Origin of the sequence: Saccharopolyspora sp. 6M (assembly GCF_020176775.1) — a bacterium.
Classification (GTDB): domain Bacteria; phylum Actinomycetota; class Actinomycetes; order Mycobacteriales; family Pseudonocardiaceae; genus Saccharopolyspora_C; species Saccharopolyspora_C gregorii.
In genome coordinates this window covers 114,724-156,370 of sequence record NZ_JAIUJZ010000010.1, presented here as the reverse complement: position 1 = coordinate 156,370, position 41,647 = coordinate 114,724, and the positions used below count along the sequence as shown (strand labels likewise).

The following is a 41,647-nucleotide window of genomic DNA, read 5'->3' as shown; positions in this document are numbered from 1 at the left end:
GGGGGGGGCGGGGGCCCCTCGGGGGCGGAGTCTTGTGCCCCCGCCGCCCCGGGGGGGGGGGGGCGGCGGGGCCGGGGGGGGGGGGGGGGGGCCCCCCCCCGCGCCGAGGAGGGAATCCGATGCCCCGCCCCTTGCAGTTCTCCGCGTTCGTCATGAACACGACTTCGCACATCACCCACGGCGCGTGGCGGTTGCCCGAGGCGCGGCAGACCGACTTCAACGCCCTGGACCTGTGGGTGTCGCTCGCGCGGGAGCTGGAGCGCGGGAAGTTCGACTTCATCTTCTTCGCCGACGTGGTGGGCCTGTACGGCGACCACCGCTCGTCGTGGGAGAAGTACGTGGAGTCCGGGTTGCAGATCCCCAGCAACGACCCGTCGGTGATCGCCTCGGCGATCGCGCACGCCACCTCGGAGCTGGGGATCGCGATCACCAGTTCGGTGCTGCAGGAGCACCCGTTCAACTTCGCGCGCAAGATCTCCACGCTGGACCACGCCTCGCGCGGCCGGATCGCCTGGAACATCGTCACCAGCCTGTCGCCGAACGCGTGGCGCAACTTCGGCTACGCCGACATCACCCCGCACGAGGAGCGGTACGCGTGGGCCGACGAGTACGTGGACGTGGTGTACAAGCTGTGGGAGGGCTCCTGGGACGACGGGGCGCTGCCGCAGGACAGGGCGTCCGGGGTGCACGGCGACTTCAGCCGGATTCACAAGATCCACCACGAGGGTGCCCGGTACCGCGTCGAAGGACCGCACCTGGTGGCGCCGTCGCCGCAGCGCACCCCGCTGCTGTTCCAGGCGGGCTCCTCCCCCACCGGCCGCCGGTTCGCGGCCCGCAACGCGGAGGCCCAGTTCATCCAGTCGCCCAGCCCGGCGGATGCGAAGGCGCTGGTGGACGACACCCGGCGGCTCGTGGCCGAGGCCGGCCGCCGGGCGGGTGACCTGCGGTTCTTCCAGGGCCTGTCGTTCGTCATCGGCAGCACCGAGGCCGAGGCGCGACTGCGCGCCGACGAGCTGGACGAGTACATCGACGACGACGCGATCATCGCGCACGCGGCCGGCGGCATCGGCGTGGACCTCGGGCACTACGACCTGGACACCCCGATCGGCGACATCGAGTCGGAGGGGTCCCGCAGCCACCTGCTGTGGTTGCGGGAGGCCGTACCGGACCGGGAGCCGACGGTGCGCGACCTCGCGCGGCTGCGCACCCGGAACAGCCGCGTCGTCGGCACCCCCGAGCAGATCGCCGACCGGCTCGACGAGTGGCGGGCCGCCGGGGTCGACGGCATCAACGTCATGAACTACACGATCCCCGGCAGCTACCTGGAGTTCATCGAGCACGTCACGCCGGTGCTGCGGGACCGCGGGCTGGCGCAATGGGAGTACGCACCCGGCACCACCCGCCGCAAGATCACCGGTGCCGACCTGCTCGACGAGCACCACCCGGCCGCCGCCTACCGGGGCGCGTTCTCCTGACCGCCCGCACGCACCGCATTCCCCGCCGCAGCGCGGCAGACCCTTCGAACGGTGAGGAGCCGAAGTGACCGCCGAAACCACGATCGCCGCGCCCGCGGACCCGGTGCTGCCGGGTTCCCCCGAACTCGCCGCGCTGATCGCCGAGATCGCCGCCGGGGCCGAGGAGCGCGCGGCCAAGGACCGCAACGCGCACGAGCAGATCGACTGGATCCGCCGGGCGCGCCTCGGCGCGATCACCCTGCCCGCGTCCGAAGGCGGCCCCGGTGCCTCGGTGCGGCAGCTGCTGTCGGTGGTGATCGACCTGGCCGAGGCCGATCCGAACGTGGCGCACGCGCTGCGAGCGCACTTCTGGCAGGTCAACGAGCTGCTGCGCGCGCTGCCTCCCGGCCCGCGCAGGCAGCACTGGCTCGACGAGGTCCGCGCCGGGAAGCTGTTCGGCAACGCCAACAGCGAACGCGGCGGGCAGGCGGCCGGGGCGTTCTCCTTCGCCACCGGGCTCACCCGCACCGGGGACGGATTCCGGCTCAACGGCGAGAAGTTCTACTCCACCGGCACCCTGTTCGCCGACCACATAGGGGTGTCCGCGCAGCTCGACGAGAACTCGGTCGCGGCCGTGCTGGTCCCGGTGGGCCGCGAGGGGGTGACCGTCCTGGACGACTGGGACGGCATCGGGCAGACCCGCACCGGCACCGGCACCACCGTCTTCGACGACGTGCGCATCGAGGAGCACGAGGTGATCGACGTGCGGGTCACCGACGGTTCGCCGCGGCCGACGAGCGATGTGGCGCAGCTGCAGCTGTACCTGCAGGCGATCATCGCGGGCGTCCTGCGCAGCGTGGCCACCGACGCCGCCGCGCTGATCCGCGGCCGTTCCCGCTCGTTCCAGCACGCGCCGACCGCCTCGCCCGCCGACGACCCGATCCTGCACGCCGAGGTCGGCCGGATCAGCAGCGCCGCCTACGTCGCCGAGGCCGCGGTGCTCGCCGCCGCCGACGAGATCGACGCCGCCTACCGCAGCGAACGGCTCGGCTCGCCCGACCCGGCGCTGTTCGCGGCGGCCTCGCTGGCCGCGTCCAAGGTGAAGGTGCACGTGGACGCCATCGCGCTGCGCGCGGCGACCGACCTGTTCGAGGTCGGCGGCGCGTCGGCGGCGAGCCGCTCGCGGAACCTGGACCGGCACTGGCGCAACATCCGCACCCTCACGCTGCACAACCCGACCGCCTACAAGGCGGCCGTGGTCGGCGACGTCACCGTCAACGCCACCCCGCTCCCCGTCAACGGCTACTTCTGATCCCACCAGGTGAACGGCCCACCGGCCCCGCCACGCTGGGCGGATGGGCCGTTCGCCCCTGCCGCGGTTCTCACCTGGCGGAACGGAGTCGTGCCGGTGCGGTAGTTTTCGCCCGTGCCCGGCAACCCGACCGCTCCGCCTGAGGTCACCTACGTGACCGTCGCGCTCGCCTGCCGCCTGCCGCTGGTGCGGGTGCTGTGTCGCGGTTCGTCCCCGCTCCGCTGACGAATCCGCCGACCGCACGGCGCCACCGGGCCGTTCGCCCGGGTGCCGTCCTCCCGTTCCCGAGGACCCCATGCCCGCAGCACTGCACGCGCTCCCCCCTGCCCGCGACACCGGTCCGACCGTCATCGCCCCCGGGCTGCGGATCGTGGACGCGCCCGCGGCCGCGGTGCTGCGGGTCGCGCGGCGCGAGGGGCCGGTGTTCCGCGACGTCGCCGCCACCCGCACCGGGCTCAGCGCGCCCACGGTGAACCGGCACGTCGCCGCGCTGATCGAAGCCGGGTTGCTGCGGGAGCGCACCGACCTCGCCCCGGCCGGAGCGGTCGGGCGGCCGCGCCTGCCGTTCGAGCTGCGCCGCGAACCGCACCTCACCGCGGGAGTCCACATCGGATTCCGCACCACCACGATCACCGCGCACGACCTGCACGGGCGGGTGCTCGGCGGGATCCGGGCGCACACCGGCGGCGGGGACGCCGGCGAGGTGCTGCGCGCGATCGGCTCGCGGGTGCACCGGTTCCTCGCACGCTGGCCCGGCCGGACCCCGCTGTGGGCCGGGGTCGCCCTCGGCGGCCGGGTCGACGACCTGGGCCGCGTCGACCACCCGCTGCTGGGCTGGCGGGCCGCCCCGGTCGGCGAGCTGATCGGCGAGCAGCTGGGCCTGCCGGTCTCGGTGGCGCCGCACGTGGAATCGATGGCCGCGGCCGAGCTGTCGTTCGGCCCGGCTGACGACCCGCACGGCAGCACGCTGTACTGCTACGCCCGCGAGATGATCGGGGTGGCGCTGACCATCGGCGGAGCCGTGCACAACCCCAGCACCGGCCCCGGCGGGCTCGGCCACCTGCCGTCCGGTCCGACCGAGCTGCTGGACCCGCGCGGCACCGGCAGGCTCTCCGACGCGGTGAGCGACACGGCGCTGGTCGCGGCGGCAGGCGCGCACGGGCTGGAGGTGCGCAGCACCGCCGCTCTCGCCGAGCTGGCCGCGGGCAGGGACCCGCTCGCGACGTCCCTGCTGCGGGAACGCGCCCGGGTGCTGGGTCGCGCCCTCGGGCACATCGCGGACGTGGTCAACCCCGATCGGATCGTGCTCGGCGGCCAGGCGTTCACCGAGCACCGGGCGGCGCTGCGCGACGTGGCGGGCGCGGTGGCGGAGCACTCCGCGGTGCCGCGCGACCTGCGGCTCACCGCCGCCGGGGACGGCATCCAGCAGCAGGCGGCGGCCGCGGTGTCGCTGGACGTGCTCTACGCGGACCCGCTCGGCGCGCTGCGCCACCACGCCCGCGCGACTAGTGGGCGCGGATCAGGCCGCCGTCGCAGCGCAGCTGCGCACCGGTGATGTAGGAGGCCGGGGCGCTCGCGAGGAACACCACGGCGGCCGCGTACTCCTCGGGCGTGCCGAACCGGCCTGCCGGGATGTCGGCGCGGGAGGCGTCGCGGACCGCGTCCGGGGCGACCCCGCGGTGCGCGGCCATCGCCTCGTTGATCGAGGTCAGCCGCTCGGTCTCGATCCGGCCGGGCAGCACCAGGTTGACGGTGACGCCGTCGGCGGCGACCTCGGTCGCCAGCGTCTTCAGGTATCCGGCGAGGGCGGCACGGCCCACGTTGGAGGCGGCGAGCCCGTTGATGGGCTGCTGCACGCCGCTGGAGCCGATGGCGACGATCCGGCCCCAGCCGCGCTCCCGCATACCCGGCAGGACCTGCTCGACCAGCCGGACGTGCGGGGTGAGCAACCGGTGCACGGCCTGCTCGGCGTCCTCGGCGGTCATCTCGGCGGCGGTGCCGGGGGCGGGACCGCCGCCGTTGAGCACCAGCACGTCGACCGGCCCGAACGCCCCGGTGGCGGCGTCGACGAGGCTGCGCGGCCCGTCCGGGTCGAGCAGGTCCACGCCGACGCCGACCGCCGACGGGAGCTCCGCCGCCAGTTCCGCGGCGAGCTCGGCCCGCCGCCCGCCGAACGCGACGTGCGCGCCCTCGCCCGCGAGCCCGCGCACGACGGCCGCGCCCAGCCCGGAGGTCGCGCCCGGCACCACCGCGACTCGCCCGCTCAACCCGAGATCCATGCGTCCTCCTCGATTCCCGCCCGCTCCGACCAGGTGAGCGGCCCGTCCGCCCACTGTGACCGGTCGAACGGGCCGCTCCCCCGCGGGGGTCAGGCGTGCTGCGGGAGCAGGCGGGCGGCGTTCCCGCGGTCCACGGCGGCGTGGTCGATCACCGGTGACGCGTCGAGTCGTTCGGTCATGACCGTGGCGATGTCGGCGGGCGCGTAGGGGAAATCGCTGCCGAACAGGATGCGCTCGGGGTCGGCGAACGCGGTCAGCCCGGGCAGCGCGTACGGCGAGGCGGACAGCGCGGTGTCGAAGTAGCAGCGGCGCAGGTCGGCGATCAGGTCCGCGGTGCTCCGCTCGCCCCCGGCCATCTCCAGGCAGGCCGCGATGCGCTCCACCGCGTAGGGCAGGAAGCCGCCCGCGTGCGACAGGATGACCTTCAGATCGGGGTGGCGGTGCAGCGTGCCGCTCGCGGCGAGCTTCGCCGCGGCGCGGGTGGTGTCGAGCAGGAAGTCCGCGGCGAACGGCGGGATTCCGGGCACCGGATCGGCCGGCAGCGCCGAGGGGTGCACGAACACGACGGCGCCGCGCCTGCCGAGTTCGGCCAGCAGCGGTTCGAACGCCTCGTCCCCGAGGTAGGTGCCGCCGCTGTTGGCCAGCAGCACGACCCCGTCGGCGCCCAGTTCGTCGAGCGCGTGCTCGGCTTCGGCCAGCGCCCCGTCCACGTCGGGCAGCGTGAGCGTCGCCCAGAACCCGAACCGGCCGGGGTGGTCGCGGACGAGCTCGGCGCAGTGCTCGTTGAGGGCGCGCGCCAGGTCGCGCCCTTCCTGCCCGGGCCACGGTTCGACGCCGGGGGTGGTGACGGACAGGATCGCGGTGCTGATCCCGTTGCGGTCCATCAGGTCCAGCGAGGCCTGCGGGCTCCAGTCCGGCAGGTGCCTGCCGCCCGCCGCGTCGGAGCCGACGCGCTGCAGGGCTTCCCGGTAGACGGGCGGCACGACGTGGTGGTGGACGTCGATGCGTTGTGCCGTGGACATGACCGCCTCCTATTACTTAGCTTGCTAACCAACGGCTACGCTAGCACCCATGAGCGGACCCGCCCAGGAACCGGACTCCAGCCCCGACGAACCCGGCCCCGACGAACCGGGCCTCAACGATCCCGGGGTCGACGAGCTGGCGCAGGCCGCCGACGCGCTGTTCCTCGCGATGCGCCGGGCCAGGGCCGCGCACGCGGCGGGCGTCGAAGGGCTGTCGCTGGCCCAGCTGGCCCTGGTGCTGCCGCTGGCGACCGGCGCCGAACTCCCGGTGAGCGACCTGGCCGCGGCGGCGGGCGTCACCCTGCCCACCGCGACCCGGATGCTGAACCAGCTGGAGGGCAAGCGGCTGGTGGCGCGGCGGCGCAGCCCCGAGGACGAGCGCCGCGTGCTGATCAGCCTGACCGAGCGCGGCACCACGGCCTTGCACCGCCTGCGCGAGCAGCGCCGCCGCGAGCAGGCCCGCGGCTACGCCGCGTTCACCCCCGAGGAGCGGCTGCACCTGGCCGCCCAGCTGGAACGCCTCACCGAGATCATCAACTCCGGCTACCGGGAGCAGCTCGACTGATCCGCTGTGGACCCGGGCCCGGCCGGACGGCGATGATCGGGCCCACCGGCGACCTCGGGGAGGAACCACCGTGTCCGAAGAGACCGCGCAGGCCGGGTTCGGCCGCGACCGCCAGTCCGCGATCTACGGTGCGGGCGTGTCGGGCCGCAGGCCGCGGGTGCCCACCGACCACCGGGAGCTGGAGCGGCGCGCGCGACGCGCCTGCTCGCCGCGCGCCTGGGCGTACGTGGCGGGCGGTGCGGGCGCAGAGGCGACGATGCGGGCCAACCGAGCGGCGTTCGACCGCCGGTCGATCGTGCCGCGGACGCTGCGCGACGTGTCCCGGCGGGACCTGGGCGTCGAGCTGTTCGGCCGCCGCATCCCGGCCCCGGTGCTGTTCGCGCCCGTGGGCGCCGTCGAACTCGTCCACCCCGAAGCGGACCTGGCCGTGGCGCGGGCCGCCGCCGAGCTCGGGTTGCCGTACGTGTTCTCCAACCAGGCCTGCGTGCCGATGGAGGACTGCGCGGCCACGATGGGCGACGCGCCGCGCTGGTTCCAGCTGTACTGGAGCACCGACGAGGAACTCGTGGACAGCCTGCTCGCCCGCGCCGAGCGCAGCGGCGCGGAGGCCGTGGTGGTCACGCTCGACACGACCATGCTGGGCTGGCGCCCGCGGGACCTGGACCTGGGTTCGTTGCCGTTCGCGCGCGGCGAGGGCATCGCGCAGTACACCTCGGATCCGCGCTTCCGGGAGATGGTGCGGGAACGGGTGGCGCGCGGCTCCGGCGGCGAGGACGTGCGGATCACGTTCGCCGCGGTGCGGGCGCTGCTGTCGATGAGCCGCCGGTTCCCCGGTCCGCTGCTGCGGAACCTGCGCTCCCCGGAGCCGCGGGAGGCGGTGCGCACCTTCCTGGACACCTACTCGCGGCCGTCGTTGACCTGGGCCGACCTGGCCTCGCTGCGGGAGCGCACGAAGCTGCCGATCGTGCTCAAGGGCGTGCTGCACCCGGACGACGCCCGCCGGGCGGTGGACGCCGGGGTGGACGGCGTCGTCGTGTCGAACCACGGCGGGCGCCAGGTCGACGGATCGGTGGCCGCGCTGGACGCGCTGGCGGAGATCGCTCCGGTCGTCGGCGCGGAGCTGACCGTGCTGTTCGACAGCGGGATCCGCTCCGGCGGCGACGTGGTCAAGGCGCTCGCGCTGGGCGCGGACGCGGTCTGCGTCGGCCGCCCCTACGTGCACGGGCTGGGGCTGGCGGGGGCGGCGGGGGACCCGGACGCGGTCGCCGACGTCGTCGCCGAGCTGGACCTCACCCTGGGCCTCACCGGCCACGCCTCCCCCGCCGAGCTGACCCCGAACGTCCTCCGCGGCTGATCTGCCTCTGAGCGGGGAATGGCGACAGCCGGTTCCACGCGAGCACGTCCATGCGGCGGACCAGCGCGAAAGCGGGCACGAACGTGAGGTCGTCGAGCGGCCGCCGGGATGCCCCTACCGGCGCGCGAGGAGGCCGGAAGCGGTCACCGCCGTGGTGCGGCGGACCAGGTCGGTGAAGTCCAGGCGCATCGCGGCCAGCGAGGGGTCCGAGTCGTAGACGGCCACCATCTCCGGGGACGGGCGGCTGCACTGCCATGCGGTCATGGCCGTCAGCAGAGCGGTCTCGGCCAGCGCCCCGGCATCGGCGTCGGTCAATTCGGGGAGGTGCCGCCGGACGAGCCCGACCAGTGCGCGGAGCGACTGCTGGGCCCTGCGCTTGTGCCGGATGCCGACGTCGGTGGAGATGTTCTGCTCCAGCACCGCACCCTGCGCGCTGAACAGGTCGCACAGCACCGGGCGCTTCGCCATCGAGGTGGCCCAGAGGTCGGCCAGGTGGTCCCCGCGCTCTCGCGGCGTGCCCTGGTCGCGGTGCGGCACCTGCTCCAGTTCGGCGATCCAGTCCGCGATCTCCACGTCGAGCAGATCGAGCAGGACCGCCTCGCGCGATTCGAAGTACCGCAGCACGTTCGCCTTGGCCAGGCCGACCCGGCGGCTCAGCTCGTTCAGGCTCAGCCTGGCGACCGGCATCTCCGCGAGCATCGCGGCCGCGGTGTCGAGGATCTGCCGCCGCCGCTGGGTTCGCTGTTCATCGGTGCGGGCGCGCTGGAAGCTCACGCGCACATGTTACATACCGCCGGTACGTTGATAAGAGACCACCGGTCCTTTATGCTGAGGTCGACGAAAGGCCAGCGGCGCGCGAAGGAGTTCGGGATGTACCAAGTTCCTGACCAGCAGGGGAAGCTCGCCGTGGTGACCGGCGCCAACAGCGGCACGGGCGAGGAGGCCGCCGCGCGCCTCGCAGGTGCCGGAGCAGAGGTCATCCTCGCGGTGCGCACCCCGGCCAAAGGCGAACAGGCGAAGACCGAGATCCGCGCCGCACACCCCGGCGCCCGCGTGCAGGTCCGCCGCCTCGACCTGGCGGACCTGTCCTCGGTGCAGGACTTCGCGGAAAGCCTCGTGGCAGCAGGAAGGCCGCTGGACCTGCTGCTCAACAACGCCGGAGTGATGAACGTGCCCCAGCGCACCGTGACCGCCGATGGCTTCGAACTTCAGCTGGGCAGCAACTTCCTCGGGCCGTTCGCCCTCACCAACCGGCTGCTGCCCGCGCTGCTCGCAGCCCCCGCACCACGGGTGGTCACGATGAGCAGCGGCACCGCCAACCGGGCGCGCATCGACTTCGCCGATCTGCAGTCCACCCGCGCTTACAGCCCGACCCGCGCCTACGCGCAGTCCAAGCTGGCCGACATGCTGCTGATGGTGCACCTGGCCGAGCTCGCAGCCAGGCGCGGTTGGTCCTTGCTGTCGACCGGCGCGCACCCCGGCTACACCCGCACCAACCTGACGACCTCCGGGCCCACCCTCAACGGCGGCAGGCCCGGCCTGCTGGAATCGATCCTGTACAAGATCGTGCCCTCGCAGGGCCCTGCACAGGGCGCGGAACCCCTGTTGTTCGCGGCGACGAGTCGCGCCGCCACCGCAGGCGGCTACTACGGCCCGCGATGGGGCTTGGTCGGCCCGGCCAAGCAGGTCGCACTTCCACGATCGGGGCGGGACGCGGCCCTCGCGGCACGCCTGTGGGCTGAGGCCGAACGCCTCACCGGAGTGACCGTCCCCGCCTGAGGGCCGCGATCGACCGGCGACCGCCGCTCACCGCCGAGCTCATGCGGCGCCGCCTTCGGTCCGCAAGGATTCGGCGATCTTCTCGCCGACGAGGACGGCGGTCAGGTGCGGGTTGGCGCGCGGCAGCCACGGGAACACGCTCGCATCGGCGACCCGCAGGCCGTCGACGCCGAGCACCCGCCCGTGCGGGTCGACGACGGTGTCCGGCCGGTCCGGGTCGCCCATCCGGCAGGTGCCCGCGGCGTGCGCGGTGTCGGAGACGTTGGCCAGCGCGAAATCGGCGAACTCCCGGTCGTCCATGTCGGTCGCGGGATCGACCATGCCCGCACCGAGCCCCATCGCCGCGCTGATCTTCCGCAGTTCCGGGTGCGCCGCGAAGGCACGCAGCTCGTCCACCACCACGCGCAGCCGCCGCAGGTCCCGCTCATCGGAGAGCAGATCGAACGCCACGTCCGGGTCCGCGGCCGGGTCGGTGCCGGCGATGCGGACCCGCCCGGTCGAGTGCACCCGGTTGTTCCAGCCGAGGACGCCCGCGACGGGGACGCCGATGCCGAGCGCGCCGGGCGCCGCGAGCATCCCGTCGTTGATCTCGTCGCCGACGCCGGTGGTGAACCGCAGGCACAGCTGCCCGCGTTCGGGCAGGCCGCCGTAGTCCGGTGGTTCGTGCAGCGCGAGCGCCAGCAGGATCGCCGGGTGGTCCTGCAACCCGTCTCCCACCGGCAGGTCGGCGACCGGCCGGATGCCGAGCTCGCGCAGCTCCGCGGCGGGCCCGATGCCGGAGCGCTGCAGCATCGCCGGGGTGTGCACGGCACCGGCGGCGAGCACGGTCTCGGCGGCGCGGTACTCCACCGGCTCACCACCGATGATCGCCCGCACCCCGATGGCGCGGTTCCCGGCGAACCGGATGCGGTCGACGAGCGCGCCGCCGATGACGTGCAGCTCGGCCCGGTCCCGGTTCGGTTCGAGGTAGCCGTCGTTGGTGGACACGCGCCGGTCGCCGATCGCGTTGAACGCGTACGGCGACACCCCGGTCGAGCCGGGTGCGTTGTGGTCCGGCGCCCACGGGTGGCCGCGCCGCTCCGCGATCCGGTCCAGGGCGGCTTCGACGGTGGCGAAGTCCTCCCGCCGCGGCCGGCGCACCGGGATGGGGCCGCCGGAGCCGTGGTAGGGCCGGTCGGCGAAGTCGTGGTCGTCCTCCAGCCGGTTCAGCAGCGGCAGCACGTCCTGGTATCCCCAGCCGGCGCACCCCTGCGCGGCCCAGCCGTCGAGGTCCTCGACGGTCGGCCGGATCGCGAACAGCCCGTTGACCGCGGAGCTGCCACCGACGCCCCGGCCCCGCACGTAGCGCGCGGGCCCGTGCGCGGCGGACCGGGACGCGCGCAGCTCGGGGAACGTGTGGGTGGCCGCCAGCTGCTCCACCAGCTTGATCTTGCCGGGTTCGACGCCGCGGATCTCGGGTGGCGTGTCGGCGGAGCGGTAGTCGGGGCCCGCTTCGAGGAGCAGCACGCGCCGTCCGTCGTCCTCGGCGAGCCTCGCGGCCACCGCCGCCCCCGCGGACCCTGCTCCGATGATGATCGCGTCGTACATCGCCCCTCCTCCGCCGACGCCCGCGCGGACGCCGGTTCTCGATCTCCCCGGTGGCAGGAGAAACCATGCCGCCACGGCACGCGCAACGGACTGTGCGCCAGCTCACCGATTTCAGCTTCCGCCGCAGGTGAACGGCGCACCGGAACGCGGCATCCGGACGAACGGGACATCGGCCGGCCGCGGCAGGCCTGGGCGGCGGGACTCGGCCGCCGCGACCGGGAAGCGCGTCGGCCGCCGCGGAAAGGTCGGACCAAATCGTTGACAGATCTCCCGGCCGCGCTTAACGTACCCGGCATTGGTCCTACCAAAGGAGGTGTCCAGTGGGTGTCGATCTCTCGTTCCTGGTGCGCAGCCTGGCCGAGCAGGCCACTCCCGAACCGGGCACGGACCTGCTCCGGCTGCCGACCGAGCGGGAGCTGGTCTCGTCGCTGGACATCAGCCGGGGCGCGCTGCGCGAGCAGCTGTCGATGCTGGAGATGCTGGGTTTCCTGACCCGCACCCAGGGCCGCGGCTCCTACCTCGGCGTCCCGGACGCCGGTTTCATCCAGCTGTACTTCGACCTGTCGAACGAACTCGGCCAGCTCGGCGGCGGCCAGTTCCGCTCCGCCCGCGAGATGCTGGAGATCAGCATGTCCGAGGCGGCGGCGCGGCTGGCGACCGCCGACGACGTCGAGGTGCTGCGCGACCTGGTCGACGAGATGGTGCGCGCGAGCGCGGCGGGCGAGGACGACCGCGCGCTGGAGGCGGACCTGGACTTCCACCGCCGCCTGTTCACCATCGTCGACAACCCCATCTTCACCTTGCTGCACGACGGGCTGAGCCACGTGCTGCGCGACGAGGTGGTGGACCGCCGCCGGGTCGCCGTCGCACGCGCTCCCCTGGCGCCGGGCGAAGAACGGGTCATCGACACCGTCCACTACGGAATCGTCGACGCCGTCGAGAACCGCGACGGCGAAGCGGCGCGGGCCGCGATGCGCCACCACTTCGAGGTCTGGTCCTCGCTGACCGGCGAGAGCTGACCGCACCAGCCACCCCTGGGCCGGAGCCGATCACCCGGCACGCCCACCCAGCACCGCACCCGAGGTCCGGGTGCCGGTGCGCGCTGCCCGCTCCCGGGCCCGAGCAGGAGGTTTGTCAGATGAGTGAACCCGATGTCGTGTTCGTCGGTATCGGGGCCATCGGCCGGCACATGGCGAGCAGGCTGGTCGCCGCCGGCCGCGCGACGACCGCCGTCGACCCGGGCCCGTCCGCGCGGGAATGGGCCGCGGAGCGGGGGATTCCGGCGGTCACGTCGATCGCGGCGGCACCGCGCGCCGAGTTCGTCGTCGTGATGGTCGCGACCCCGGACCAGCTGGCCGCCCTCGTCGACGAAGCGTTGCGCCGCAACGACCTCGACGGGCAGCGCTGGATCGTGATGAGCACCGTCGGCCCGGATTCGGTGCGGGAGCAGGGATCCCGGCTCGCCGCGGCCGGCGTGCTGGTGCTCGACGTGCCGGTGACCGGCGGCGTGGCGCGGGCGCGCACGGGTGAGCTGACGCTGTTCGCGGCCGGGAACCCGGCGACCGGCGCCGCCGCCCGCCCGGTGCTGGAGCGCTTCGGCGCGGTCCGCGAGGTCGGCGAGCGCATCGGCGACGGCCAGGCGATCAAGGTCGTGAACCAGCACCTGTGCTCGGTGCACATCGTCGCCGCCGCCGAAGCCCTGTCGCTGGCCGGAGAACTCGGCCTGGACCGCGAGCAGGTGCTGTCCCTGGTCGAGTCCGGCGCGGCCGGGTCGTGGATGCTCTCCGACCGCGGTCCGCGGATGCTGCGGGGCACCGACGTGGAGGTGACCAGCACCATCGGCATCTTCGTCAAGGACAGCAACCTCGTCGCCGACGCCGCCCGCCAGGCCGGGGCGGACACGCCGCTGCTCGACCTGGCCCGGGAGCGCTACGAGCGCGCCGCCGACGCCGGACTGGGTGCGCGCGACGACTCGCGGGTGATCGAGACCTACCCCGCGCCCTGACCCGTTCTTCCCCGCACCACGCGGAAATCCCTGCGTCCCCTGCGGTCGCTGCAAAGGAGCAGACCATGTCCGCTGCGCCCACCACCGGACCACCGCGCGACAACCCGGCGAAGGTGTCGGTCGCGTCGATGATCGGAACCGCGGTCGAGAGCTACGACTTCTTCATCTACGGGACCGCGTCGGCGGCCTACTTCGGGTCGGTGTTCTTCCACACCGGCAACGAACTCATCGGCGTGCTGGCCTCGTTCGCCACGCTCGCCGTCGGCTTCTTCTTCCGCCCGCTGGGCGGCTACCTCGCCGGGCACTACGGGGACCGGCTGGGCCGCAAGACGGTGCTCATGTGGTCGCTGGCGATCATGGGTCTGGGCACGGTGCTGATCGGCGTGCTGCCGACGTTCGCCGAGGTCGGAGCGCTGGCACCGGTGCTGCTGATCCTGCTGCGGATCGTGCAGGGCATCGGGTTCGGCGCCGAGTGGGGTGGCGCGGTGCTCATGTCCGTGGAGCACGCGCCCGAACGCAGGCGCGGGTTCTTCGGCGCGGTGCCGCAGATCGGCATCCCGGCGGGCCTGCTGCTGGCGAACGGCGCGTTCCTCGCCTCGGAGGCCCTGTTCGACGGCGACTGGGTGTGGCGGGTGCCGTTCCTGGTGTCGATCGTGATGGTCGGCGCGGGCATGTTCATCCGGATGAAGATCTCCGAGTCCCCCGACTTCACCGCCATGAAGGACGGCGGCGAGATCCACGCGACCCCGGCGCTGGAGGTGCTGCGCCGCGACTGGCGGGTGATCCTCAAGATCGTGGCGCTGCGGCTCGCGGAGACCGGCGGCTACTACATCACCACCAGCTTCATGCTCTCGTACGTGGTGCTGGCCGGGCTGGCGGACAAGCAGCACGTGCTGGTCGGCACCATCGTCGGTTCGGCGCTGGGCCTGCTCAGCCACCTGCTGTTCGGCGCGCTCTCGGACCGGATCGGGCGCAAACCCGTGTTCCTGCTCGGATCGGTGTTCACCATCGCCTTCGGCATCCCGATGTTCCTGCTGGTGAACACGGGCGCGGGCATCGCCGTGGTGGTGGCGGTGTCGCTGGGGCTGCTGCTGAGCCACGACCCGATCTTCGCGGTGGAGTCGTCCTGGTTCTCCGAGCAGTTCCCGCGGGACGTGCGCTCGTCCGGGATCTCGCTGGGCTACAACGGCGCCTCGATGGTCGCGGGCCTGCTGCCGTTCCTGGCGACCGCGCTGTACGGCGTCGCCGGTTGGCTCGGCGCGGCGCTGCTGTTCGTGCTGCTGGGTGTCGTCTCCACCGCCGCGGCCGCGTTCACCGCGGAAACCGCTCCCGCGAAGCTGCCGGACACCGATCCGGCCCCCGGAAAGGAAGTGAGGACCGCATGACCGCACCGAGCGAGTCGCGCGCGGAAGGTCTCGCCGCGCGCGCGGATCGGGTGCGCCACGCCGCGCACCGGATGCGCCACCACATGCTGAACATGGGCGAAGTGCAGGGCCAGGGCTACGTGGGGCAGGCGCTGGGCGTCGCCGACGTGCTCGCGGTGTCCTACGTGGACCAGCTGCGGCTGCGCCCGGCCGACCCGCACTGGGCGCAGCGGGACCGGTTCCTGCTGTCCACCGGCCACTACGCGATCGCGCTGTACGCGGCGCTGGCGGAGGCCGGGGTCGTTCCGGTGGCGGAGCTGGAGACCTACGGCTCGGACGGGTCGCGGCTGCCGATGTCCGGCATGGCCTCCTACACCCCGGGCATGGAGATCTCCGGTGGGTCGCTCGGCCATGGCCTGACGGTAGCGGTGGGCATGGCGCTGGGGCTGCGGCTGCGCGGCGAATCCCCGCGGGTGTTCAACTTCCTCTCCGACGGGGAGCTCGACGAGGGCTCCACCTGGGAGGCCGCGATGGGTGCGAAGCACCACCGGCTGGGGAACCTGACCGCGATCGTCGACATGAACGCGCTGCAGGCCGACGGGAAGACCGAATCGGTGCTCAGCATCGAACCGGCCGAGGAGAAGTGGGCGGCCTGCGGCTGGTTCACCCAGCGCGTCGACGGCAACGACGTCGAAGCACTCCTGGCGGCGTTCGACGCGGCCACCGAGCAGGCCGGGCCGGAGGGCGCTCCCTCGGTGATCCTCTGCGACACGAAGATCGGCCGGGGCGTCCCACTGCTGGAATCCCGCGAGAAGGCCCACTTCATGCGGATCGACGAGCACGAGTGGCAGCTGTGCCGCGACCAGCTCACCGCCGGTTTCGAAGGAGCGAGCGCATGAGCACCCCCACCACGAAGCGCCTCACCACCTCGGCGATGATCGCCTCGTTCGCCGACCCCGGGCAGCGGACCGCGCCCGCCCCGTTCGGGCACGCGCTCGCCGCGCTCGCCGAGCAGGACCAGCGGATCGTCGGCCTCACCGCCGACCTCGGCAAGTACACCGACATGCACGTGTTCGCCGAAGCCCACCCGGACCGGTTCTTCCAGATGGGCATGGCCGAGCAGCTGCTGTTCGGCGCCGCGGCCGGCATGGCGGAGGTCGGCCTGGTGCCGTTCGCCTCCACCTACAGCGTGTTCGCGGCGCGGCGGGCGTACGACTTCCTGTGCCTGGACATCGCCGAACCGAACCTGAACGTCAACATCATCGGCGGCCTGCCCGGGCTCACCACGGGGTACGGCCCGAGCCACCAGGCGACCGAGGACGTCGCGATCTTCCGGGGCATGCCGAACCTGACCATCGTCGACCCGTGCGACTCGGTGGACATCGAGCAGGCGGTGCCGCAGCTCGCGGCCTCGGACGGGCCCACCTACCTGCGGCTGCTGCGCGGGAAGGTACCGACGGTGCTCGACGAGTACGACTACGAGTTCCGGCTCGGCAAGGCATCGGTGCTGCGCGGCGGCAACGACGTCGTGTTCGTCTCCAGCGGGCTGATGACGATGCGCGCGTTGCAGGCCGCGCAGGACCTCGCCGAGCACGGCGTGGACGTGTCGGTCGTGCACAGCCCCACCATCAAGCCGTTCGACTCGGAGACCGTGCTCGCCGAGCTCGGCGGCGGCAGGCTCGTGGTCACCCTGGAGAACCACACCGTCGTCGGCGGCCTCTTCGAGACCCTCGCCGCGGAACTGGCCAAGGGCGGCGTGCAGCAGCGCGTCGTCCCCATCGCCCTCCCCGACGAATTCCTCGACGCGGGAGCCCTCCCCACCCTCCACGAACGCTACGGCCTCGCCCGCACCACCATCGTCGACAAGGTCCTCACCGAACTCGGGTGAGGCCCAGCCCGCTGAGATTCCGAGCGCCCGGCCGGTGCGGTCCGGCCGGGCGTCGGCTGGGAGGCGTGAGCGAGCCGGGCCGGGTGAACCGCCTCCGCGTGCCTCCGTTCGGGTGCGGATCTTCGATTTCGCCTCGGGGGGCAGGTTTCCGGCTGAACACTTCGTCGGGTGATGGCAGCTGATCCGGGCGACGCCGAGCCCGCACCGCGACCCCCGCAGCCGCGGGTCACCTTCGCGGCGGCCGTCCGCGGCGCCTTCCGGAAGTCCTTCCAGGCGAGGGGACGCGCCGCGCGCAGCGAGTTCTGGCTGTTCGCCCTCTTCTACGGGGCCATGACCGGCACGCCCCTGATCCTCCTGGGCGCGGCACCGGACCTGCTCTGGCAGGGGATCCTCGCCTACGCCGTCATCGCGTACGCGGGGTTGATCCCGTTCATCGCCGCCGGCATCCGGCGGCTGCACGACACGGGCCGCAGCGGTCTCTGGTGCCTGCTCCTGCCCACCTGCCTCTTCTTCGTCGTGCTGATCCTCTGGACCGAGCCGAGCCAACCGCACGCGAACCAGCACGGCCCCTGATCGCGCGAACCACCTAGCCGTCCGCGGCGTTCGACCTAGGTGATTTTCGCCGACGCGTTCCGCCCGGACCCGATGCCAGGGTCGACGTCGTGAGTGGAACGACGCTTCAGGGAACGCCGACGCGGGCGGCGCGGGCGACGGTGCTGGGCGCCGCCGGGTTGACGATCATGTCGGCGGCGCTGATCGCGCCGAGCCTGCCCGCGATGACCGGCGAGTTCGCGGGCGCCGACGTGCTGGTACGGCTGGCGTTGACGATCACGTCGCTGGCGATCGCGATCAGCGCGCCGATCTCCGGTGCGGTCGCCGACCGGCTCGGCCGCCGTCCGCTGCTGGTCGGCGCGCTGGCGCTGTACGCGGTGGCGGGCACGGCGGGCTACTTCGCGACCGGCCTGGGGCCGCTGCTGGTGACGCGGGTCCTGCTCGGGGTCGCCGTCGGCGGGCTCATGACCGCGATCAGCGCGTTGATCACCGACTGGTTCGACGGGCGGCGCCGCGCCGCGTTCCTCGGGATGCAGCAGGCGGCCGCGAGCCTCGGCGGTGTCGTCTTCCTGCCGCTTGCCGGGGTGCTGGCGGCGGTGCACTGGCGGCTGCCGTTCTGGCTCTACGCCGCCGGTGCCCTGGTGCTGCCGTTCGCGCTGCGGACGATCAGGGGGACTCCGCGCACCGCGGACCCGCCCGCCGCCGGTCGGGCGCGGAACAGCGGACGCATCGGCAGGATCTACCTGCTGGCGCTGGTGGCGACGCTCGTGTTCTACATGGCGCCGACGCAGCTGCCGTTCCTGCTGGCCGGTTTCCACCTCGGCCCTGCGGTCACCGGTGCCGTCGTCGCGTGCAGCACGCTGACCGGCGCGGTCGGGGCACTGGCCTTCCCGGTGTTGCGCGGCAGGCTCGCCCCGCGCGTGCTGACGGCGGGCAGCGTCGTCCTGCTCGGGCTGGGCTGGGTGGTGATCGGCACCGCCGGTTCCGCCGGGCCGGTCGTGCTCGGGCTGCTCGTCGGCGGCGTCGGCGTCGGGCTCGTGGTCCCCGACCTGAACCTGCGGCTCGCCGAGCTGGCGGCGCCCGCCAGGCGCGGGCGAGTGCTCAGCGGACTGGTCACCGGCATCTTCCTCGGTCAGTTCCTGTCGCCGCTGGCCGCGCAACCGCTCATCGAGGTGGCCGGGATCTCCGGCGCCTTCACCTGGACCGGCGCGGCGTTGGCCGCGGCCGGGTGCACCGCGACGGCGCTGCACCGGAACGAGAGGACATCCTGATGATCTACCACGGAAACCGGTTCACCTTCCGGGCCGACGCGGACCCGGAACGCGTCGAGGAGGCCCTGGAGAGCCTGCGCGAGCAGGGCCGGGCCATCCCGGCGGTGCGGTCCTTCGTCGTCGGCCCGGACCACGGTGGCGACTACGACTACGGCGCCGTCTTCGTGCTGGCCGATCTGGACGGCTACCAGGAGTACCTGGTGCACCCGGCACACCTCGCCACCGACCGCGTCGGGTTGCCGCTGGTGGACAGGTTCGCCTCGTTCGACATCACCGACGACCCGGACCCCGGGCTCGCCGAGAGGATCGCGGAGCTGCACCGGCGGCGGTACGACGGCATGCCGGACATCGCCGCGCTCGTCTCCGGCCTCGGCGAGTACCGCGGCAGCGCCGCCCCCGGCCCGCACGGCGAGCGGGTCAGGGAGTGACGCCGGGGAGGTCGCGGAGCTGCCGGCGCGAGGTGACGCCGAGCTTGCGGAAGATGTTGCGCAGGTGGGCGTCGACCGTTCGCGGGCTCAGGAACAGCCGTTCCGCGACCTCCTTCGACGTCGCACCCGTCGCCACCTGCCGCGCGATGTGCCGTTCCTGGAGGGTGAGTTCCGCGGCGGCGGACGCGGGGCGGCTGGTCACCCGTCCGCCGGCCGCGCGCAGCTCATCGGCGGCGCGGTCGGCAAAGGCGGTCATCCCGAGGTCGGCGAGTTCCCGGTGCGCGGCGCGCAGGGTCTCCCGGGCGTCGAGCCCGCGGTTCCGCCTGCGCAGCCATTCCCCGTACAGCAGCCGGGTCCGCGCCCGGTGCGGGGCCGCCGGGGAACCGTCGAGGTGGTCGAGGGCTTCCCGGTAGTCGTCCTCGTCCCCGCTGATCAGCGCGCGGGCGCAGGCGGCCACGCCGAGGCCCCACGCCGAGCCACCGGCCCGGGTGCGTTCGGCGAGCGAGTCGGCGGCGGCTTCGGCGGCGGCCCGCGCACCGCAGCGGGAGGCGGCCTCGACCAGTTCGGGCAGCGCGATCCCGGCGAGGAACAGGTCGCCGGGCGCCGTCGCCTCCTCGGCTGCGGCCAGCGCCGCCCGGTAGTCGCCGCGGCCGTTGTGCAGCAGCGCGGTGGCCCAGTGCAGGTTGGCGGCGAGCTGCCCGCCGCCGTCCCCCTCGGCGCCCAGCCGCGCCAGTTCCGCGTGTTCCCCGCGCATCGCGGCCAGGTGCAGGCGCGGATAGCGCAGCGGCGGTTCCCCCGCGGCGTCGGCGATGGCCTCTTCCTCGGCGATTGCCGACGCGGCGGTGGCGAAGTCACCGGCGAGCACGGCACCGGACGCGGTCTGGGCGAGGCCGAGCCGCACCACCATCGGCGAGCCGGAGGCGCGGCCCGCCCGCACGATCCGGCCGGTGACGTCGGCGTGCGCGTCCAGGTCCCACAGCTCGGCCACGATCATGGCGGCCAACGCGGGGCGGGCGGCGATCGCGGCGTCGTCGGCGACGGCGCCGCGCAGCAGCGGGCCCGCCGCCCGGTGGCCGCGGGTCTCCAGCGCCACCAGCGCGTCGAGGACGTCCGGCGGCCCCGGTGCGGGTGCGGCGGCGGCCAGCACCGCGTCGAGCACCCCGGACGCCCGGCCGACGACCAGCGCCATCTCCAGCGCGTCCAGGTGGTGCTCCCGGGACACCGCCGGGTCCACTTCGGACATGCGCTGGGCGGCGCGGAGCATGAACGCCGGGCCATCGTCGCCGCCCGCGGCGAACGCGATCCGGCCGCGCAGCAGGTCGGCTTCGGCACGCCGCCGCTCGTCGAGGCCGCCGGTGTCCGCGGTCGCGAGCAGCTCGGCCGCCGCCTCGACGCCGCCCGCCGTGAGCCGCGCCCGCACGGCCGCGAACGCGCGGTCGGTGCGGCGCACCGGGTCCAGCGACAGCGCCGCAGCGCGTTCGAGGACGGTGGCGGCCGCCGCAACACCACCGCGCGCGCCGGCGCGGGCCGCGGCCGACTCCAGCTCCGCGGCCACGTCCTCGTCGGGGCCGGTGCCGGACCGGCCGCGGTGCCAGGCGCGGCGGTCCGGGTCGGCGACCGGGTCGGTGACGGCGGCGAGCGACCGGTGCGCGGCGTGGCGCTGCTCCGCGTCGGCGGCGCGGAGGACCGCGGACCGGGCCAGCGGATGGCAGAACCGGACCCGGGTGCCGAACTCGGCCAGTCCGGAGGCTTCCGCCGCCGCGGCCGCCGCGCCGTCGATGCCGAGCCGGCGAGCCGCGGCCCACACCGGCACCGGATCCCCGGCCGGTTCGGCGGCGGCGACGACCAGCAGCGCCCGGGCGGTCGCGGGCAGCTGCGCGAACCTGGCGCGGAAGGAGCGTTCGATCCGGTGCGGCACGGACGAGGTCACCGGCGGATCGCCGTCCTCCCCCGGCAACTCCAGCAGTGCCAACGGGTTCCCGCGCGCCTCGGCGAGGATGCGGTCCCGCACCTGCTCGTCGAGCGTGGCGCGCACCAGCAGGCGCGCCTGCGCCTCGGGCAGGCCGCCGAGCACCAGTCCGGGGAGTTCGTCGAACCCGTCCCGCGCCGCGAACACCATCACCACCGGTTCTTCGGCGATGCGCCGCGCGACGAACGACAGCACCTTCGCCGAGGCGTGGTCCAGCCAGTGGGCGTCGTCGATCGCGCACAGCACCGGCCGTTCCCGCGCGGCCTCGCCGATCAGCTCCAGCACCGCCAGCCCGACCCGGAACACGTCCGGCGCGCCCGCCGAGCCGAACGCGTCGCGCAGGGCCGCGGGCACCTCGGCGGCCCGGCCGAGCAGCGGCAGGCACAGCTGGTGCAGCCCGGCGAACGGCAACTCCGCTTCGGGCTCGACCCCGGAGGCCTCGACGACCCGGAATCCGTCCGCCCGGCGAACCCGGTCGAGCAGCGCGCTCTTGCCGATGCCCGGCTCCCCGCGCAGCACCAGCGCGCCACCGCGCCCCTCCGCCGCGGCGCGGGTCAGCTGCTCCAGCCGGCGAAGTTCCTCGTCCCGCCCGACGAGCGGCGGCACCGTGCGCATGCCGCGAGATTACCGGCGCGGCGGGCGGCGAGGCACGCGATCCCCGATCCCGAGGCGTCCGCCGCCCCCGCGGGGAGGGCCGGACCGGCCGCGGCATCGCTGCGCGCCGAAGTCCGGGCGAACGGCCCGTTCGTCCCATCAGCGGAGTTCGATGCTCCGATCACCCGGCCGGATTGCGCGGTACGGTGCCGGGCGATTCGAATTCGGCGTGTTCGGTCGAGGATGCGTAACGATCGCGCTCCGCGAGACGAACCCATCCGAGAAGAATGCTATCTTCGATGCACCATGAGTATTCCGAGCGGCTTATGCGGACGCCAGCGGGCACGAACGGCGGATGCACCGCTCTCGGATCGCGCACGTTTCGCGGAGGAATCCGCACGCGCGCACCATTGTTCCGCCCATCAGGCATTGATCAGCCCCATTCGAGTGATGCGAAGCAATGCTTCCCCCTCTTCCCATCGCCGCGTCCTTACACTGGAACTTCCCGAACGATCCACCTCGCACAACGGGAAGTTTCCAACGATCGGTGAATATCGGAAAACTTCCCCGAACAAGGCTGCTCCCCGCGGCCTTGTCCCGCCCGGTACGCGATCAGCGGAGGGGATGACCATGCCACGACCTTGGGAAGCGGACGCTTCGGCGGCCTTTCGAAGACGACTCGGCAAATCCGCCCTGGAACTCGGCCACACCGACGACGAACCGACCTGCCCCGACATCTGGGAACTGGACAACGGCGACGTCGCCGTGATCGGCCGCGACCTCACCGACTCCTACGCGGGCTCGCTGCCGGACGGGGTGAACGTCGGATTCGACGAACGTCTCGTCGTCATCCCCGGATCGATGCTCAGGTCCGCGAAAGGGGACATCCCCGATGACTGACGCGACCTCGATCAACGAATCCCCCATTTCGATCACCGGGGACGAGCTGGCGCTCGACGACTACCTCGCCGATTTCCGCGACCGGTTCTGGAACCGCAGCAACACCGGGGCGTGGAAGTTCGAACGCAGGCAGGTCTTCCGGCAACCGGAAAGCGCCAGTTGGAAAGCGTTCGACGACGGGGATTGGGATCGGTCGCTGCGACTGCTCGAAGAACGGCGGCCGAAGCTGGTGGACTACTTCGACCGGGTCGAAGCGCACGGGTTCTCCGTGCGCCGCGTCCGGGTGGTCGAGGAACCGCTGAGCCCCTACCTGATCTGGGAGTTGAACTCGTTGCTGATCCGGCACGAGTCCGGCGCGTCGATCAGCGTGGTCGACGCGGCGGCGCTGGCGGAGTGGGAACGCGACGGCCCGCTGCCGGAGATCTTCGTGCTCGGCCCGGACACCGTCTACGAGGTCCGCTACGACGCGGACGGCGTGGCGGTGGGCGCGGTGCGGTGCGTCGATCGGCCGACCGCGCAGCGCTGGACGACGTTCATCGAGTCCCTGCACCGCAACGGGGAACGCATCGACGCGTTCTTCGGCCGGGTCGTGCGGGGACTGCGCCCCGCGGGTCGCCGAGCGCCCTCGGCCTGACGTCGGAACCGGGGGTGGTGCCATGCCCGCACGGGGCGGCGACGAGTCCAGGAACGAGCTCTCCGGCGCGGCGCACGAGGTCGTCCAGGCCGGACTGGTCAGCGGCGGCATCCACTTCCACGGCCCGCGGCGCCCCGAGGACGGCGTGCCTCGGCAGCTGCCCGCCGACGCACCGGGATTCGTCAACCGGCGCGCCGAACTGGACCAACTGGACCTGCTGCTGCCCGACGGCGAGGCCGGTCGCACGACGGCGCCGTGCGTGGTGGTCGGCACCGCCGGAGTCGGCAAGACGTCGCTGGCGGTGCACTGGGCCCACCGGATGGCGCCGCGGTTCCCGGACGGGCAGCTGTACGTCAACCTGCACGGCTACGACCCGGGTCCGCTGGTCACGCCCGATCAGGCGCTGGAGCGCTTCCTGCGCGCGCTGAACGTGCCCGGGGCGCAGATCCCGGCCGACCTGGAATCGCGGGCCGCCCTGTTCCGCTCGCTGCTGGCCGGGCGCCGCATGCTGGTGGTGCTGGACAACGCGGCCACGGTCGGGCAGGTGCGGCCGTTGCTGCCGGGCAGCGGCGAATGCCTCACCTTGATCACCAGTCGCAGCAGGCTGTCCGGGCTGGTCGCGCGCGACGGCGCGCGGCGGGTGACGCTCGGCGTGCTGCCCGAGCAGGAGGCGGTCCGGTTGCTGCGGAGCCTCGCCGCCGGGCATCGCGGGCCGGACGACGACGCGGAGCTCGACGAGCTGGCCCGGTTGTGCGCGCGGCTGCCGCTCGCGCTGCGGATCGCGGCGGAACGCGCGATCAGCAGGCCGACCGCGCCGCTGCACGACCTCATCGAGGAGTTGCGGGACGAGTCCGCGCTGTGGGACGCGTTGACCGCGGGCGATGACGACGATGCGGATGCGGTGCGCTCGGTGTTCGCCTGGTCGTACCGGGCGCTGTCGAAGGACGCGAGCCGCCTGTTCCGGCTGCTCGGCCTGCATCCCGGGCGCGAGTTCGGATCGGCCGCGGCGGCCGCGCTGGCCGACGTGCCGGTGAGCCGCGCGCGGCGGCTGCTGGACGACCTGGCCGGTGCGCACCTGCTGGAGCAGCCGCGGCCGGACCGGTACGAATTCCACGACCTGCTCCGCGCGTACGCCACGGACCAGGCCCGCACCGAGGAATCCGCCGAGACCGCTCGCGCCGCGCTGGACCGCGCGGTGCGCTGGTACGCGGGCTGCGCCGACCGGGCGGTGCGGGTGCTCGCCCCGGGGCATCGGCGCCCGCCGGCCGAGGAACCCGGCGTCGCGATCCCGGAGTTCACCTCGCCCGAGGACGCGTCGCAGTGGTTCGAGCGGGAGCGGGTGAACCTGGTCGCCGCCGTGCGGGCCGCCGAAGCCGCGGGCCTGCACGAGGCGGCGTGGCGGCTTCCCGCGCTGCTGCGCGGGATCTACGCGGGCCGCAACCAGTTCGACGACTGGTTCGCCACCAGCACCATCGGCCTCGGGGCGGCTCGCGCGTCCGGGGACCGGCACGCGGAAGCCGACATGCTGGAGAGCTTGGGCAAGGCGCACACCCAGTCCGCGCGGCGCGCCGAAGGGATCCGGTTCCAGCTGGCCGCGCTCGACCTGCGCCGGGAGCTCGGGGACCGGGCGGGCGAGCTGGCCTCCACCAACGCGGTGGGCATGGCGCACCTGCGCGGGCACGAGCTGGAGCAGGCGCTGCGCATGTTCGAGCGGACCCGGCGGCTCGCGACCGGCGCCGAGGACGAGTACTGGATCGCGGTGTCCACCAACGGCATCGCGAACGTCCACTTGGGACTCGAAGGGTTCGAGGAGGCCGCCGGGCTGCTCCGCGACGCGGTGCGCCGCTACACCCGGCTCGGCTCGCCCGGCGGCAGGGGCGACGCGCTGCGCGGGCTCAGCCACGCCCACCGGGGGCTCGGGCGCCCGGACGACGCGCTGGGCTTCGTCGAGGAGGCGCTGGCGATCGCCCACGAGCACGGGAACCGGGCGTGGCAGGCGTACTGGTCGCTCGAACTCGGGCGGGTGGAGGCCGATCTCGGCCTGCCTTCCGAAGCGCTGGTGACGTTGCAGCGGGCCGCCGCGCTGCAACGCAGGCTGGGCGACCACGCCAGGGAAGCCGAGGTGATCGACGCGACCGGCGCGGTCTACTCGGCGCTGGACCGCGCCGACGAGGCCGTCGGGTTCCACCGGCTGGCGGCGAACTCCTTCCGCGAGCTCGACGACCGCTGGCAGTGGGCGGTCGCCTTGGACCACCTCGCCACCGCGCTCGACCGCTGCGGGTCCGACGAAGCCGGAGACCGTCGTGCCGAGGCGGCGGACCTGCTGGCGGCGTTCTCCGACCCGGTGGCCCAGCGGATCCGCGCGCGTCTCCTCGAACCGTGAACCACCCGGCCCGCCCCGGCGGCGCGAATCCGGCCAGGTGGCCGGGCCGCTCGCGTGGGGAACCCGGTCGAGCGGGCCGGTCACCTGGTGGTCCGGGAGGGCTTCAGCTGTCGAAGCGGCCGGACTTGATCGCCTGCACCAAGGGCGCGACGGCGGCCTTGAGAGTCGGGCCGTGCGGGTCCTTGGAGTCTCTGATCTCGTCGAACGTCGTCGTCACCTCGACGCAGGTCGAGGTGTTCTGGCTGCGGCTCGACTTGATCCAGGTCCGTTCCGCGCTCATCGGCGCTCCTCCATCCTCCTGGCGAGGTCGGCGATGATGGCTCGTGACTCGTGCGCGTTCCGCGACACGCTCTCGATCATGCCGACGGCTTCTCGGTAGATCTTCACATCCGCTTGCTCATGCAGGAAGAGCCCGGACTTACGATTCTCCAATTGGACGACCTCTTCCAGACCGGTTCGGATGAGCAGGAAGGGGCCCTCCAGACCCGGATGCCAACCGCTGGCCAGCGGAACGATGCGGAGTTCGATGTTCGGCCGGGCCGCCACCTGATCAAGGAATCGAAGCTGCGGAACGAGGACCGATCTGTCCCCGATCACCTGGTACAACGCGGCTTCCCCGATGAACGCGACGAGATCAGCGGGTTGTGAACCGGTCACCGATTCCCGACGACTGAGCCGCAAGGACGTTCGGGCGGCGAGCTCCGCCTCCGGCACACCTCCTCCCCGCATGACCGCCGTGCTGTAATCACTCGTTTGCAGCAACCCTGGAATCATCAGCGGCGATACCTCGACGATCTTCATCGCCCGCCGCTCCAAGTCGATCAGAGCCTCCAACTGCTGCCGCTGTGCCGGAAGCGTCGTCGCCACCCAGTTGGGTGCGTCGGCCCCGTGCGCGAGCTCGACGACCTCCTCGTACCGCTCGCCGTTGATGCCGAGCGAGGTCAGCACCTGCGCCACCTGCTCGGGACGCGGCGTCCGATCACCGGTCTCCCAGCGCGACAGCACCCCGGGGTCGCGTTCGAGCCGTTTCCCGAGCGCGCGCAACGTCAATCCGTTCTCCTCGCGGGCCTGCCGCAAGGCCTTCCCCAATGCCTGGTTCTTCGGAGTTTTCGCCATCCGCGCTCCGTGTCGTCGCTCCCGCGAGATCGCATTCGTCGCGGGCCCACCTACTTGATCACCCGATGCGGCTACCACGACACCGTTGTCGCCGAAACCGCCCGCGGTCCATGGTTCTCGGACATCGGCGAACCGATCCGGGCATGATGCCAGCCCACCCCGACAGCGGATCCGGGGGCCGCGGAATCCGAAGGAGTGCAACGATGAATTCGTTCCAGAGCAGCGCGACGGGAACTCCGCTCCGAACCGACGACAGCTCGATGAGACAGTTCCACTTCGGAATCGCTCGCAATCGGGAGGATCGATTTCCCGCCGCGACGATCTCGGCGTGGGCGGCTTCTCGCGGGCCGGTGGACACGCGGTGGCACGCGGTCGGCCGGGCCGGCGGCGGGGCGCTGGCCGCGGAGTGCGGGACCTACGTCTACGGGCCGGTGCACCTGCGGCGGTCCGCGAGGATTCCGGACGGGGTGGCGGATCGGGCGATGTGCCAGGCCTGCGCGCGGCGGGTCTCGTGAGTTCCCGGCACTTCTGGCGGCCAGCGGCGGACGGGGTGCGGCACGCGTTCCGGGGGCCGCGGTGGAACGGGCAGCCGGAGGGCACGTCGGTGTGCGGCACGCGCACCGGAATGGTAGCGGAACCGTCCGAAGAGGACTGGGTGCGGGCGCCGTCCTGCGCCGCCTGCAACACCGCCCTGCACGCGGCGCGCGGCACCGAGGTGTGACACCGGCGCTCGCGGGAAACCCCCGTCGCGGAGATCCCGCGAGCACGGGGACGCACCGGAAGCCGCTAGCCCTCGACCCGCTCGCACGGCGGAACTCCCCGCCACAGCAACGAATACTCGGCCCGCAGCGCTGATTCCCCGACCAGGCGCGGGCCGGGGCGTCGCCGATCCCCGGCGAGGTCCGGCCGGACGCGGTCCCTCCCCGACCGCCCGGCCGCGCAGGAAGGAGCCCGGCCGGGCACTCCCCCACATCCCGGCCGGGCTCCCCCGCTACAGGCCGAAAGCCCCGCCCTCGACGAGGATCAGCACGCCGATCCCGATCAGCACGACCGGCATCAGCACGTGCCCCCACCGCGACAACGCCGCCGCGATGGCGGGCCGGGTCGCGAAGAACCGCCCAGCGGCGATCCACACCGCCAGCAACAGCAAAAACACCACCACGTGCGCGCTCATCCCGCCGATGCCCGCCGTGGCGAACACCGGCACGTAGACGCCCACGTTGTCCGCGCCGTTGGCGAGGGTGACGGCCGCGACCTCCAGGACGCGGGGACCGCCGCGCCGCCGCTGCTCCTCGGCGGGATTCCCCCGCTCGCGCCAGGCCTGCACCGCGGCTTTGACGCCGAGCGCCAACGGCAGCAGGCCCAGGTAAGGAATCGCCCCTTCCGGGAGGAAGGTGGCGCCGAACGCCGCGGCCACCGACACCGCCAAGATCGCGGCGAAACCCAGGTACTGGCCGAACGCGATGACGCGCACGGCACCGCGGTGCCCCGCGCCCTGGGCGAAGAACAACGCGAGGACGAGGATGTCGTCGACGTTGGTGACGGCGAACAGGCCCACCGCCCGGCCGATGGTGCTCAGGTCCACGACCGCACCACCTCCGCCGAAGAGGACTGCCGTGGGAAGGCGCGCACGCGCGCGCGGAAAGAGAACATGGTCGACCTTCACTGGGTTCGCGGACTGCGGCGGACACGAGAGGCCGCACGCCCGCATCAGCGGCGGCGCACGGGCCTCGGGCCGCCATCAGCAGCGCAGGATCCCGAGGGAGATCGGCGTCGGCGGATCGACCGGCACAGGAATTCCCACCGCACCACGGGACATCCGCACGTCCTTCGCACGGAGGGCAGGGGCCGCGCAGTGGATCGCCGGGACGACGGCGAAGGCGGCGGCGGGCGGCACCTCCCGCCCGAACACCACCACCCCGTCCGAAGCCGGACCGCGGTCCCCGGGATCGTCCCGCTCGAAGACCGGCCCGCCCGAGACCTCGGGCGCCGGATCAGCCGTCGGCGCGGCGGAGGTCGAGCTCGCGACGGCGGCGGGAACCGCCGACCCCGCGAACGCGGCAGGCGGGTCCGGCATCACCAGGTACACCAGCAGCGCGGTGGCCACCAGCGCCACGACCGCGCACGACCGCCGCACCCGCGCACCCCCCACCGTTCGAAGACCCCGAGAAGCATCGCACACGATCAGGCGCCGCCCCACCGGCCTCAGGTGAGGCCGAACGTCAGGCGCAGGTCCACGATCTGCTGCTCGCCCGCCACCCACGCCAGCGGCGCGTGCTGCACGAAGATGCCGGTCGGTTCGCGCAGCAGCGGACGGCTGCCCGCATCGGTCGGCCACTCGACGTCGCCGGTGGCGATGCGGGCCGGGATGAGCCAGTGGTCCCCGGTGCGGTAGGCGGGCCGGCCCGGGTCGGTGCGCTTGAAGTGCACCTCCACGCCGTCCTCCAGCCGCAGCCACCGGCCTTCCTCCACGGGGATCGCGCCGCCGCGCATCGGCCGGGTGGGGGCGCCGGGCTGCCTGCTGCCTTCGCGCTGGTCCCAGCGGCGCAGGAACGGGTGCAGCCGCGCGTCCCGGCCGGCTTCGGGTTCCGCCGACAGCCGCACCCGGCGCTCCGGCAGGTCCAGTTCCTCCACCCGCAGCAGCGGGTCCGGTTCCAGGCGGCTGGCGTAGGCGGTGTCCACGACCTCCACCAGGTCGCCGACGTCCAGGTCCAGCTTCTCGTCCCCGCCCAGCGAGGCCAGCGCCACCCAGGTGCCGTCGACCTCGTCGATCGGGAAGACGACCGAACCGTTCTCCCGGGACCACTTGAAGGTGGCGCCGGATTCCGCACCGCCCTCGTGGATCTCCACCCGGTACAGCTGGTTCTCCGGGCCGCGGTAGCGGGCCTCCGGGTGCACCAGGCACGGATCGGTGTCCGCGTCGGCGGGCCGCTTGCTGCGCGCCGCCAGCAGCGGGGACTGGGCGCGCTGCTCGCGGGACCACTCGTCGAACGCCTCGCGCACGGCTTCCGCGGGCGCATCCGCGTTCGTGACGCCGAGTTCGGCGGCGGGCAGCGCCATCACCTGCCACACCACCTTCACCCGCGCCGAGGTGTCCGGTGCCGCGGTGCCCAGCGCCACCTCCCGCAGCTGCGGATCCTCGGCGGCGGTGACGATCCGCTCCCACACCTTCAGGTACACCAGGTACGGCTCGTCCGGCAGCCGGTCCGCGGGCAGCTCCGGGTCCCGGAACCCGTCCGGCTGGTCCCAGTAGGTCCAGCTCGACGGCTGCTCCACCGGCGGCACCGGCTCGTCCTCGTCCGGCACCGCCTGGCCGGGCGCGGGCCGGTGGGCGTCGCAGCGGATGCCGCCCACGTAGTAGCGGCCACCGCCGATCGCCAGGTCCGACAACCCGTGCGGGCCGGCGATCCGCTCGATGCCGAACCCGGTGGCGTCCACCGGACCGCCGTGCGGGCCGATCAGGTCGGTGAGCACCGTCCGCTGCTCGTGCAGCTGGATCAGCGCCTGCTCGTTCGCGTCCGAATCCAGCTGGACGCGGCCCTGCTGGGCGACCACCGCGGAATAGCCGCGCTCCGGCTGGAAGTTGATGCGGGACAGGTCTGCGTGCATGTTCGGAGCGTCCTCTCGTGCTGGAGATCAGGAGACGAAGATCAGGCCCGCGTCGGCCCCCGCCGGGACGTGCTCGGCCAGCCGCGCGCGCAGGTTGTCCTCCCGCTGCGGCTCGTACAGGTCGTGGAACGCGCCGAGCTCGGACCCGTCCTCGGCGCCGCGGCGGATCGGCAGCGGGCAGTTCGCGGCGAGCCGCGCGTAGTCCGGCGTGCCGTAGCGCACCGACTCGAACACCGGCCGCACCCCCTCGGCCACGTCCCCGGCGCAGCGGTGCCTGCGCGGGGTGCGGGAACCGGACGGCACGTAGCTGTAGCGCAGGTCGCCGACACCGCGCCGGGCCACGTGCATCCGCCCGGTGAACAGGCTGTTCTCCGCGAGCCGCACCGCGTGCGCGTGCACCTCGCCGAACACGGTGCTGCGGTGCGCGTGCAGTTCCGCGTGCGCGTGGCGGCAGTCCGGGGCGGACAGCGCCTCCCGGTCGTGCCCGGTGGCGTCGAGGACGCTGTCGCGCAGGTGGATCGGCAGCGGATCGGTGCTCACCTCGTCGCCGATCACGGTGATGGTGCCGAGGATGCTGCGGTCGATCTCCACGCAGGCGGTGGTGCGGTCCAGCAGCAGGCTCGGTTCTCCGGGCGCGTGCGGCTCGCACCCGGGTTCCAGCGACCAGCCGGGGACGAGCGTGCAGTGGCGGACCTCCAGCGCCGCCAGCGGACCCGTCACGTTGACGCCGCGGCCGGTGATGAGCAGCCCGTCCAGCACCACGCGCGGCCGCCGCCCCGCCGGAACCTCCTGCGGCACGCGGATGTTCAGCGCGTCCGGGCGGTTGCTGTAGGTGTCGAGCAGCCGGATCACCGGGCGCTTCCCGTCGGCGGCGCGCAGCAGCAACCGCTCGTCCGGGCCCAGGTCGAAGTCCAGCTCCTCCTGGTGCGCGCCGTTGTGCGCGATCTCGATGACGCAGTCCGCCGCGCCACCGGACTCGCGTTCCGCGCGCCACGCCTCGTAGGCGTCGAGGATCAGCGGGTGCTCCTCGCCCGGCCCGACCCGGCGGATCCGCGCGTGCGGCGGGGTCTCCGGGTCGCGCGGGTAGGCGCCGCCGCCGATGTCCGCGGAGAACGCGTGGTGGTAGTCCACCGACACCCCGGCGCGCGGTGCGGACCGCGAGCCGAACGCGATCCGGCCCAGCACCGGGTCGACCGCCACCTGCCCGTACCCGGGCCGGTAGCGCCAGCCCGTCAGGTCCGCGATCGTGATCGCCGCCGGCGGCACCGGAGCGTCCTGCCCGTCCAGCCGGATCACGAAGCTCTTGCCCGGCCCGTAGTAGTCCGCCAGCCGATCCGCGACCTGCCTGCGCCGCAGCCGGGCGGGCACGTTGTCCAGGGTGGCGATGTGCGTCGCCGACGGCTCCGGCACCGGTTTCGTCACCAGCGGCACGTCGTTGCCCAGGATGGAGAACGTGTAGAGGCTGCGGGTGCGGTCGATGCAGTACGCGGGCGCGCCGAGCACCGGGTGCGGCCGCAGCCGCCACGCGAACAGCGCCACCCCCGCCGGGGTGAGGCCGCCGCGCCGGTGCCGCGATCCGGCGCGCCGCACATCGGCGGACCGGGCGACGGTCCCGAACGGGCCGCCCGCCAGGTCCAGCGCCGCGGACTCGCGCACGTCGGCGAGCCTGCCGCGCCGCAACCGGAACGCATCCCCTGCGCCGTGCAACCGCACCGGCTGGTGGTGCGCCCCCAGCCGGGACAGCTCCACGGCGCGGGCCGGCCACCCGGCGGTTCCGGCGGCGAGCTCTTCCAGCAGCGGCAGCGTTCCCTTGCGCCGCCGGTGCGCGACGGTCGCCGCCACATCGCGGCGCGGGGCGAGCGCTTCGGCTAGCCGCCGCCGCGCCTCCGCCGGATCGCCGCCGTCGCGCAGTCCGGCGGTGCCGACCCGCTCGTAGCCGGGCAGCCGGTGGTAGCCGACGAGCTCGCCCAGGTACGGCAGCGCCCATTCGGCGGCGGTCTCCACGAACCAGTCGTCGTACTGCTGCGCCACGGCATCGCGCACCAGGTCGAGCTGTTCGCCGACGACGGCGAGCAGCTCGCGCAGCGGCTCGCCCTGCTCGGCGTCGCGCAACCGGTGCCAGGCGGGCAGCAGGTTCGCGAGCGCATCCGGTTCCCGGCTCATCGGTGGACCTCCGTGAGGATCAGCGAGTCCGGCACGTCCGGGGACAGCAGTGCCAGCTGAGCGGGACGCAGGCCGCGGTGCACGAACACCCGGCGACCCGGTTCGAGCCGGGCGGTGCCGGTGATGTCGGGGTTGCGGCGCAGCAGGTCGCGCAACGAGATCCCGTTGCGGGCGGCCACGTCGGTGAGGGTCTCGCCGCCCGGTGCGGTGACGCGGTAGCGCTGCTCGACGTGCTCGGCGAGGCGCGCGGGCACCACGTCGGCGGGCCGGGCGAGCCGGTCGGTGACCGCGGCGAGCTCGTGCGGGCTGCCGTCCTCGGGGATCCCGCCGAACACGTCGACGTCCACGTAGGACACTCCCGGCACGGAGTGGGCGGCGGCCAGCACTTCGGACAACAGCGCGGGCCGGCCCAGTTCCCGGCCGGCGAAGCCGAGTTCGTCCAGCAGCGCCCGCCGGATCCGCGGTCGCACCACGTCCCACGCGTGGTCACGCTCCAGCGCCACCTTCGCCGACACCACCAGCAGCACCGCCTCCCGCGGCTGCACCCGCACCGGCAGCCGCGGATCGCCGTACTCGTCCAGCGCGAACCGCAGGGCGCGCAGCAGGTCGCCGTCCGGCGCGAGCGGCAGGTCGTCCACCCCGGCGACGGTCAGGTGCAGCACTTCGCGCCTGCCGTCGAACACGCGCCGCGCCGCGGCCCGCCCGATCCCCGCGCGGGACCGGGCGAAGTCCTCGTAGTCGCGCACCGACACCAGCCGGTCCAGCGCCGACACCGCCAGCGGCACCGTGCGCCGGGTCAGCGCCGGGCCGTCCGCGTCCGAGCCCCCGGTGGCGGGCAGCGGGTTGGTGACCCCGGTGACGCCCAGCGGCCGGGTGACGGGCTGGGTGATGCGGTCGGCGCCGACGTTGGCGGCGCGCCCGGTGCCGAACCGGTAGCGGGCCCGCACGTTCTCCTGCCCGGTGGGCAGCCGCGCGCCGTGCACGCCGTCGCCGAAGGTCACCGTGGTGCGCCCGGACGCGTCACCGCCGACCACGTAGACCCGCTCCGCCGGACCGCGCCCGGCGAGGCTCTCCACCGGGTGCCAGCGCAGGCCGTCCACCCGGACCTCCAGCGCCGGGGTGGCGCCCAGCGGGTTGTCGGCGGGCAGCCAGGTCAGCGGGGACTGCCAGAGCGCGAACGTCTGGTGCGCCTTGCCCGCGTCGCCGCTGCCGATCGGTTCGTCGCGGCTCTCGCCGTGCGTGGCGGGCACGACGTTGCCGTGCACCACGACGGTGTCCCGCCGGTAGCGGTGCCGCAGGTCGGTGGTGAGGGTGAGCACGGTGTGCGGGTGGTCGCCGGGCAGTTCCGGGTCGAGGGCGGTGTCCGCGGCGGCGATGACGGCGACCTCGGTGCCGGGAGCGCCCGGCGGGTCGGCGAGCTCCCCGGACACGACCAGGTACCGGCCGGGGCGCAGACCTTCGTGCAGGTCGGCGAGTTCGAGGGTGCTGCCGCGCACCTCCTCGTCCAGCGGTTCGTCCGCGGGCCGCAGCGGTTCGCCGCCCGCGTGCGCGGTGGCGTCGCGGATGTCGGAGAGCTGCCGGTCCTGGTCGTCCAGCCACGGGTCGGCGAGGGTCAGCTCGGTGGCGCGGCCGGTGATGCCGTAGCGGGTCCCGGCGGTGGTGCGGACGGCGGTGGCGCGGGTGACGACGCACGCCAGCGCCGGGTCGCCGGGGATCCCGCCGGGCGCGCCCTTGCGGGGGCGCCGCACGACGACGCGGCTGCCGGTGGTGATCTGCTCGTGCACCCCGTCGAGCACCAGGATCCGTTCGCTGCCCGGGTAGGGCGCGGTGGTGAAGGTGAGCTCCACGTTCGCCGGTTCGCCGCCGGCGCCGTAGCGGGCGGTGAGCCGGTACGGGCCGACGAACGCGGTCTCCTGCTGCTGCGGCAGCAGGTCCCACTCCTCCCGGGAGCCGTTCTGCACGCCGACGTGCACCCGGCCCTGCTCGTCGGGGCGGGAGATCGTCAGGGTGCAGGCGGGCAGCTCCGGCAGCATCCGGACGGTGACCCCGGCGGCGTTCTCCTCGCGCGGTGCGGGGCTGGGGAGCGCGGGGTCGGGTGCGGTCAGTTCGACGCGGCCACCGCCGAACTCGAACTCCTTGCGGGTCGGCAGCTGCTCCACGTGCTGCCAGCCGCCACCCGGTTCGGTGCGCTGGAACTCGGCGCGCACCGGCCGGGTGCCGCCCGCGTCGAACGCGATGCGCACGCTGGTGCGGGTGCCGCCGGGCAGCGGCCAGTCCGATTGGCGCACCACCCGGCCCACCGCGTCCTGCACCGGTTGCAGCGGGGCGGTGGCGCCGAACGGGGCGGCGGTCACCCGCATCGCGACCAGTTCGCGGAGCACGCCCGGCGGTGGCGCGGCGGAGTTCGCCCGCAGCGCGCGGGCCGGGGCGGCTCCGGCGGCGGGAGGGGTGCCGCGGCGCGCGGCCGGTGCGGCCGGTGCCAGGTCGAGGGCCCGGTCCCGCAGCTCGGCGACGACGGCCCGCAGCCTGCCGAACCAGTCGGCGACCGGTTCGCGGGGTTCGGCGAGCACTTCGGCCTCGGCGAGCCGGTCCAGGGGTTCGGCCAGCCGCAGCGCGAACTGGGCGGGCGAGCCGATCGCGGGCAGTTCGGCGCGCAGCGGTGCGAGGACCTGGGCGTCGAACTCCTCGATCAGCTCGTCGGCGGGCCGCGGGTGCGGCAGCTGCGGGGACGGTTCCCCGGTGCCGGGTGCGAGCCAAGCACCGAGTTCGGCGCGCAGCTCCGCCAGGGTCGGCGGTGGTGCCTGCGGCAGCGAGATCGCGGTGACGTCCTCGTCCCGGTCCACGCGCACCGCACCGACGGGCCGCAGCAGCTGCTGGTCGCCGAAGTCGAACAGCAGGTTCTCCCCGGCGCGCAACGAGATCGAGGTTCCGGCGACGTAGATCTCCGAACGCTGCTCCAGCTCCTGCCGGGTGAGCAGCGCCGGGCGCCGCCGCCGCACCGCCAGCCGGTTCCACGTCCAGCGCGCGAGCAGGTCCTCGCCGGTCTCGAACACCACCGACTCGGTCTCGGCCGCGCCGGGCACGCTGTTGCTGCGGGCCCCGCGCGGGATGAGCACGGTGGCGTCCTCGTCCCGCGGGTCCCGGTCCAGGGAGTAGGCCAGGTAGGTGCTCGCGGCGACGCCGGGGCGCGGCCGGTGCCCGACGAGCCCGCCGAGCATCGCCAGCGACCGGTGGTCGTCAGCGGTGCCCAGGTAACCCTCGTCGGCGATCCGCTCCGAGTGGAACGTCAGCAGGTCGCCGAGCACCGCCCACGCGTCGAGCAGCCCGATCGCCGGGTCGTCGGTGGTGCGCACGGTCAGCCCGCGCAGCGCCGGATGCGCGGGCGAGGCGAGCCGGTCGAGCATCGCGGCGAGGAACGTGCCGTGCTCCCCCGCACGCAGGTCCAGCGCCGACCGGCCCGGCGGGTTGTGCGGGCGGGCCGGGGCGCGCCGTTCGTCGTGGCGGTCGCAACCGCATCCGCATCCGCTCACCGCGCACCCCCGAATTCCAGGTGGAGCACGCCGTTCTCGGGGCGCTCCGGGTCGTTGTCGCAGCAGGCGATCTCCAGCGGAGCCACCCGCAGCAGGCCCGCGTCGAGTTCGCCGTCGTCGTCGTGGAAGGCGCGCCGCAGCCGGGTGACCTGCGCGCTGCGCACCCCGGGCACGGCGGCGGCGGCGACGAGCCTGCTCAGCCGCACCGGTTCGCCGAAGCTCAGCGCGTCGGGGTGGAAGAACCCGAGCGCTCCGCCGCGCAGCCGCCGCCTGCCGAAGACCCGCAGCAGGTCGGCGACGATCGGGCCGCGCTGGTGCCCCGGCGCCGCGCAGATCCGCAACGAGACCTCCAGCGGCACCTGCCGGGCCGGGCGAACCACCAGCTGGTGGCCGATGCGGCGGTGCCGTTCGAGCAGGTCGGTGACCTCGGCGAGCAGTTCCGGGCCCGGGGTGCCGGTGCGCTCGGCGTCGACGGCGACGTGCACTTCCCGGGTGCTGCCGCTCCAGCGGATCTCGGCGGCGGCGCGCTGCACGCCGGGCACGTTTCCGGCGAGCGCGGCGTAGTCGGCGGCGGTGACGGCGCGCGGCCGGGTGCGGCGCAGGTCCAGCGGCGCGAGCTGGCGCACCTGCTCCACCGGTTCCGGTTCGGTGCCGCCGGTGGCGGGCAGCGGATTGCGCACCACCACCCCCGGCAGCGGTGCACCGTCCGGTTTCCGGCGCAGCACCAGCCGATCGATGGCCTCGGCGCCGACGTTGCCCGCGGTGCCGCCGCCGATCCGGTAGCGGATCTCCAACGCGGCACCCGGTGCGGGTGCCGCGCCGCAGCGGTCGTCGCCGAAGCGCAGCGCGAGCCGCCCGTCGTCGTCGAGCTCGCCGACGAAGTGCCGGTCGCGCGGCCCGCTGCCGAGCAGGTCCCGCCGCGGTTCCCACCGGTGCTCGCCGTCGGTGACGTGCACGGCGGGCAGCGCGGCCCGCGGATCCGGATCGTGCGCGGCGGGCCCGTGCAGCACCGGGTCGTCGGGGTGCAGCCCGGTGGCGTGCTGCTCGCCCCAGCTCTGCCCGATCTCCCAGGCGATGTCGGGGCCGAGGACGGTGCCGGCGTGGGCGCGGGCGGTGAGCACCTCGAGCCTGCGCCGTTTGGTGGCGAGCAGGTGGTCGGCGCGGTGCAGCAGGTCGCGGAGCGCCCGCACCGGGTGCCGCCGCAGTTCGAGGCGTTCCAGCAGGTCCCGGTCGAACAGCACGGCCAGCTCGTCGACCTCCTCGTCGGCGAGCCCGTCGGAGTCGCGGGCGCTGCGCCACAGCTCCACGAGCCGTTCCCGCACCCGGCCGGGGATGGCGGCGAGCCGGGCGGCCTGCCCGACGGCGAGGTGCGCGGGCAGCGGATGCGGCACGGCCTGCACCACCGGGGTGCGGTGCAGGACGGGCCGGAACCGCGGCCGGATTCCCGGGTAGACGGACTGGGCGAGCAGCCGCCGCAGCGCTTCGGCCTGCTCGTGCGCCGTGGTGGGCAGCACTTCTTCCTGCCTGCGACCGGCGTTCTGCACGTCGATGCCCGCGCGGGTCGTGGCGGGTTCGCCGAGGACGGCGTGCAGCTCGCGCACGTCGTCGCCGGTGAGCTTCCGCCCGCCGCGGGTGCGGTCGATGAGGAAGCCCAGGAGTTCGGCGGGTTCGTTGCCGTCGGTGCGGTCCCGGCAGCCGGACGCGTCGCAGGCACCGAGCACCGCGGGCTCCGGCGGCACGACGACCCGGTCCGGGGTGCGCCGGGTGCGGCCGTGGTCGACGAGCGCCACGTTGCCGCGGGCCACGCTCACGTCGGGGATCGGTGCGCAGTCGTAGCCGCCGGTGGAGCTCAGGCGCAGCGGGAACCGCAGCGCGTCGGCCTGCGCCCAGGTCACCTCCAGCACCGGCTGCGCCAGCAGCGCGTCCTCGCCCGGAGTGGTGGAGGTGAGCCGCACCGCCTGCCTGCGCGTCGGATCGGCGTCGCCGGGGGTGCCGGTGACCGGACCGCGGACCTCTTCGAGGACCAGCAGGTCGCCGGGCCGCAGGTCCAGCGCCCGCTCGTCGTCGCGCAGCGTCGCCCCGGTGGCTCCGGCCGGCAGCGTGCAGTCCTCGTCGCCCCAGGTCCAGAACCGGATGCGGTTGTGCGCGGGCCGCAGCCGGAACGGACCGTCCGCGAGCGGTTCGAAGACCTCCACCGCGTCCTGCTCGTCCAGCTCCGCCAACGCGTCCTCGTCCAGGACGGGCCCGGGCGCGGGCGGGTCGTGCGGGCCGCGCGGGCGCAGATCCACCGCGGCGAACCGGAACCCGCCCGGTTCGAGGTCCAGTTCGGTGGCGGTCTCGGCCACGACGAAGGCGCGGGCGGCGCAGCCGTCGTGCATCGGGTAGTCGATGAGCCGCACGTGCCTGCGCACCGACACGCGGCGCCGCGCGGTCTCCAGGTAGGCCTCGGTGGCGACCGCGTCCTGCTGGTAGCCGAGCTGGTCTGCGGTGTGCGCGAACAGTTCGACGAGGGTGACGCCGAGGTCCGGCGCGAGCCGTTCGGTCCAGCCCGGGGTGGTGAGCGCGAGCCGGTCCAGCAGCACGCGCTTGAGCGAGTCGAAGTCGCGGGCGGTGTAGTCGATCAGCGGTGCGGGCGCGGGTTCCGGTTCGCACGGCGGTGGCGCGGCGTGGTCGAACGGGGTGGGGCCGCCGGGGTGGAAGGTGAACTCGGCGCTGCAGTAGCGCTGGTCGAAACCGGGGAACGGTTCCTCCCCCGGCCTCCCGTACGGGTCGCTGTCCACTAAGGACAATCGATAGCGGGTGGTGTCGCCGGGCCGGTCGACGGTGACGAACATGCGGTCGTCGAGCTCCGGGTCCTTCTCCCGCTCCACGGCGACCTCGACCGCGGTGATGCCGGTGATGCGGCGCCCGCCGTCGATGCGCACGTTCTCCGGCCGCACCCCGTGCGGGGCCTTGCCGATGAACGTGACGACGAGGGTGCGCCCGCCGTCGGCGGCCTCCACCGCGTCCACCCCGCCGAGCCGTGCCGCGCGGACCCGGGCCCGTCTGCCGTCGGTGCGGCAGTGCAGCTCGCTCATGCCCGCCTCCCCTCGAAGATCTCGTCGCGGTGCTCGCCGGTGGCGCGCACCAGGTAGCGCAGCCGCACCCGCACCACCTCGTCCTCGGCGGTGACCTCCAGCGCGTCCACCTCGACCAGGTCGCCGAGCCAGCGCTGCAGCGCGGCGTGCACGGACAGCTCGACGGTCGCCGCGAGCTCCGGGCTGTTCGGCGCGAAGACCAGGTCGAGCAGGCCGCAGCCGAAGTCGGGTCGCATCACCCGCTCGCCGGGGCTGGTGAACAGCACCTGTTCGACGAGGTCGGCGAGGTGCTCGTGGTGCCCGGCGCGGGCGGTGCGGCCGCGGCGGTCGAGGCGGAACGGGAACGCGATGTGGGTCCTCATCACCGGCACCGCACCCCCCGCGAGTCGCCGCGGAACACCGGCGGCCCTTGCGGGCGCAGGTCGGCGCTGAAGCACTGCCCGTCGGTGTCGTCGAGCAGCGCGGGCACGCCGTCGACGAGCAGCCCACCGGCACGCGGCGTGAAACGCACCGTGCGGCACGGCCCGCTCAGGTTCGGGCAGCCGAGCACGGCGTACGCCTCACCGGTCCTCCGCACGGCCTGCCCGTCGGCGCGGACCGCCGCGTTCCCGGTCGCGGCGACGATGCGGCCGCCGTGCGGGCAGTGCACCGCGGTCGCGGCGGTGACGAGGTTCCCTCCGGTCACGACTTCCCCCTACTGCCTCTTGGGCACGATCAACCGGCCCTGGTTGATGTTCACTTCGTCGCCGACGAGTTCCACGGACGCGCCCTTGCCGTTGCCGACGGTCACGCCCTTCTCGTCGATCTGCACGTACGCCCCGCTCGCCGCGCGCAGCAGGATTCCTTCACCGCCGGGCACGTCGGACATGAGCAGCTTGTGGTCGCCGGGCGTCCGGATCACGACGGGCTGGCGCTCGCCGAGCGCGTCCGGCGGCAGCTCGGAGCGGTCGCCGTACCAGCAGCCCGTCCAGATCGGGAAGCTCGGATCGCCCTGCTCGAACTCGATCCACACGCCGGCGCCGACCTGCGGCACCACGTACTGCCCGGCGCCGCGGCCGGTGAACGGCAGGCACGGCAGCGCCCAGGTGGAGGCCACGTCGCCGAGCACGTCGGGGACCTGCGCGGTGATCCGCCCGATCTGCAGCGGGTCGGCGTTGTCCACGACCCGGCCGCGGAACTTGCCGAGGAAGCGGTTGTTCGATGCGTCGGCCATGCGGTTCCTTCCTCGGGCTAGGGGCGGACGGTGTCGCTGCGGGCCACGAGCCCTTCGCGGGAGAGCGTGAAGTTCTGCTGGTACGAACCGACCCGCAGGTTGTGCGTCACCGATTTCACGTAGTAGTCGCCGTCGTAGGTGACGCCCGCGCCCCGCACCCCGACGAGCTCGCGGGGCCGCAGCACGTACCCGTGCCGGTTCACGTCCAGCGAGCCGGATCCGGAGATCGCGTCGGCGGAGGTCGCGGCCCGCGCGAGCGCCTGCGCGCGGGCGCGTTCCGGATCCATCTTCGCCGTGCCGGACAGGGGTTTCCGCTTCAACGCCGGGGATTCGCGCCGCGCCAGCGGTGGGCGCAGCGGCCCGATGTCCGGGTCCGGCAGCAGCGTGACCTGCCGGGTCGCCGGGTCCTGCACGCGCGCCTCGGGTTGTTCGCGGGCGGTCCCGTCGTAGGCGAAGGTCAGTTGGTCCACAGTGGAATGCGCATCCATGTTGACGGTGAGCGCGTGCTGCCGCTGCCCCAGCCGCTGCTCCGGGCCCCAGTAGGCGGTGGAGCGGCCCGGGCGCGGTCCGGGATCGAGGTAGAAGGTGTACCCGTTGGCGCGGGCCAAGTCGTTGACGTACTGCAGATCGGTGCTCGACTGGTAGTCGACGCGCAGTTCCTCCCGCGGCGGCTGGTGCACCTGCTCGCGGATGATGCGGCTGTCGATGCCGTAGTCGGCGTACTTGCCCAGGATCCGCTCCACCCGCTGCGAGGGCGCCAGGTTCGGATACCGGTCGGTGCGCTCTTCGAGGTCCAGCAGCAAGGTGAGGTCTTCGCCGGTGACGGTGAGCGTGGACTGCCCCGGCTGGTTGCTGGCGCCGACCTCGTTGCGCACGATCAGCCCGTCGAGGATGACGCTCGGCGTCCCCTTGATGGCGAGCGCCAGGACCACCCGCGTCTTCGGGTCGAAGAAGCCCTCCGGCAGCAGGCGGTCGACGATCCGGCCCTTCTTGGTGAGGTCGAACGCCAGCTGGAAACCGCTGCGCTCGCCCGCGGTGCTGGTGATCTGCGCGGACAGCAGTGCTTGCGCCACCTCGCCCGGCACGGGCCTGGTGAGCTTCGGGCCCATGTGCAGGCTCAGGTGCACCGGGCCGGAACCGATCGGGACCTCAGACATCGAAGCTCCCCGGGCTCGGCACGTCGATCGCCCGGCCCGGCTCCGCGGTCAGCTCCGCCGGATCGAGCACCGGGTTCGCGTCCGCGATCCGCCACCACTGGCCCGGATCGCCGAAGTACCGCTGCCCCAGGTGATCCGGGCGCTCGCCGGCGTTCACCACGTGCTCGTCCGCGTGCTCCGGGAGCTTCGGCAGCAGCCGGCGCTTCGCGTACCGCACCTCGGTGCCGTCGGCCGTGCGGTGCACCCCGATCTCCACGTCGTGGTACCGGCTCGTGCGCGGATACGGGTGCGCGCCCGGGATGTCGTCCAGCGCGGTCTCGTACGGTTCGATCACGGCCTACCTCCCCGCCCCTGCCCCGTTCAGGCCCAAGGAACCCAGCGAACCCAGCGTTCCGATGCCCGCGAGTCGTTCCTTCTGCGCCAGGTGCGCCAGGTACAGCTC

General features: G+C 73.8%; 37 protein-coding genes (1 of these 37 cut by a window edge). 18 read left to right on the top strand and 19 right to left on the bottom strand.

The features are described from left to right. The first annotated feature begins 119 nt into the window (after positions 1 to 119). The 3 genes from LCD31_RS01765 to LCD31_RS01755 all read left to right on the top strand — a co-directional run bounded on the left by LCD31_RS01765 (position 120) and on the right by LCD31_RS01755 (position 4,321). Entirely contained in the window at positions 120 to 1,475 is a 1,356-nt protein-coding gene (locus LCD31_RS01765) for an LLM class flavin-dependent oxidoreductase (RefSeq protein WP_224955627.1), read from the top strand. A 64-nt stretch (positions 1,476 to 1,539) separates the two neighbouring features. After that, positions 1,540 to 2,766 carry an acyl-CoA dehydrogenase family protein gene (locus LCD31_RS01760; protein ID WP_224955626.1) on the top strand — a complete coding sequence of 409 codons (1,227 nt, stop codon included), beginning with the start codon at positions 1,540 to 1,542 and terminating at the stop codon, positions 2,764 to 2,766. A 295-nt stretch (positions 2,767 to 3,061) separates the two neighbouring features. Then, on the top strand, positions 3,062 to 4,321 hold the full coding sequence (locus LCD31_RS01755) for an ROK family transcriptional regulator (protein WP_224955625.1): 1,260 nt from the start codon (positions 3,062 to 3,064) through the stop codon (positions 4,319 to 4,321). Here LCD31_RS01755 and LCD31_RS01750 read toward each other — a convergent pair. Then, positions 4,272 to 5,045 carry an SDR family oxidoreductase gene (locus tag LCD31_RS01750; RefSeq protein WP_224955624.1) on the bottom strand — a complete coding sequence of 258 codons (774 nt, stop codon included), beginning with the start codon at positions 5,043 to 5,045 and terminating at the stop codon, positions 4,272 to 4,274. The two genes, LCD31_RS01755 and LCD31_RS01750, sit on opposite strands and share 50 nt — an antisense overlap. 89 nt (positions 5,046 to 5,134) lie before the next feature. Next, a complete protein-coding gene (locus tag LCD31_RS01745) occupies positions 5,135 to 6,067 on the bottom strand; it encodes an amidohydrolase family protein (protein WP_224955623.1) in 933 nt (310 codons plus the stop codon). 49 nt (positions 6,068 to 6,116) lie between these two features. Here LCD31_RS01745 and LCD31_RS01740 point away from each other — a divergent pair, with 49 nt between their 5' ends. Beyond that, positions 6,117 to 6,632: a MarR family winged helix-turn-helix transcriptional regulator gene (locus LCD31_RS01740; protein WP_304612896.1), complete on the top strand. Its 516-nt coding sequence runs from the start codon at positions 6,117 to 6,119 to the stop codon at positions 6,630 to 6,632. Between the two features lie 70 nt (positions 6,633 to 6,702). Beyond that, complete coding sequence (locus tag LCD31_RS01735; RefSeq protein ID WP_224955622.1) at positions 6,703 to 7,986, top strand: alpha-hydroxy-acid oxidizing protein; 1,284 nt, start codon at positions 6,703 to 6,705, stop codon at positions 7,984 to 7,986. Positions 7,987 to 8,100: 114 nt separating this feature from the next. On the opposite strand, the gene LCD31_RS29445 is transcribed toward LCD31_RS01735, so the two are convergent. Continuing rightward, the gene (locus LCD31_RS29445; RefSeq protein WP_224955621.1) at positions 8,101 to 8,760 is read right to left on the bottom strand and encodes a TetR/AcrR family transcriptional regulator; all 660 of its coding nucleotides are present in this window, start codon (positions 8,758 to 8,760) and stop codon (positions 8,101 to 8,103) included. Positions 8,761 to 8,856: 96 nt separating this feature from the next. On the opposite strand from LCD31_RS29445, the gene LCD31_RS01725 reads away from it, so the two are divergent. Next, positions 8,857 to 9,765, top strand: a complete 909-nt coding sequence (locus LCD31_RS01725; RefSeq protein WP_224966964.1) for an SDR family oxidoreductase — start codon at positions 8,857 to 8,859, stop codon at positions 9,763 to 9,765. A gap of 39 nt (positions 9,766 to 9,804) precedes the next feature. On the opposite strand, the gene LCD31_RS01720 is transcribed toward LCD31_RS01725, so the two are convergent. Continuing rightward, positions 9,805 to 11,352 carry a GMC family oxidoreductase gene (locus LCD31_RS01720; protein WP_224955619.1) on the bottom strand — a complete coding sequence of 516 codons (1,548 nt, stop codon included), beginning with the start codon at positions 11,350 to 11,352 and terminating at the stop codon, positions 9,805 to 9,807. Between the two features lie 320 nt (positions 11,353 to 11,672). Here LCD31_RS01720 and LCD31_RS01715 point away from each other — a divergent pair, with 320 nt between their 5' ends. From LCD31_RS01715 to LCD31_RS01680, 8 genes are all read left to right on the top strand, one after another. Further along, complete coding sequence (locus tag LCD31_RS01715; RefSeq protein ID WP_224955618.1) at positions 11,673 to 12,371, top strand: FadR/GntR family transcriptional regulator; 699 nt, start codon at positions 11,673 to 11,675, stop codon at positions 12,369 to 12,371. Between the two features lie 119 nt (positions 12,372 to 12,490). Continuing rightward, positions 12,491 to 13,357 (top strand): NAD(P)-dependent oxidoreductase, encoded by an 867-nt coding sequence (locus tag LCD31_RS01710; RefSeq protein WP_224955617.1) that lies wholly within the window; start codon positions 12,491 to 12,493, stop codon positions 13,355 to 13,357. A 65-nt stretch (positions 13,358 to 13,422) separates the two neighbouring features. Beyond that, positions 13,423 to 14,742: an MFS transporter gene (locus LCD31_RS01705; protein ID WP_224955616.1), complete on the top strand. Its 1,320-nt coding sequence runs from the start codon at positions 13,423 to 13,425 to the stop codon at positions 14,740 to 14,742. After that, on the top strand, positions 14,739 to 15,620 hold the full coding sequence (locus LCD31_RS01700; protein WP_224955615.1) for a transketolase: 882 nt from the start codon (positions 14,739 to 14,741) through the stop codon (positions 15,618 to 15,620). Before LCD31_RS01705 ends, LCD31_RS01700 begins: the two co-directional genes overlap by 4 nt. Further along, positions 15,617 to 16,609: a transketolase family protein gene (locus tag LCD31_RS01695; RefSeq protein ID WP_224955614.1), complete on the top strand. Its 993-nt coding sequence runs from the start codon at positions 15,617 to 15,619 to the stop codon at positions 16,607 to 16,609. Before LCD31_RS01700 ends, LCD31_RS01695 begins: the two co-directional genes overlap by 4 nt. Before the next feature lie 171 nt (positions 16,610 to 16,780). Further along, positions 16,781 to 17,182 carry a DUF805 domain-containing protein gene (locus LCD31_RS01690; RefSeq protein WP_224955613.1) on the top strand — a complete coding sequence of 134 codons (402 nt, stop codon included), beginning with the start codon at positions 16,781 to 16,783 and terminating at the stop codon, positions 17,180 to 17,182. An 89-nt stretch (positions 17,183 to 17,271) separates the two neighbouring features. Further along, a complete protein-coding gene (locus LCD31_RS01685) occupies positions 17,272 to 18,432 on the top strand; it encodes an MFS transporter (RefSeq protein ID WP_224955612.1) in 1,161 nt (386 codons plus the stop codon). Continuing rightward, positions 18,432 to 18,860, top strand: a complete 429-nt coding sequence (locus LCD31_RS01680; protein ID WP_224955611.1) for a Dabb family protein — start codon at positions 18,432 to 18,434, stop codon at positions 18,858 to 18,860. The genes LCD31_RS01685 and LCD31_RS01680 overlap by 1 nt, the downstream gene beginning before the upstream one ends. On the opposite strand, the gene LCD31_RS01675 is transcribed toward LCD31_RS01680, so the two are convergent. Further along, positions 18,850 to 21,444 (bottom strand): AAA family ATPase, encoded by a 2,595-nt coding sequence (locus tag LCD31_RS01675; protein WP_224955610.1) that lies wholly within the window; start codon positions 21,442 to 21,444, stop codon positions 18,850 to 18,852. The two genes, LCD31_RS01680 and LCD31_RS01675, sit on opposite strands and share 11 nt — an antisense overlap. Positions 21,445 to 22,053: 609 nt before the next feature. On the opposite strand from LCD31_RS01675, the gene LCD31_RS01670 reads away from it, so the two are divergent. The 3 genes from LCD31_RS01670 to LCD31_RS01660 are packed head-to-tail and all read left to right on the top strand — an operon-like array spanning position 22,054 to position 25,340. Beyond that, positions 22,054 to 22,323 (top strand): hypothetical protein, encoded by a 270-nt coding sequence (locus LCD31_RS01670; RefSeq protein ID WP_224955609.1) that lies wholly within the window; start codon positions 22,054 to 22,056, stop codon positions 22,321 to 22,323. After that, a complete protein-coding gene (locus LCD31_RS01665; RefSeq protein WP_224955608.1) occupies positions 22,316 to 22,957 on the top strand; it encodes a DUF6879 family protein in 642 nt (213 codons plus the stop codon). Before LCD31_RS01670 ends, LCD31_RS01665 begins: the two co-directional genes overlap by 8 nt. 22 nt (positions 22,958 to 22,979) lie before the next feature. Next, a complete protein-coding gene (locus LCD31_RS01660; protein WP_224955607.1) occupies positions 22,980 to 25,340 on the top strand; it encodes a tetratricopeptide repeat protein in 2,361 nt (786 codons plus the stop codon). A gap of 103 nt (positions 25,341 to 25,443) precedes the next feature. Here LCD31_RS01660 and LCD31_RS01655 read toward each other — a convergent pair whose 3' ends face one another. Both LCD31_RS01655 and LCD31_RS01650 read right to left on the bottom strand, forming a co-directional pair. Next, positions 25,444 to 25,620 carry a DUF397 domain-containing protein gene (locus LCD31_RS01655; protein ID WP_224955606.1) on the bottom strand — a complete coding sequence of 59 codons (177 nt, stop codon included), beginning with the start codon at positions 25,618 to 25,620 and terminating at the stop codon, positions 25,444 to 25,446. Then, positions 25,617 to 26,456 carry a Scr1 family TA system antitoxin-like transcriptional regulator gene (locus LCD31_RS01650; RefSeq protein WP_224955605.1) on the bottom strand — a complete coding sequence of 280 codons (840 nt, stop codon included), beginning with the start codon at positions 26,454 to 26,456 and terminating at the stop codon, positions 25,617 to 25,619. Before LCD31_RS01650 ends, LCD31_RS01655 begins: the two co-directional genes overlap by 4 nt. Positions 26,457 to 26,806: 350 nt before the next feature. Here LCD31_RS01650 and LCD31_RS01645 point away from each other — a divergent pair, with 350 nt between their 5' ends. Then, positions 26,807 to 26,971 (top strand): hypothetical protein, encoded by a 165-nt coding sequence (locus tag LCD31_RS01645; RefSeq protein WP_224955604.1) that lies wholly within the window; start codon positions 26,807 to 26,809, stop codon positions 26,969 to 26,971. Positions 26,972 to 27,447: 476 nt separating this feature from the next. Here LCD31_RS01645 and LCD31_RS01640 read toward each other — a convergent pair whose 3' ends face one another. The 12 genes from LCD31_RS01640 to LCD31_RS01585 form a co-directional block, all read right to left on the bottom strand. Further along, the gene (locus LCD31_RS01640; RefSeq protein ID WP_224955603.1) at positions 27,448 to 28,041 is read right to left on the bottom strand and encodes a cadmium resistance transporter; all 594 of its coding nucleotides are present in this window, start codon (positions 28,039 to 28,041) and stop codon (positions 27,448 to 27,450) included. Positions 28,042 to 28,197: 156 nt separating this feature from the next. Continuing rightward, complete coding sequence (locus tag LCD31_RS01635; RefSeq protein WP_224955602.1) at positions 28,198 to 28,593, bottom strand: hypothetical protein; 396 nt, start codon at positions 28,591 to 28,593, stop codon at positions 28,198 to 28,200. A gap of 68 nt (positions 28,594 to 28,661) precedes the next feature. Next, positions 28,662 to 30,065, bottom strand: coding sequence for a DUF6519 domain-containing protein (locus tag LCD31_RS01630; protein WP_224955601.1), 1,404 nt, complete (start codon positions 30,063 to 30,065; stop codon positions 28,662 to 28,664). 27 nt (positions 30,066 to 30,092) lie between these two features. Beyond that, positions 30,093 to 32,228, bottom strand: a complete 2,136-nt coding sequence (locus LCD31_RS01625; RefSeq protein ID WP_224955600.1) for a hypothetical protein — start codon at positions 32,226 to 32,228, stop codon at positions 30,093 to 30,095. Continuing rightward, positions 32,225 to 35,758: a putative baseplate assembly protein gene (locus LCD31_RS29440; RefSeq protein ID WP_224955599.1), complete on the bottom strand. Its 3,534-nt coding sequence runs from the start codon at positions 35,756 to 35,758 to the stop codon at positions 32,225 to 32,227. The genes LCD31_RS01625 and LCD31_RS29440 overlap by 4 nt, the downstream gene beginning before the upstream one ends. After that, positions 35,755 to 38,835 carry a putative baseplate assembly protein gene (locus tag LCD31_RS01615; RefSeq protein ID WP_224955598.1) on the bottom strand — a complete coding sequence of 1,027 codons (3,081 nt, stop codon included), beginning with the start codon at positions 38,833 to 38,835 and terminating at the stop codon, positions 35,755 to 35,757. The genes LCD31_RS29440 and LCD31_RS01615 overlap by 4 nt, the downstream gene beginning before the upstream one ends. Beyond that, entirely contained in the window at positions 38,832 to 39,197 is a 366-nt protein-coding gene (locus tag LCD31_RS01610) for a GPW/gp25 family protein (protein WP_224955597.1), read from the bottom strand. The genes LCD31_RS01615 and LCD31_RS01610 overlap by 4 nt, the downstream gene beginning before the upstream one ends. Then, the gene (locus LCD31_RS01605) at positions 39,197 to 39,520 is read right to left on the bottom strand and encodes a hypothetical protein (RefSeq protein ID WP_224955596.1); all 324 of its coding nucleotides are present in this window, start codon (positions 39,518 to 39,520) and stop codon (positions 39,197 to 39,199) included. Before LCD31_RS01605 ends, LCD31_RS01610 begins: the two co-directional genes overlap by 1 nt. 9 nt (positions 39,521 to 39,529) lie before the next feature. Then, a complete protein-coding gene (locus tag LCD31_RS01600; protein WP_224955595.1) occupies positions 39,530 to 40,048 on the bottom strand; it encodes a phage baseplate assembly protein V in 519 nt (172 codons plus the stop codon). A gap of 17 nt (positions 40,049 to 40,065) precedes the next feature. Beyond that, on the bottom strand, positions 40,066 to 41,205 hold the full coding sequence (locus tag LCD31_RS01595) for a hypothetical protein (RefSeq protein WP_224955594.1): 1,140 nt from the start codon (positions 41,203 to 41,205) through the stop codon (positions 40,066 to 40,068). After that, entirely contained in the window at positions 41,198 to 41,539 is a 342-nt protein-coding gene (locus LCD31_RS01590; RefSeq protein ID WP_224955593.1) for a LysM domain-containing protein, read from the bottom strand. Before LCD31_RS01590 ends, LCD31_RS01595 begins: the two co-directional genes overlap by 8 nt. Before the next feature lie 3 nt (positions 41,540 to 41,542). Beyond that, positions 41,543 to 41,647: the 3' portion of a hypothetical protein gene (locus LCD31_RS01585; RefSeq protein WP_224955592.1), read on the bottom strand. It continues 573 nt past the right edge of the window; the window shows 105 of its 678 coding nt (coding positions 574-678); the start codon falls outside the window, past its right edge; the stop codon is at positions 41,543 to 41,545.

Excerpts from the sequence above, each read along its gene's own strand:
- LCD31_RS01765 (WP_224955627.1), top strand. The coding sequence starts at position 120 with ATGCCCCGCCCCTTGCAGTTCTCCGCGTTCGTCATGAACACGACTTCG.
- LCD31_RS01755 (WP_224955625.1), top strand. The coding sequence starts at position 3,062 with ATGCCCGCAGCACTGCACGCGCTCCCCCCTGCCCGCGACACCGGTCCG.
- LCD31_RS01750 (WP_224955624.1), bottom strand. The coding sequence starts at position 5,045 with ATGGATCTCGGGTTGAGCGGGCGAGTCGCGGTGGTGCCGGGCGCGACC.
- LCD31_RS01745 (WP_224955623.1), bottom strand. The coding sequence starts at position 6,067 with ATGTCCACGGCACAACGCATCGACGTCCACCACCACGTCGTGCCGCCC.
- LCD31_RS01740 (WP_304612896.1), top strand. The coding sequence starts at position 6,117 with ATGAGCGGACCCGCCCAGGAACCGGACTCCAGCCCCGACGAACCCGGC.
- LCD31_RS01725 (WP_224966964.1), top strand. The coding sequence starts at position 8,857 with ATGTACCAAGTTCCTGACCAGCAGGGGAAGCTCGCCGTGGTGACCGGC.
- LCD31_RS01720 (WP_224955619.1), bottom strand. The coding sequence starts at position 11,352 with ATGTACGACGCGATCATCATCGGAGCAGGGTCCGCGGGGGCGGCGGTG.
- LCD31_RS01710 (WP_224955617.1), top strand. The coding sequence starts at position 12,491 with ATGAGTGAACCCGATGTCGTGTTCGTCGGTATCGGGGCCATCGGCCGG.
- LCD31_RS01705 (WP_224955616.1), top strand. The coding sequence starts at position 13,423 with ATGTCCGCTGCGCCCACCACCGGACCACCGCGCGACAACCCGGCGAAG.
- LCD31_RS01700 (WP_224955615.1), top strand. The coding sequence starts at position 14,739 with ATGACCGCACCGAGCGAGTCGCGCGCGGAAGGTCTCGCCGCGCGCGCG.
- LCD31_RS01695 (WP_224955614.1), top strand. The coding sequence starts at position 15,617 with ATGAGCACCCCCACCACGAAGCGCCTCACCACCTCGGCGATGATCGCC.
- LCD31_RS01690 (WP_224955613.1), top strand. The coding sequence starts at position 16,781 with ATGGCAGCTGATCCGGGCGACGCCGAGCCCGCACCGCGACCCCCGCAG.
- LCD31_RS01680 (WP_224955611.1), top strand. The coding sequence starts at position 18,432 with ATGATCTACCACGGAAACCGGTTCACCTTCCGGGCCGACGCGGACCCG.
- LCD31_RS01675 (WP_224955610.1), bottom strand. The coding sequence starts at position 21,444 with ATGCGCACGGTGCCGCCGCTCGTCGGGCGGGACGAGGAACTTCGCCGG.
- LCD31_RS01670 (WP_224955609.1), top strand. The coding sequence starts at position 22,054 with ATGCCACGACCTTGGGAAGCGGACGCTTCGGCGGCCTTTCGAAGACGA.
- LCD31_RS01665 (WP_224955608.1), top strand. The coding sequence starts at position 22,316 with ATGACTGACGCGACCTCGATCAACGAATCCCCCATTTCGATCACCGGG.
- LCD31_RS01660 (WP_224955607.1), top strand. The coding sequence starts at position 22,980 with ATGCCCGCACGGGGCGGCGACGAGTCCAGGAACGAGCTCTCCGGCGCG.
- LCD31_RS01655 (WP_224955606.1), bottom strand. The coding sequence starts at position 25,620 with ATGAGCGCGGAACGGACCTGGATCAAGTCGAGCCGCAGCCAGAACACC.
- LCD31_RS01650 (WP_224955605.1), bottom strand. The coding sequence starts at position 26,456 with ATGGCGAAAACTCCGAAGAACCAGGCATTGGGGAAGGCCTTGCGGCAG.
- LCD31_RS01630 (WP_224955601.1), bottom strand. The coding sequence starts at position 30,065 with ATGCACGCAGACCTGTCCCGCATCAACTTCCAGCCGGAGCGCGGCTAT.
- LCD31_RS01625 (WP_224955600.1), bottom strand. The coding sequence starts at position 32,228 with ATGAGCCGGGAACCGGATGCGCTCGCGAACCTGCTGCCCGCCTGGCAC.
- LCD31_RS01615 (WP_224955598.1), bottom strand. The coding sequence starts at position 38,835 with ATGAGCGAGCTGCACTGCCGCACCGACGGCAGACGGGCCCGGGTCCGC.
- LCD31_RS01610 (WP_224955597.1), bottom strand. The coding sequence starts at position 39,197 with ATGAGGACCCACATCGCGTTCCCGTTCCGCCTCGACCGCCGCGGCCGC.
- LCD31_RS01600 (WP_224955595.1), bottom strand. The coding sequence starts at position 40,048 with ATGGCCGACGCATCGAACAACCGCTTCCTCGGCAAGTTCCGCGGCCGG.
- LCD31_RS01595 (WP_224955594.1), bottom strand. The coding sequence starts at position 41,205 with ATGTCTGAGGTCCCGATCGGTTCCGGCCCGGTGCACCTGAGCCTGCAC.